Annotated in this window: 51 protein-coding genes (2 of these 51 cut by a window edge); 31 read left to right on the top strand and 20 right to left on the bottom strand. The window is 62.6% G+C overall.

All coding sequences use genetic code 11. From position 1 onward, the window contains the following. The 3 genes in view from P9292_RS38095 to P9292_RS38085 are tightly spaced (at most 37 nt apart) and all read right to left on the bottom strand, a layout consistent with a single transcriptional unit that may run on beyond the window. Nucleotides 1–1,442: the 5' portion of a PAS domain S-box protein gene (locus tag P9292_RS38095; RefSeq protein ID WP_309964718.1), read on the bottom strand. Its footprint begins 1,501 nt before the window's first position; the window shows 1,442 of its 2,943 coding nt (coding positions 1–1,442); its start codon is at nucleotides 1,440–1,442; the stop codon falls past the left edge of the window. Nucleotides 1,443–1,454: 12 nt separating this feature from the next. Further along, the gene (locus tag P9292_RS38090) at nucleotides 1,455–6,437 is read right to left on the bottom strand and encodes an AAA family ATPase (RefSeq protein WP_309964716.1); all 4,983 of its coding nucleotides are present in this window, start codon (nucleotides 6,435–6,437) and stop codon (nucleotides 1,455–1,457) included. A 37-nt stretch (nucleotides 6,438–6,474) separates the two neighbouring features. Beyond that, on the bottom strand, nucleotides 6,475–7,134 hold the full coding sequence (locus tag P9292_RS38085) for a response regulator transcription factor (RefSeq protein WP_309964714.1): 660 nt from the start codon (nucleotides 7,132–7,134) through the stop codon (nucleotides 6,475–6,477). A 265-nt stretch (nucleotides 7,135–7,399) separates the two neighbouring features. On the opposite strand from P9292_RS38085, the gene P9292_RS38080 reads away from it, so the two are divergent. Beyond that, nucleotides 7,400–8,872: a winged helix-turn-helix domain-containing protein gene (locus P9292_RS38080; RefSeq protein ID WP_309964712.1), complete on the top strand. Its 1,473-nt coding sequence runs from the start codon at nucleotides 7,400–7,402 to the stop codon at nucleotides 8,870–8,872. A 72-nt stretch (nucleotides 8,873–8,944) separates the two neighbouring features. Further along, nucleotides 8,945–9,859 carry a LysR family transcriptional regulator gene (locus P9292_RS38075; protein WP_250511686.1) on the top strand — a complete coding sequence of 305 codons (915 nt, stop codon included), beginning with the start codon at nucleotides 8,945–8,947 and terminating at the stop codon, nucleotides 9,857–9,859. 6 nt (nucleotides 9,860–9,865) lie between these two features. On the opposite strand, the gene P9292_RS38070 is transcribed toward P9292_RS38075, so the two are convergent. Then, the gene (locus P9292_RS38070; protein WP_309964710.1) at nucleotides 9,866–10,651 is read right to left on the bottom strand and encodes an alpha/beta hydrolase; all 786 of its coding nucleotides are present in this window, start codon (nucleotides 10,649–10,651) and stop codon (nucleotides 9,866–9,868) included. Nucleotides 10,652–10,887: 236 nt separating this feature from the next. Here P9292_RS38070 and P9292_RS38065 point away from each other — a divergent pair, with 236 nt between their 5' ends. From P9292_RS38065 to P9292_RS38045, 5 genes are all read left to right on the top strand, one after another. Continuing rightward, the gene (locus P9292_RS38065; RefSeq protein ID WP_309964708.1) at nucleotides 10,888–11,364 is read left to right on the top strand and encodes a nuclear transport factor 2 family protein; all 477 of its coding nucleotides are present in this window, start codon (nucleotides 10,888–10,890) and stop codon (nucleotides 11,362–11,364) included. A 101-nt stretch (nucleotides 11,365–11,465) separates the two neighbouring features. Next, nucleotides 11,466–11,597, top strand: a complete 132-nt coding sequence (locus tag P9292_RS38060; RefSeq protein WP_284507915.1) for a hypothetical protein — start codon at nucleotides 11,466–11,468, stop codon at nucleotides 11,595–11,597. Further along, entirely contained in the window at nucleotides 11,594–13,165 is a 1,572-nt protein-coding gene (locus P9292_RS38055; protein WP_409015488.1) for an FAD-binding protein, read from the top strand. Before P9292_RS38060 ends, P9292_RS38055 begins: the two co-directional genes overlap by 4 nt. After that, a complete protein-coding gene (locus tag P9292_RS38050) occupies nucleotides 13,162–13,560 on the top strand; it encodes a hypothetical protein (RefSeq protein ID WP_309964705.1) in 399 nt (132 codons plus the stop codon). Before P9292_RS38055 ends, P9292_RS38050 begins: the two co-directional genes overlap by 4 nt. A gap of 225 nt (nucleotides 13,561–13,785) precedes the next feature. Beyond that, nucleotides 13,786–15,993 carry a TonB-dependent siderophore receptor gene (locus tag P9292_RS38045; protein WP_309964703.1) on the top strand — a complete coding sequence of 736 codons (2,208 nt, stop codon included), beginning with the start codon at nucleotides 13,786–13,788 and terminating at the stop codon, nucleotides 15,991–15,993. Between the two features lie 44 nt (nucleotides 15,994–16,037). Here P9292_RS38045 and P9292_RS38040 read toward each other — a convergent pair whose 3' ends face one another. Further along, a complete protein-coding gene (locus tag P9292_RS38040; protein ID WP_309964701.1) occupies nucleotides 16,038–16,652 on the bottom strand; it encodes a septal ring lytic transglycosylase RlpA family protein in 615 nt (204 codons plus the stop codon). A 43-nt stretch (nucleotides 16,653–16,695) separates the two neighbouring features. Between P9292_RS38040 and P9292_RS38035 the strand changes: the two genes are divergently transcribed. Further along, the gene (locus tag P9292_RS38035) at nucleotides 16,696–16,827 is read left to right on the top strand and encodes a hypothetical protein (RefSeq protein WP_255784979.1); all 132 of its coding nucleotides are present in this window, start codon (nucleotides 16,696–16,698) and stop codon (nucleotides 16,825–16,827) included. A gap of 58 nt (nucleotides 16,828–16,885) precedes the next feature. Then, the gene (locus P9292_RS38030) at nucleotides 16,886–17,674 is read left to right on the top strand and encodes an SDR family NAD(P)-dependent oxidoreductase (protein WP_250467879.1); all 789 of its coding nucleotides are present in this window, start codon (nucleotides 16,886–16,888) and stop codon (nucleotides 17,672–17,674) included. Between the two features lie 193 nt (nucleotides 17,675–17,867). On the opposite strand, the gene P9292_RS38025 is transcribed toward P9292_RS38030, so the two are convergent. Together P9292_RS38025 and P9292_RS38020 are read right to left on the bottom strand one after the other, a co-directional pair. Further along, nucleotides 17,868–21,071 (bottom strand): EAL domain-containing protein, encoded by a 3,204-nt coding sequence (locus P9292_RS38025; protein ID WP_309964699.1) that lies wholly within the window; start codon nucleotides 21,069–21,071, stop codon nucleotides 17,868–17,870. Between the two features lie 387 nt (nucleotides 21,072–21,458). Beyond that, nucleotides 21,459–22,127, bottom strand: a complete 669-nt coding sequence (locus P9292_RS38020; protein ID WP_244831191.1) for a TetR/AcrR family transcriptional regulator — start codon at nucleotides 22,125–22,127, stop codon at nucleotides 21,459–21,461. 140 nt (nucleotides 22,128–22,267) lie between these two features. On the opposite strand from P9292_RS38020, the gene P9292_RS38015 reads away from it, so the two are divergent. Genes P9292_RS38015 through P9292_RS38005 form a run of 3 tightly spaced genes read left to right on the top strand, consistent with a single transcriptional unit; the run spans nucleotide 22,268 to nucleotide 26,478 of the window. Continuing rightward, nucleotides 22,268–23,395 (top strand): HlyD family secretion protein, encoded by a 1,128-nt coding sequence (locus P9292_RS38015; protein ID WP_309964697.1) that lies wholly within the window; start codon nucleotides 22,268–22,270, stop codon nucleotides 23,393–23,395. Beyond that, complete coding sequence (locus tag P9292_RS38010) at nucleotides 23,388–24,956, top strand: MDR family MFS transporter (RefSeq protein WP_250493920.1); 1,569 nt, start codon at nucleotides 23,388–23,390, stop codon at nucleotides 24,954–24,956. Before P9292_RS38015 ends, P9292_RS38010 begins: the two co-directional genes overlap by 8 nt. Before the next feature lie 19 nt (nucleotides 24,957–24,975). Further along, complete coding sequence (locus tag P9292_RS38005) at nucleotides 24,976–26,478, top strand: efflux transporter outer membrane subunit (RefSeq protein WP_309964695.1); 1,503 nt, start codon at nucleotides 24,976–24,978, stop codon at nucleotides 26,476–26,478. A 5-nt stretch (nucleotides 26,479–26,483) separates the two neighbouring features. Here the strand turns inward: P9292_RS38005 and P9292_RS38000 are convergent, their stop codons facing one another. Continuing rightward, entirely contained in the window at nucleotides 26,484–27,707 is a 1,224-nt protein-coding gene (locus P9292_RS38000; protein ID WP_309964692.1) for a GAF domain-containing sensor histidine kinase, read from the bottom strand. 570 nt (nucleotides 27,708–28,277) lie between these two features. Here P9292_RS38000 and P9292_RS37995 point away from each other — a divergent pair. Continuing rightward, entirely contained in the window at nucleotides 28,278–29,405 is a 1,128-nt protein-coding gene (locus tag P9292_RS37995; RefSeq protein ID WP_309964690.1) for a HAMP domain-containing sensor histidine kinase, read from the top strand. Between the two features lie 14 nt (nucleotides 29,406–29,419). On the opposite strand, the gene P9292_RS37990 is transcribed toward P9292_RS37995, so the two are convergent. From P9292_RS37990 to P9292_RS37980, 3 genes are all read right to left on the bottom strand, one after another. After that, nucleotides 29,420–29,812, bottom strand: a complete 393-nt coding sequence (locus P9292_RS37990; RefSeq protein WP_250467872.1) for a response regulator — start codon at nucleotides 29,810–29,812, stop codon at nucleotides 29,420–29,422. A gap of 85 nt (nucleotides 29,813–29,897) precedes the next feature. Continuing rightward, nucleotides 29,898–30,710, bottom strand: coding sequence for a transglutaminase family protein (locus P9292_RS37985; RefSeq protein WP_309964688.1), 813 nt, complete (start codon nucleotides 30,708–30,710; stop codon nucleotides 29,898–29,900). A 180-nt stretch (nucleotides 30,711–30,890) separates the two neighbouring features. Then, nucleotides 30,891–31,622: a GntR family transcriptional regulator gene (locus P9292_RS37980; protein ID WP_250493916.1), complete on the bottom strand. Its 732-nt coding sequence runs from the start codon at nucleotides 31,620–31,622 to the stop codon at nucleotides 30,891–30,893. Between the two features lie 383 nt (nucleotides 31,623–32,005). On the opposite strand from P9292_RS37980, the gene P9292_RS37975 reads away from it, so the two are divergent. From P9292_RS37975 to P9292_RS37895, 17 genes are all read left to right on the top strand, one after another. Next, entirely contained in the window at nucleotides 32,006–32,893 is an 888-nt protein-coding gene (locus P9292_RS37975) for an ABC transporter substrate-binding protein (protein WP_309964686.1), read from the top strand. Nucleotides 32,894–32,926: 33 nt separating this feature from the next. After that, the gene (locus P9292_RS37970; RefSeq protein ID WP_309964684.1) at nucleotides 32,927–33,988 is read left to right on the top strand and encodes an ABC transporter substrate-binding protein; all 1,062 of its coding nucleotides are present in this window, start codon (nucleotides 32,927–32,929) and stop codon (nucleotides 33,986–33,988) included. Further along, nucleotides 33,985–34,896: an ABC transporter permease gene (locus P9292_RS37965; RefSeq protein ID WP_250467868.1), complete on the top strand. Its 912-nt coding sequence runs from the start codon at nucleotides 33,985–33,987 to the stop codon at nucleotides 34,894–34,896. The genes P9292_RS37970 and P9292_RS37965 overlap by 4 nt, the downstream gene beginning before the upstream one ends. Nucleotide 34,897: 1 nt before the next feature. Next, on the top strand, nucleotides 34,898–35,728 hold the full coding sequence (locus tag P9292_RS37960; RefSeq protein ID WP_244831179.1) for an ABC transporter ATP-binding protein: 831 nt from the start codon (nucleotides 34,898–34,900) through the stop codon (nucleotides 35,726–35,728). Continuing rightward, nucleotides 35,725–36,600 carry a carbon-nitrogen hydrolase family protein gene (locus tag P9292_RS37955; RefSeq protein WP_250467867.1) on the top strand — a complete coding sequence of 292 codons (876 nt, stop codon included), beginning with the start codon at nucleotides 35,725–35,727 and terminating at the stop codon, nucleotides 36,598–36,600. The genes P9292_RS37960 and P9292_RS37955 overlap by 4 nt, the downstream gene beginning before the upstream one ends. A 35-nt stretch (nucleotides 36,601–36,635) precedes the next feature. After that, complete coding sequence (locus P9292_RS37950) at nucleotides 36,636–38,183, top strand: amidohydrolase family protein (RefSeq protein ID WP_309964681.1); 1,548 nt, start codon at nucleotides 36,636–36,638, stop codon at nucleotides 38,181–38,183. Then, complete coding sequence (locus P9292_RS37945) at nucleotides 38,183–39,418, top strand: ArgE/DapE family deacylase (RefSeq protein ID WP_409015484.1); 1,236 nt, start codon at nucleotides 38,183–38,185, stop codon at nucleotides 39,416–39,418. The genes P9292_RS37950 and P9292_RS37945 overlap by 1 nt, the downstream gene beginning before the upstream one ends. Nucleotides 39,419–39,449: 31 nt before the next feature. After that, nucleotides 39,450–40,184, top strand: a complete 735-nt coding sequence (locus P9292_RS37940; protein ID WP_309847468.1) for an aspartate/glutamate racemase family protein — start codon at nucleotides 39,450–39,452, stop codon at nucleotides 40,182–40,184. 210 nt (nucleotides 40,185–40,394) lie between these two features. Then, a complete protein-coding gene (gene hydA / locus P9292_RS37935) occupies nucleotides 40,395–41,840 on the top strand; it encodes a dihydropyrimidinase (RefSeq protein ID WP_244831174.1) in 1,446 nt (481 codons plus the stop codon). Between the two features lie 80 nt (nucleotides 41,841–41,920). Then, entirely contained in the window at nucleotides 41,921–43,561 is a 1,641-nt protein-coding gene (locus P9292_RS37930) for an ABC transporter substrate-binding protein (protein WP_309964677.1), read from the top strand. 73 nt (nucleotides 43,562–43,634) lie between these two features. Next, nucleotides 43,635–44,675, top strand: a complete 1,041-nt coding sequence (locus P9292_RS37925) for an ABC transporter permease (RefSeq protein WP_250493908.1) — start codon at nucleotides 43,635–43,637, stop codon at nucleotides 44,673–44,675. Further along, nucleotides 44,672–45,523, top strand: a complete 852-nt coding sequence (locus tag P9292_RS37920) for an ABC transporter permease (RefSeq protein WP_250467863.1) — start codon at nucleotides 44,672–44,674, stop codon at nucleotides 45,521–45,523. The genes P9292_RS37925 and P9292_RS37920 overlap by 4 nt, the downstream gene beginning before the upstream one ends. Next, the gene (locus P9292_RS37915; protein ID WP_244831170.1) at nucleotides 45,520–47,187 is read left to right on the top strand and encodes an ABC transporter ATP-binding protein; all 1,668 of its coding nucleotides are present in this window, start codon (nucleotides 45,520–45,522) and stop codon (nucleotides 47,185–47,187) included. The genes P9292_RS37920 and P9292_RS37915 overlap by 4 nt, the downstream gene beginning before the upstream one ends. Further along, nucleotides 47,184–48,110, top strand: a complete 927-nt coding sequence (locus P9292_RS37910; protein ID WP_250467861.1) for an NAD(P)-dependent oxidoreductase — start codon at nucleotides 47,184–47,186, stop codon at nucleotides 48,108–48,110. The genes P9292_RS37915 and P9292_RS37910 overlap by 4 nt, the downstream gene beginning before the upstream one ends. A gap of 23 nt (nucleotides 48,111–48,133) precedes the next feature. Continuing rightward, nucleotides 48,134–48,892 carry a 3-oxoacyl-ACP reductase family protein gene (locus P9292_RS37905; protein WP_309964674.1) on the top strand — a complete coding sequence of 253 codons (759 nt, stop codon included), beginning with the start codon at nucleotides 48,134–48,136 and terminating at the stop codon, nucleotides 48,890–48,892. A gap of 47 nt (nucleotides 48,893–48,939) precedes the next feature. Further along, nucleotides 48,940–49,842 carry a polysaccharide deacetylase family protein gene (locus tag P9292_RS37900; RefSeq protein WP_309964672.1) on the top strand — a complete coding sequence of 301 codons (903 nt, stop codon included), beginning with the start codon at nucleotides 48,940–48,942 and terminating at the stop codon, nucleotides 49,840–49,842. Nucleotides 49,843–49,913: 71 nt separating this feature from the next. Next, nucleotides 49,914–50,633, top strand: coding sequence for a GntR family transcriptional regulator (locus tag P9292_RS37895; protein ID WP_244831166.1), 720 nt, complete (start codon nucleotides 49,914–49,916; stop codon nucleotides 50,631–50,633). Here P9292_RS37895 and P9292_RS37890 read toward each other — a convergent pair. From P9292_RS37890 to P9292_RS37850, 9 genes are all read right to left on the bottom strand, one after another. Continuing rightward, a complete protein-coding gene (locus P9292_RS37890; RefSeq protein ID WP_309964670.1) occupies nucleotides 50,630–51,439 on the bottom strand; it encodes a TIM barrel protein in 810 nt (269 codons plus the stop codon). The genes P9292_RS37895 and P9292_RS37890 overlap by 4 nt on opposite strands. After that, a complete protein-coding gene (locus P9292_RS37885; RefSeq protein WP_309964668.1) occupies nucleotides 51,439–51,858 on the bottom strand; it encodes a RidA family protein in 420 nt (139 codons plus the stop codon). The genes P9292_RS37890 and P9292_RS37885 overlap by 1 nt, the downstream gene beginning before the upstream one ends. A 12-nt stretch (nucleotides 51,859–51,870) precedes the next feature. Continuing rightward, the gene (locus P9292_RS37880) at nucleotides 51,871–52,638 is read right to left on the bottom strand and encodes a transporter substrate-binding domain-containing protein (protein ID WP_250527169.1); all 768 of its coding nucleotides are present in this window, start codon (nucleotides 52,636–52,638) and stop codon (nucleotides 51,871–51,873) included. A 75-nt stretch (nucleotides 52,639–52,713) separates the two neighbouring features. After that, nucleotides 52,714–53,442 carry an amino acid ABC transporter ATP-binding protein gene (locus tag P9292_RS37875; RefSeq protein ID WP_309964666.1) on the bottom strand — a complete coding sequence of 243 codons (729 nt, stop codon included), beginning with the start codon at nucleotides 53,440–53,442 and terminating at the stop codon, nucleotides 52,714–52,716. Continuing rightward, nucleotides 53,439–54,113: an amino acid ABC transporter permease gene (locus P9292_RS37870; RefSeq protein WP_244831161.1), complete on the bottom strand. Its 675-nt coding sequence runs from the start codon at nucleotides 54,111–54,113 to the stop codon at nucleotides 53,439–53,441. Before P9292_RS37870 ends, P9292_RS37875 begins: the two co-directional genes overlap by 4 nt. Further along, a complete protein-coding gene (locus tag P9292_RS37865) occupies nucleotides 54,110–54,802 on the bottom strand; it encodes an amino acid ABC transporter permease (RefSeq protein WP_244831160.1) in 693 nt (230 codons plus the stop codon). Before P9292_RS37865 ends, P9292_RS37870 begins: the two co-directional genes overlap by 4 nt. Before the next feature lie 27 nt (nucleotides 54,803–54,829). Beyond that, nucleotides 54,830–55,534 (bottom strand): substrate-binding domain-containing protein, encoded by a 705-nt coding sequence (locus tag P9292_RS37860; RefSeq protein ID WP_309964664.1) that lies wholly within the window; start codon nucleotides 55,532–55,534, stop codon nucleotides 54,830–54,832. 16 nt (nucleotides 55,535–55,550) lie between these two features. Then, the gene (locus P9292_RS37855) at nucleotides 55,551–56,213 is read right to left on the bottom strand and encodes an aspartate/glutamate racemase family protein (protein ID WP_309964662.1); all 663 of its coding nucleotides are present in this window, start codon (nucleotides 56,211–56,213) and stop codon (nucleotides 55,551–55,553) included. 11 nt (nucleotides 56,214–56,224) lie between these two features. Then, a complete protein-coding gene (locus P9292_RS37850; RefSeq protein ID WP_250511713.1) occupies nucleotides 56,225–57,169 on the bottom strand; it encodes a glutamate cyclase domain-containing protein in 945 nt (314 codons plus the stop codon). Nucleotides 57,170–57,481: 312 nt separating this feature from the next. Between P9292_RS37850 and P9292_RS37845 the strand changes: the two genes are divergently transcribed. Then, nucleotides 57,482–57,671, top strand: the 5' portion of a protein-coding gene (locus P9292_RS37845; RefSeq protein WP_309847433.1) for a GntR family transcriptional regulator. It continues 653 nt past the right edge of the window; the window shows 190 of its 843 coding nt (coding positions 1–190); it begins with the start codon at nucleotides 57,482–57,484; its stop codon lies off the right edge, out of view.

Raw genomic sequence — 57,671 nt, 5'->3', positions numbered from 1 at the left:
CGCTGACCGTCGCGTCTCACGAGCGGTTTCTCTTCCGAGTAATGCGAAACGCCGCCCTCGGTCAACATGAAATAGCGTTGCAGGCTTCCGGTCACGAAGTCGTCGTCGGTGACATCGCGCAGGCGCTTGCCGAGCAACGCATCGCGTTCGTATCCGACGATCTCGCAAGCACGCTGATTCACGCGCAAAAAGCGGCCTTCGAGGTCGCAATGCGCAATACCCACGGCCGCGTTCTCGAAGGTGCCGCGAAAGCGTTCCTCGCTCGCGCGTAGTTCGTTCTCGGCGTGCTTGAGCTCGGTGATGTCCACCAGACTCCCGACGAAGCGCACGGGCTTACCGCTCGCATCGCGCCTTGCCATGCCGCGTACCAGCACCTTGCGATCGCTGCCATCGCTATGCAAGAGGCGGTTCTCCATCTCGAACACGCCATCCGCATGTTCGAGGTAACGCTCGACGGCCGCTTCGGTCGCGGCCCGTTCCTGCGGATGCACCACGCTCATGTACGACTCGTAGTCGAGCAACGGCTCCTTACCGCCATAGCCGAGCCATTCCCAGATGTTCGAGAAGCGTGCCTTGCCGTGGCGGAAATCGCCATCGGGCATGTCGATTTCCCATACGCCGACATTCGATCCGCACATCGCCGCTTCGAATCGTGCATTGGTCTCACGCAAAATCTCCGCTTCTTCCGCGCGCCGCCGTTGCGTGACATCGCGGAACACGAACACGATGCCGAGCCCTTCGCCGCGTTCATCGACGATAGGCGAACCGCTCGCTTCCACCGGCACTTCCTGGCCGTGACGCGCGATCAACAGATTGCGGCTCGGCAAGCCGATGTCTTCATCCGCGCGCAAGAACGACGACACCGGCTCGCGCGTGATTTCATCGACGACACAAAAGACCTCGCCTAGCAAGCGGCCGCGTGCTTCATTGCGTGGCCAGCCCGTCAACCGTTCGGCCACCGCGTTCATGAAGTCGATGCGCCCTTCCGGGTCCGTGGCGATCACACCATCGCCGATACTCGACAGCGTCACCGCATAGCGCTCGTCGCTTTCGCGCATGCGCCGCTCGGCCGCGTATTTGTAGAGCGCCATCTCGACCACGGTGCGCAATTGCGTGTCGTCGAATGGCTTGAGCACATAACCGAACGGCTCGGCCGTGGTGGCGCGCTGCACGGTTTCCTCGTCGGCATAAGCGGTCAGGAACACGACTGGCAGCCTGAATTGCTCGCGCAGAAGCCGCGCCGCGTCGATACCGTCGAGCTTGCCTTCGAGCCGCACATCCATGAGCACGAGATCGGGACGCACTTCCTTCGCCAGCACGAGCGCATCTTCGCCGCGCGCGGTCGAGCCGACCACCGTATGACCGTTGCGGATCATTTGCTGGGCGATATCGCGGGCGACCACTCGGTCGTCTTCCACAATCAGGATGCGTGCAGGTGCCATCGTTCGTTGAGGTCAGCTTGCTTCGGCTTCGAAGGCTATGGTGAAGACCGTGCCGCCTGCGCGGTTCACATCGACATTGCCGTGCAATTGATGCGCGAGATCATGCACGAGTTGCAGCCCGAGCGTGTCGGCCTGATCGAGCGAAAACGCGGGCGACAGTCCCACACCATCGTCAGCGATCACGAGGCGGCAACGGTCCTTGTCCGTGATACGAAGCTCGATACGCAACAGTCCGCCGCGTCCCTCCGGAAACGCATGTTTGAGCGCATTGGACACGAGCTCGTTGATGATGAGCCCGCACGACACCGCGCGATTCATGTCGAGCTGGATATCGTCGACGACCACGTCCATGTCCACGCCGAGACGCCGCATGTCGTAAGCCTGCGCGAGATGCTTGCACAGGTTCCTCACGTGCGGCGCCATCATGATGCGAGCGAAATTGCCAGCACGATAAAGGTTTTCGTGCACCATCGCCATCGATCGCACACGGTTGCGGCTTTCGGCGAAGAGTTCGGCTACCGCCTTGTCTTCTACACGCGAAGCCTGCAGATTGAGCAGGCTGCTGATGAGTTGCAGATTGTTCTTCACGCGATGATGCACTTCGTGAAGCAACGCTTCCTTCTCTTCGAGCATGGCCTCCTTCTGTTCGAGCGATGCGTTCTCGAGCGAAATAGCCGCCTGCGACGCAAGCAGTGTCAGCACCGTGATACGCGCTGCCGTGAACACGCCGGGCGCGAGATCGTTCTCGAGATACAGCACGCCCTTGAGCTTGGCCTGCTTGATGATGGGCACGACGAGCACCGAGCGCGCGCCGCTCGAACGCAGATACTCGTCGGCGGAGAATTCATTGGGCAACGTGGCGTCGTCAATATGCACGCGCTCCCGCATGCGCATGGCGAAGTGCACGATGGATACCGGCAATTCACGCGGCGTCATCGGAGCGCTTTCCATGCGGACCTGCACACCGTCCCTGCCAGATACGGCCTGCGCCTCGATCCACAGTTTCTCTTCGCGCGGCAAGACGAGCACCGCGCGACGCGCGCCCGCATGTTCGAGCACGATGGTCATGAGCGTGCGCAAGAGCCGTTCGAGCACGATCTCGCCTGAGATTGCCTGCGACGCCTGCACGACGGTTTCCACATCGAAGCGTTCCGCCACGACATTTCTTGCCGTCAGGCTTTCCGCAGGGCTTTCGACGAGTTCCGGATAAAGCCGCTCCAGCGCGTGAACCTTCGCCATCGCGCCCCAGCGCAGATACGCGCGCCGTGCATGGCCCAGATAGACATGAGCGATAGTCGTGAATTCGCGTTCGATGTAAAAGCGCGCGGCCGTTTCATGGGCCAGCGCTTCGATCTGCACAAAGCGATGTTCGCGTGCGAGCGCGATAGCGTCTTCGTAATGACGCATCGCGTCGAACGGCCGGTTCTCGATGCGCGCGACTTCGCCTTCCACGAGCGCCGCCCGGCAGCCGAAATTCGCCGGACCGTGATAGGCCCAGACCTGCAACTTGCCGTGATACTCCGCCAGTGTCGCCGACACATCGTGTCTGCGCGGATCGTGCATGCGTGCAAGCACCAGCGCCGCATGAAAATAGTACTCGGCCATCTCGAAGTGGCCGGCGGAGGTCCACAAGAGCGGCCTGGCTTTATCGCCCGCGGCGGCGGCGCCCGCTATGTCATCGGCGAAATGGAGCCATTGCTGCTTGCGAATCCAGTACCAGCATGCGGCAATCGCGAGACTGGCATCGGCTTCGAGGCGGCGCTCGAACTCGGCTTCGTCGAACCCCGCGAGAAGCACGCTGTCGCCACGCAAGTGACCGATCAGCCGCAACTGCGAAGTAATGATATCGACGATAAGCCCGAACTTCGCGCTCTTCACGATCGACAGCCGCTCTTGTGCCTCGCGCTCCACGTCTGCAAGCGGTTCGCCCGCAGCCAGCAGACTCGTGATCAACGTGCAACTGCTGAAGCCCGTATAAGTCAGATCGCCGCTCTCCGTCGCGGCATCGAACGCGCGGCGCAACAAGGGCAGATTCGTGCGAATGTGCCGCGTCCACGGCGTGACGTGATACGCGAAGCACATGTAGACGCGCGCCTTGAAGCGGTCGAGCGCGCGTTCGTCGACGAGCGCAAGTCCCAGGCGTCCAAAGCCGAACCCCGCCTGATAGTCGCCGAAGATAGGGCCGGTCACCATGCCGAGATAGGCATAGCCGAGCGACGATGCATCGCTGTTGCCGTGCGCCACGCTCAGATTCGCCATGCGGCACAGCACCAGGCAGACGAGGTCTTCGTCGCTGAAGAACGCGGGCGGCAGCACGGCCGTGAGCACATCGAGCGTGGCGGCGAGATCGGACGCTTCGAGCAAGGGCAGGTCGATCAGGCGTTCGATCGGCTTCGAGCCGATCTGCCGAAGCAGCGCGTCGTATTCGAGGCGCGCGGCGGCTCGTCCCGGATGCGGCTCCCACTCGATACCGACGTGCCGCAAATACTCCAGACACGTTTGCACGGCAAGCTGCATCTGATCGAGCGCGGTGTAGAGCGTGACGCGCAGGAACGTGACAATGGCGCGATCCGGCAGCGTGCTTGCCCGCTCGGCGAGTTCGGTCAATCGCTTGCACGCGGCTTGGGTATCGCCTGTCAGGAACTCGCACTCGGCGCGGTTGCTTTCCAGCGCGAACTTGCGCGCGTAGTCGTCGTGCCATCGAGCGGTATCGAGAAGATCGCTTCCCGTCGAGAAGTACGTCAAGGCGGAACCGAACGCCGACGAAGCCTTCGCGCGCTTGCCCGCCTGCAAATTGAGCTCGACGATTCGCTCGCGTTCCGCCGCGTTATCGACCAATGCGATCGCGCGATCGTACTGATTGACGATCTCGAAGATGTCGGCCTCGGCGTCATGCGCTTCGGTCGCATCGAACATTCGCGCGATTCGCAAGTGCGCGAGCGCGCGCTCGCCCGGCGGAATCATCGCGTAGGCTGCTTCCTGCACGCGGTCGTGAACGAATGCATAACCGTTCTCGCGCCTATACACGAGACCTGCTTCGACCGCATTGCCGAGCGCGGCGTCGATGTCGCCTACGGCATCGGCGCACACTTGCGCGAGCGTCGCATCCGTTGCCGCGTTGCCGAGACACGCGAACCACTTCAGCATGTCTTGCGTCGCTTGCGACGCGCGCGCAATGCGCTCCACCATCAGATCGACGACGCTTTCCGCAAAACGCGCCGCACGAATGCGGTCGATGTCCCAGCGCCAGACGCGTGTATCGCGGTCGAAATGCAACAGCCGTTCTTCTTCGAGAATGCGCAGGAACTGCACCACGAAAAAGGGATTGCCACCGGTCTTGTCGAATAGCAGGCTGGCGAGCGGTTCTGCTTCAGCGGCGTCGGCATGCAGCGTGTCGGTCAGCAGATTCGATACATCGCCGGGCGCAAGAGGCGCCAGCAGAATGAGATGCAGCGGCGTGCTGGTTTCGCGCACCGTCGCGAGCACGCGTGAGAGCGTGTGCGTGGGACCCACTTCGTTGTCCCGATACGCGCCGATGAAGAGCACGTGACGCGTATCCGCGGACGCCGCCATATATTCGATCCAACTGCTCGTGCCGGAATCGAGCCATTGGAGATCGTCGAGAAAGAGCACGAGCGTCTCGCCTGGACCACAGAACGTGCCGATGAAACGCGTGAGCACCGCTTGCAGACGCACATGTGCCTCGCGTGGCCCGAGCGCCGGCACAGCGGGTTGCGGACCGATCACACGTTCCAGTTCCGGCACGAGATCGACGATGAGTTGCGCATGCGCGCCAAGCGCATCGGCAAGACGCGCCTGCCATGACGGCAGGTCGAAGGCTTTATCGTCGAGCAGTTGGCGGATCAATTGCTGAAAAGATTGCGCGAGGGTGGCGTAGGGAATGTCGCGCTTGTATTGATCGAACTTGCCTGATGCGAAGCGCCCGTTACCGGCCACGAGCCTCTTTTGCAGGTCGCCAACGAGCGCCGATTTGCCGATACCCGAGTAGCCCGACACCAGCACGAATTCCGAGCGACCTTGCTGCGCCACGCGCTGAAATGCGTTCGCGAGCGCCGCGCTTTCGACTTCGCGTCCGTAAAGGCGTTCGGGAATGAGCAAATGTTCGGGCGCGTCGTGCTCGCCCGGCGTGAACGCTTCGATACGCTCGCTGCGTTGCCATGAATCGAGACAGCGGCGCAAATCGTGTTCGAGCCCGAGCGCGGTCTGATAGCGTTCCTCGGCGGCTTTCGCGAGGAGCCGCGCGACGATGGCGGCCAACTGTCGCGGCACGTGAGGCGCTTGTTCGGCAAGCGGAATCGGCTGACGCGCTATATGACAATGCAGCCATTCGGCGGGCGACGCGGCGCGATACGGCAGCTTGCCCGCGAGCATCTCGTAGAAAACGACGCCGAGCGAATACAAGTCACAGCGCGAATCCACACCGCGATTCGTGAGCCCCGTTTGCTCGGGCGAAAGGTAAGCGAGCGCGTCCATGGTCACGGGCGCGAGTTCCGTTGCGGGACGTTCGCGCGTTGCTCTCGATGCGCGTCCGAAACCCGTGAGCGCCACTTCGCCGCTCGCTACATCGACGAGTATGTTGGCCGGTCGCAAGTCCTTGTGCATGATGCCGCGCGCATGCAGCACCTTGAGCGCCGCTGCAAGATTCACCGCGATGCGCAAGCTCTCATGCACGCCGAGCGTTCCCGCAGATATCGATGCAAGCGAAACACCGCCGCGATCTTCGAGCAGAAGCGTGGCCGCGCCACGCAACTCCACCAGCGCATGCGGCCGCGTGAGAACCGGGCTGTCGAGTAGCGCGCGCAGTTCGAACGCACGCGTGAGCCGCGCCTGACTCTCCACGACTTGCGCCACGTGCGCCACAGGCAGCGCCACGGCAAGCCAGGTCTGCGCGTCTTCGCGACGCCACAGCCGCGACAGGACGAACTCGCCGTCATCGCACAGGGTTCGCCGCTCGAAGTTCCGCAGTTCCAGCATGCTCGCGCCCTCCCGCTACGCTTCTGCGGTCAGCATATCAGCCGGCATTGCGGACGGTCAGGAGCAGCGACTTGTCGAAGCCGGTATCGATCTTCTGACGCAGCTTGCTCATGTGCACGTCGATCACGTTGGTCTGCGGATCGAAGTGATATTCCCAGATGTTCTCCAGCAGCATGGTGCGCGTCACGACTTGTTCCGCGTGGCGCATGAGATATTCGAGCAGCTTGAATTCGCGCGGCTTGAGCACGATAGCCTTGCCCGCGCGCACGACCTTGCGCGAAAGCAGGTCGATGCTCAGATCGCCTACCTTCAACGCCGTGTCCACGAGGTTTTCTTGCGAGCGTCGCGTCAATGCGTCGAGCCTCGCCGCGACTTCGCCCAGCGCAAAGGGCTTGACGACGTAATCGTCACCGCCGGCCTTGAGGCCGCGAATGCGTTCATCCACTTCGCCAAGCGCGCTCAGAATGAGGATAGGCACCTTGTTGCCGGTCGCGCGCAACGCCGAGATGATGCCGAGGCCGTCGATACCGCCCGGCAGCATGCGGTCCAAGATGATCGAATCGTAGGTCTCGCCGGCCGCGAGAAACATGCCGTCGCGGCCATTGTCCGCGCAATCGATGACATGGCCCATTTCGGCCAAACCCTTGCGCAAGAATCCGGCGACTTGCTCGTTGTCTTCGATGACCAGGATTTTCATTTTATGGCTCGTAACAGGCTCGAAGCGCACTCTGATTTTCGAGTACAGGGCTTCCCGCCGTGCATTATGCGCCCGCATGGTCCGCGCATAAATCCGGTCATTATTAAATTAAGTTAACGTGCGCGCGGAAAATGGCAAGGTATTCCCGAATTACTAATGAAGGCGCGGAGTTAACTAAGCTTAATGATTTTCTCATCGGGCGCAAAGGCTGGGAAGCATAGGATCGGTTATGTGATCGGACATCCATCGCAAACGGAACGACACCATGAACGCCATTGCCGAGTTGCCCTTACCCGGATCGCACAGCGGCATTATCGATCTGGGCGGCATATGGATCGACCTCGAAGCACGTACCTTGCACCGTCAAGGCGAGATCATGTCCGTGGGCTCGCGCGCATTCGATATTCTCGTCGTGCTGGCTAAAGCGGAAGGGCGCCTCGTCACCAAGGACGAATTGATGAGCGCAGTCTGGCCGCGCACCGTCGTCGAAGAAAACAATATCCAGGTTCACTTATCCAGCCTGCGTAAAAACCTGGGCAGCGATCGCGACATTATCGTGACCGTGCCGGGCCGTGGGTACAGACTGACAAGGCGAACTGTCAGACCTTCGTGTCCGCATGCCGAGGCGCGTTTCGCTCGACCGGAACTCATCGGACGAGAAGACGCGCTTGCCCGTATTTCCACGATGCTCGCCGCGACGCAAGTGCTCACGCTCGTGGGCGCAGGCGGCATCGGCAAATCGGCGCTCGCGCTCGAAGCGGCGCGTCAATGGACAGCGGCGCGCGCAGAGCCGATCTTCTTCGCCGATCTCGCGCGACTCGACCACCCGCGCTCGCTGCAAGAAGCCATCGCGCGCGCATGCGGTTTGGCGGAACACGAGCCGCTCGACTTCTCGTCGCTGCCCGAGCGTGGGCTCGTGTTCATCGACAATGCCGAGCATGTGATCGCGCATGCCGCGCAAATAGTCGATGCGCTCGCCGCCGCCAATGACGGCATCCGCGTTCTGGTAACGAGCCGCGAGCCATTGCGCATCATGTCCGAGACGCTCTATCGCGTCGATCCGCTCGACGTGCCGCGCGCCGGATCGACGGATGCGCAAACGCTCGAACATGCTTCCGTGCGGCTCTTTCTCCGCCGTGGCCGCGCCGTGCAGCGCAATCTCGGCGACGACAGCGCGCAGATCGGCCGCATAGGGACGATATGCCGGCGGCTCGACGGCAATCCGCTTGCCATCGAACTGGCGACGGCGCGTCTTGCCGCGCTCGGCCTCGAAGATATTCATCGGCGGCTGGACGACCGTATGTCCATGCTCGCTGGCGGATACCGCACCGCGCTGCCGCGTCATCAGACGTTGCGTGCGAATTTCGACTGGAGCTACGGGCCGCTCGCCGCGCAGGAGAAGACCTTGCTGCGCAGGATGGCCGTTTTCGAAGACTCGTTTTCGTTCGAAGCCCTGTGCGCTGTCGCATGCGATGACGGACTCGCGCTCGCAACCGTGATCGACGCCGCTAGCGAACTCGCCGCGAAATCGCTGTTGATCGTCGAATATGACGGCCCCGTCGTGCGCTACCGGTTATCGAAATCGATGCGTGCGTATGCGCTGGAAAGACTCGCGGCGGAGGACGACAGCACGGCAATCGCCGGGCGTCTCGCGCATTATCTGGAACATTGCGCCGACTTTTCCGGTGCCGACGAAGCGAATGAGCCCGACACCCCGCGAGGTCTCGTTGTCGAGTAAGGTTAGACGTAAGCGAAGCGTGAGAAGATCACGCGGCACCAGGTCAATCCCGCCACGAAAGCCGAGGAACGCATGGACCGCCTGACCGGCATCGAAGTATTCGTCGCGACCGTCGATGGCGGCAGTTTCGCCGCTGCCGCGCGACGTTTCGGGTTATCGCCCGCGATGGCCGGCAAGTACGTGAGCGCAATCGAAGCCGAACTGAACGCGCGGCTTCTGCATCGCACGACGCGCAAGCTGAGTCTGACCGAGGTCGGCCAACACTATTACGAGCGATGCAAACGCATCCTCGAAGCCTACGAAGAGGCCAATCGCGAGGCGAGCGACGCACAGGACACGCCGCGTGGCGTGTTGCGAATCGCGGCGCCCGTCACGTTCGGAGCGATGCATCTCGGCGATGTCCTCGCTGCATATCTTGAGCAGCATCCGCATGTCACGATAGAAGTGTCGTTGAACGACCGCTATGTCGATCTGCTCGAAGCCGGCGTGGACGTGGCGATACGTATCGGTCGCCTCAACGACTCCGGCCTCGTCGCGCGCAGGCTCGCGCCGTGTCGAATGGTCATCTGCGCGTCGCCCGGCTATGTCGAACGACACGGCACGCCGCGTAACCCCGACGACTTGCGGCAAGCGCCGCGACTCGCGTTCAGCGAAGCGGTGTCGGTGGGAGACTGGACGCTCGCCGATACGAAAGGCCGCGCACATGTCATCGACGGGCCATGCCGCATGGCCGCGAACAACACGCAGATGCTGCTGGCTGCGGCGCTTGCGGGCGCGGGTATCGCGTATGGGCCGACCTTCGTGTTCGGCGAACACATCGCGCGGGGGAATCTCGTCGCGCTGCTGCCGGACTATCGGACGCCGGAGTTGGCGATTCAGGCGGTTTATCCGAGCGCACGACATATGCCGCTGAAAGTGCGGCTTCTGCTCGATAGTTTAGTCGCCGCGTTCGGCGACGAGCCGCCTTGGGACCGCACGTCACGCTGATTCCGTTCAACGCGCTTGCAGTTCGTCGATGAACTTTTCGATAAGCGCAGCCACGGCTGCTGGCGCTTCGAGTGGCGATAAGTGCCCGATGCCGGGCAAGACATGAAGGCGCGCGTCCGCTATGCGAGGCAACAGTTCCTTACGCAAGGTCTCGACGCGGTCCACCTGGTCGAGTTCGCCTGAGATCACCGTGACGGGAACACTGATCGACCCGACTTCATTCGTGATGTCTTCGAGCATGGCGGCGTTCGGCCACGCCGCCTTGGCTTGCGGCGCGCCACGCAAGCTGTCGGCAATCACTTGCTCGCGCAACTCGGGTGCAAGCGGACTTGCGGTGAGCACGTTATCCATGACCCATTCGACCGATTCGCGCGAGTCGTAGGCTGCGGCCATCGCGGCTCGCTGGGCATCGGGAAGCTGCATCGGCGAGGGCGGCGAGGGCGCGATAAGCACGACGCCCTGCAATCCGCGAGGCCTGCGCGATGCGAGCAATTGCGCGACCTTGCCGCCCATCGAATGGCCGATCAGGATGTAGCGATGCAAGTGCAGTGCTTCGACGACGTCTGCTGCGTCGTTTGCAAGATCGGCTATTGCGTAGGCTTGCTCGGTCGCGCTGGATTCGCCCCATCCACGATGATCGAGCGCGATGGTGTGTCGAGCGTTCGACAATGCGCCGACAACGCCGTCCCATGTCCGTGACGATCCGCCCCAGTAGTGGAGAAACACGAGTGCCGGCTCGCTGCTTCCTTGTTCCTTGACGTGAATCCTCGCTCCGCGTGTTTCGATGTTCATGGCGATGCTCCTTGGGTTAGTGACGAAAAAGCATCTTAGGTGCGATCGTCTGGATTGATAATTCGCTCAACATGATCGGCACTCGATCACGCCGGGATCGAATTCGCTGCCGTGGCAAAGCGCCGGACAGCGCGAACCGTGGAAGTAAGGGAAGAAGCAGAGCACCCCGGATGCCGCTCGACACCATACATCTCACTTAGAATCGCCATCGGGTCTTGTCGACTTGGAGCGTTTTCATGATCAAGAGAGTGCTGACGACCGGTGCAATGCTTGCGAGTATTGTCGTGACGACGCCTGCTCACGCCGATGCAAACGCCGACAAGGCCGCGATCGCGCAAAGGCTGCAAGCATGGTCAAAGGCTTTCAACGCGCGCGATGCCAAAGGCGTCTGCGATATCTTCGCGCCCGACCTGGTCTCGACCGTCCCGGAAGCGCTCGATGGCAATCGCGACACGATCTGCAGGAAGCTCGCGGTGCTGTTTGCAAAGCCCGGACTAAGCTTGCAATACGACAGCCCCGACATTCGCGAGATCATCGTTTCCGGCGATATCGCCATCGTGCGATTGTTCTGGACGCTCACCGCCCGCATGGGTGACAAAGAGAGCGTGACCGAAGAAGCAGGCATGGACATTTTCCAGCGGCAACCGGACGGTCAATGGTCCATCGCCCGCTTCATGTCGTTCAGCGCGACGCCTAACACCGTACTCGAATAAACGAGAGCAGAACCAAGGGAATATTCCGCGCGCCCGGTTCGTTTAGATGGAGGATGCCGTGTCTTGCGGCCGCCTCGTAGCTATTCGACCTGGAGTGACCCATGAAACTCATTCGTGCGTTTTCGCTATTGCTTGCCGTGCTTGCCCTATCCCTCGCTGGCTGCCAGACCGACGGCGCCGGTGCAAGCTCGTCGGGCACGTCATCGAGCAGCGGCAGCAGCGGCGGCTATTGACCCACGCGGTGGCGACGCCGCCTCCGCGCGAATTTAAAAGCGCGCTGACTGCGTTCATCGACATAGTTGGCCGCGCCGCCGTGCTTCCGTTCAATGAGGCGCAGCCTGCTTATCTCGATCCTTTCGCCCCCGGCGATGCCCGCATGTGGCAAGCGTCAGCGGTCGTCATGCCATCAAGCGTGGAGCAGATCCGCGCGGTCCTGCAAGTGGCGAACCGATTCAAGGTGCCGCTGTGGAGCGTATCGACGGGACGCAACTTCGCTTACGGCGGCGCGGCGCCAAGGCTTGCGGGCAGCGTCGTGCTCGATCTGCAACGCATGAACCGCATACTCGAGATCGACGAAAAGCTGGCTTATGCGCTCGTCGAACCCGGCGTGAGTTACTACGACCTGTATCGTGAATTGAAGGCGCGTGGTACGCGTTTATGGCTCGATCCGCCAGCGGCGGGCTGGGGCAGCGTCATCGGCAACACGCTCGAGCGCGGTTACGGCACGACGCCGTATGGCGACCACGCCGCGATGCAATGCGGCATGGAAGTAGTGCTTGCAAACGGCGATGTCGTGCGCACCGGCATGGGCGCCATGAACGCGAGCCGCGACTGGCAAGTGTTCAAGCCCGGTTTCGGTCCTTCTTATGACGCCATGTTCGCGCAGTCGAATCTGGGCATTGTGACCAAGCTCGGCGTGTGGCTCATGCCCGAGCCCGAGGGCTACATGATCGCGCGCTATGCCTTCAAACGCGATACCGACCTCGAACGGATCGTCGAAACGCTGCGGCCATTGAAGCTGGACGACACGATACAGAGCAGCGCTGTCATCGAAAGCGCGGTGCGCTGGGCGGCGGGCGTATCGACACGCAAGCGGTGGTACGACGGCCCCGGTGCGATGCCCGAAGCGGCCATTGACGCAATGGCGCGCGACATCGACATCGGCCGCTGGAACCTGCGCTTCTGTCTTTATGGACCGCGCGAACTGGTCAACGTGCGGCGCGACATCATCCATCGGCGCTTTGCATCGATTGCCGATGCACGCCTCTTCGACATGCCCTATCGCGACGCATCCGATGAACCGACAGGCGGCGGCGATCGCAGTCAGGTCGGCATTCCCGGACTCGATGCGTTCAACATGCTGAACTGGCGCGGCGGTTCGGGCGCGCATGTCGACTTCTCGCCGATATGCCCGCCAACCGGCGCCGATGCAACCAAGCAATACATGATGGTGCGTGACCGCGCCGCGCAGTTCGGCTTCGATTACTACGGCGGCTTCACGGCGGAACGGCGTCACATGCATCACATCTTCGCGGCCATTTTCGACCGCGACGACAGCGCTCGAACAAATGCTGCGGGCACGCTGGTGCGCACGCTGATCGAGGATGCGGGCCAGGCCGGCTATGGCCAATATCGCACGCATCTCGCGTATATGGACCTTGCGGCTTCGCAATATGACTTCAACGACCACGCGTTGATGCGGCTCACGAACACGCTGAAAACCGCGCTCGATCCGAATGGCATTCTGTCGCCCGGCAAGCAGGGTATCTGGCCTGCCGCTCGGTCGAAGGATGCTCGATGAGACCCGCCCGCCGCGAATTCTTGACTGGCGTATCCCTGGCGGCGGCGTATGCGTGGGCCGTCGAAAGCATCGGCGATACGAAGGCGGCACGCATGCGTCTCCTTGTCGTATGCGATGAACGTTGCTCGGATAGCCGCGCGTTTGCGCATCGCGCGAGCTTGAACGGTGCGCGCGTCGTTGCATGGCGAAACGATGCCGGCTTGCTATGGCACGAACGCTTGCTTCCGGATGCATCGCTCGGCGTACCCCTTGCCGGTCTGACGACATACGCGGATGCCTTCGTTCTCTCGCGTCTCGCATGGACGTGCGGCCTGCGCATGACGAAGCTTGCATGCAATGCCGAGGCGCTCGTCGCATCGCGCATGGAGCGACTGAAGCAATCCTCTGTTGATTGAAAAATCGTCTATCTGCCGATCGATCGACACAAACGCTTTCGGTTGTCGACCTGCAACACCGTTCGACGCGCTTGAAAAAACGTATATGCGAATCGTTCGCATTTCACTAGAATCGCAGCACGCATGCATCCGTCCTCTCGCGACGACCGCATCGCATCTTCTCAGCACCACACGTGGCAACGCATAGCACCTCTAACAGCGGTTCTCCTTCGGATTTTCTTCGCTATGTCAGCAACTGCTCTGTCGCGCCCGCGCGTTCGCAAAGTTCATGCGGCGGTTCTTCGACTTTTTGTCTGCGCCGTGTTGCCCGCCTCGTTAAGTGTCACCGCACGAGCGCAAACGGAGCCGCAGGCATCGCCGGCCAATGCAGACACCGCGCTGCCCGCCGTGAACGTGCGCGGCGTCGCCGAAACGCTTCCCGGCGATTTCGAACCCGCATACGCGGGCGGACAGGTTGCGCGCGGCGCCCAGTTCGGCGTGCTGGGCAGTCAGAAGCTCATCGATGTTCCGTTCAGCATGACGAGTTATACGGCGAAAGCGATCGAGGATTCGCAAGCGCGCACCATCGGCGATCTGCTGGCGCACGATCCCGCCGTTCGTCCCGCATATGGCTTCGGCAACTTCTCTGAAGTATTCGTGATTCGCGGCTTCCAGCTCAACGGCGACGACATCTCGCTCAACGGCCTATACGGCATCACGCCGCGTCAGCTCGTCTCGCCTGATGTATTGGAACGCGTCGACGTATTCAAAGGCGCCAACGCGTTCCTGAACGGCGCGTCGCCGACCGGCTCGGCAATCGGCGGCGGCATCAATCTCGAACTCAAGCGCGCCGACGATAAACCTCTCACGCGCGTCACCGTCGATGGCAGCGCGTCCGGTCAGATCGGCACGCACGTCGACGTGGGCCGGCGCTTCGGCAGCGAAGGACAATTCGGCGTTCGCGTGAATGGCTCGATAGACGGCGGCGAAACCAGCATCGACGACGAGTTCCGCCATAACCAGACCACCGCCGTTTCGCTCGACTGGCGCGGCGACAAGCTGAGGCTGTATGGCGATTTCCTTTACCAGCGCAAGAACATCGACCAGGGCCGCTCGACGGTTTCCGTCACGGGCGACGTGGTGCCCGAGCCGCTGTCCGCCACGCACAACTTCGCGCAGCCATGGACGCATAGCACGCTGGAAGACACGGTAGGCATAGCGCGCGCGGAATACGACTTCTTGCCTGGATGGACCGCATACGCGAGTGGCGGCATCCGGCGCACACACGAGGACGGCACGTATTCGTCACCGACCTTCAACGCGCTCACGGGCACCACGAGCACGCGCGGCGACGTATTGCGCACCACCGACGCGCTGTCCGGCGAAGCCGGCGTGCGCGGCCGCTTCGTGACGGGTCCGGTCTCGCATCTCGTCTCGGCGGGTTTTGCCATCACGAGCGTCGAAGACCGCGAGGCATTCGCCTTCAGCGGGCCCTTCCCGACGACGCTCTATGGCGGCGGCGTCGTGCCGGAACCGGCGGCGACGAGCTTCGTCGCGGGCAGTTTCTCCGATCCGGGTCTCGCGGACCGCATCCTCACGCGCAGTTTCGCAGTATCGGATACGCTCGGCTTCCTCAACGACCGCGTGCTCTTCACCATCGGCGCGCGTCATCAGCAACTGCATCAGAACAACTATACGGTCGGCACGGACGCGATCTCGAACACCTATGATCAGTCGATCAACACGCCGATCTTCGGTCTCGTCGTGAAGCCGACCAACACGATCTCCCTCTTCGCGAATCGCGCCGAGTCGCTCGCGGCAGGACAGACGGCGCCGTTCGGTGCCGCCAATGTCGGGCAGACGCTCTCGCCGAATCGCACGAAGCAATACGAAGTGGGCACGAAGTACGATACGAATCGGTTTGGCGCGGAGCTCGCGCTGTTCCAGATCGAGCAGCCCACGGCGTACACGGACAGCACGAACAACATCTTCGCCACGAACGGAACGCAACGGCATCGCGGAATCGAAATGTCGGTGTATGGCGAACCGCTCAAGGGCGTGCGCGTGCTCGCGGGCGCGACGTTGCTGAACGCGAAGCAACTCGACACGAACGGCGGCGCAACCGATGGTTATCGGCCCATTGGTGTGCCGAGTTATCTCTTCAATTTGGGCGGCGAATACGATCTGCCTTGGGTGCCCGGCCTGACCTTCAACGCGGCGTGGATCCACACGAGCAATCAGTATCTGGACGCGGCCAACCATTTATCGATACCCGCGTGGGACCGCTTCGATCTCGGCGCGCGCTATACGACGACCGTGTTCAAGCACGTAACGACGCTGCGCGCCACGGTTGAAAACGTGACGAACAAATCGTACTGGTCGTCGACGACGGGCGCCTATCTGACAATGGGAAAACCGCGTACGTTGCTGATGTCGGTGACTGCGGACTTTTGATGCCGCGCGCGCGATCTTCGTTACGCCGATAATCGCGCGCCGGTTCAGTTAGAGGAAGTCGCGCCTGCGCCCGGCTTCACCGTACCATCGGCCTGTGGAACTTCCACGGGTTTGACTTCGACGGGCGCGGTGCCGTTTTCCTTCAAGCCGAGCTTATCGGCGGTTTTCGGCGATACATCCACGATCCGGTCTTTCACGTAAGGACCGCGATCCCTGATCTCGACTACGTCGCTATTGCCGTTCTCCAGATTCGTCACGCGCGCTTTCGTACCGAGCGGAAGCGTCTTGCTTGCCGCCGAATTGGACTGCGGATTCATCGGTGTACCGTCGGCCATTTTCTTCGTGTAGAAGTTTCGGCCGTAATACGAAGCCTTGCCCTTGCGTTCCTTGCCGGAGCGGTCGAGATTCACGGGTTCCGCGGCTGCCGCTTTTGCTGTCGCATTCACGTTTGCCTGGCTATGACGCGCATGCTTCTGCGCGCGCTTATGCGCGTGTGTGTGCGTTTGCGTTTGCGTTTTTTCCTGCGCCGCCGGGAATGCGGCATTGAGCCAGCACGTCAGCGTGACGAAGACAAGCGCTCGAATCTTCGATCCGCTTTGCGCTCGTTCCTTCAGATGTATCGTGCTAAGGGTGTCATTCCCCATCGTACGAAGTCGCATTCGTCTCTTCTCCTTGGGCTTTGTGCAGCCATTGACGCCTCGTATGTTTGATTTTGATTATTCGTACGACGAGCATGCGATGCTCTACGTGCTTTCCATCCATTCGCTACGCGTGCCGTGGATGCACGAATCGCTCCCGAACGACAAGTTGACGCTCGATGGGACCACGCTCTAACGTAAGATCTTTGGTGCGCGATACGCGCGACCTAGATAACGATGACGGAGTCCACGCAATGAGCCATGATCTCGACAACAAAATCGCCCTCGTCACGGGAACATCGGGAATAGGTGCGTCTGTCGTCTTGCGAATGGCTGCGGGAGGCGCGCACGTCGCGGCGTTAGGCATCGATGAAACGTTGAACGCCGCCTTGCGTCGACGCGCCGAGGATGCGGGGCTGAAAGTGACCGTGCTCAAGGCGGATGTGTCGGACCCGGCGCAAGTCGAAGCGGCGATGCGCGAGACGGTCGAACTATTTGGCGGGCTCGATATCATCGTCAATTCGGCGGCCATTCATCCTTATGGCGATCTCGTCGAGACATCGCACGAGACGTTTGCGCGCTGCATGAACGTGAACGTAGGCTCGATTCATCTGACCGCACACTTCGGCGTGCCCGAAATGCGCAAGCGCGGCGGTGGCGCGATCGTCAATATATCGAGCGTTCAGGGCTTTAGTTGTCAGGCAGGCGTCGCGGCCTACGTGGCATCTAAAGGCGCGATCCATGCAATGACGCGAGCGATGGCAATCGACTTCGCACCCGACAAGATTCGCGTCACGTCGGTGAGCCCCGCATCGGTACGCACGCCGATTCTCGAACTCGCCGCGCGAACCTTCGACGGACCGGACGCGAACGTCGAGGAAGCCTTCGCGCGATTCGGCGCAGCGCATCCGCTCGGGCGGATCGGCGAACCCGAAGAAGTGGCCGAACTGGTCGCGTTCCTCGTGTCGGATCGCGCGCTTTTCATCAGCGGCTCGGATCACAAGATCGATGGCGCGTTGCTCGCAGGGCTTGGAGTTCGGTAAATGAATGGCACGTTCGCGGCTTTTTGGAATCGCTGTATCAAGCGGTGGAGGTGTATAGCAGATCACGTTGCGATGAAGTTTTCGCGAAGCTTCCTCACCGCCTGACAGTGAGGCCGGCAATACGCCGGCTTCCGATGGTCGATCATCATGTCAACCGTCTACCAACTCGACGACAAGTCGCCCGGACGCGCCTTCAGGGCTCCATCGAAAGTACAGGCGTTGCGTCCAGCGCGCTGGCCCATGCAAGCAACTCGTTCGCTGGCAATGCTTGCGAGAAGAGAAAGCCTTGCAGTTCATCGCAACCGATGCCGCGCAGCGTATCCGCCTGATGTTCGCTCTCCACGCCTTCCGCAACCACACGTAAGCCCAATTCGTGCCCGAGATCGATGATCGCCTTCACGATAGCGAGATCGGCTGGCGCATCGAGCATGTCGTGCACGAACGCTCGATCTATCTTGAGACGGTCAAGCGGAAAGCGATTGAGGTAACTGAGGCTCGAATAACCGGTGCCGAAGTCATCGAGCGAGAGCTTCACGCCGAGCGCACGAATCGCGCGGATGGCCGCGACGTAGCTCTCGGCGTTATCCATGAGCACCGTTTCGGTGATCTCGAGTTCGAGAAACTGCGGCAACACGCGATACTTCGTGAGACTGCGCGCGAGCACGCCCACGAGTTCGGGATCGCGCAATTGAATCGCCGATACGTTCACGGAAGCGCTTATTTCCAGACCATCGCGCTCACGCCACGTTGCAACCTGACGACATGCTTCGTCGATGACCCACGCGCCCATCGGAATGATGAGCCGCGTCTCTTCGGCCACGGGAATGAACTGCGAAGGCATGACGGAGCCAAGCGTCGGACTATCCCAGCGTAACAGGCCTTCGACGCTCGTCAGCATGCCGGTGCGCGCATCGAGACAAGGCTGCCACGCAATGCGCAATTCGTTGCGTTCTATCGCGGTACGCAGACATGCTTCGAGCGAGAGCCGATAACGCACGTGCTCTGCCATGTCGGCCGAGAAGAACTTCACGAGATTGCGCCCCGCCGCTTTGGCCTGATACATCGCGGAGTCGGCGTTTTGCATGAGCGTGTCGATGTCCGCGCCATCTTCCGGATACAGCGCGACGCCCACGCTGCACGATACCTGCAACGTCACGCCGCTCACTTCATGCGGCTCACGCAAGAGCGCGAAAAAACGCTCTTCGACGGTACGCAGCACATCGGCTGCGTTGGTCACGCCGTTGAGAATGACGGTGAACTCGTCGCCGCCAAGACGGCTGACCGTATCGTTGCTGCGCACGGCCTTTAGGAGACGCCGCGACACCGAACGCAGCAGACCATCGCCGATATGATGACCCAGCGAATCGTTGATATTCTTGAAGCGGTCGAGATCGATGAACAGCACCGCTACGCGTTGCCGCGTGCGTTGCGCTTGCGCGATCGCCACTTCGAGACGCGTGCCGAACAACGCGCGATTCGGCAGTTCCGTGAGCACATCATGCTCCGCCAGAAACTGGATACGCGCCTCGCTCTTCTTGCGGTCCGTGATGTCGATCAACGTGCAGATATAGTGCGACACGCTGCTATGCTTGTCGCGCACGGTGCTGACCATGAGCCACGCTGGATAATCGCCGCCTTGCCTGCGTCGCACCTGCGCTTCGCCGTTCCACGTACCGCTGCGTTCGATTCGATTCGCAAGCCGCGCGATGATGCCGCGCTCATCGCTTGCGTCGTGTGCCGCGATAAACGCGGGCGGCTTGCCGACCACGTCATCGCTGCGATATCCGGTTGCACGATAGAACGAGGGATTCGCGGTGACGAGCCGCGCGTCGGCATCGAGAATGACGATTGCCTCCGACGATGCCTCGAACACCCTGCCCCAAAGCTCAAGACGTTGCTCCATCAGCTTGATCTGGTTGATCGGCGTAAAGGCCGTGAGAATGGCGTCGCGGCCCTGGAAATTGAGGCGGCGCGCGGAGAGCATCGCCCACGTGGGTTGCGCCGTGGCTTTCCAGTGAACCTCGAATTCGTCGATAGCCTCGCGGTCGGACAGTTGCTGGAAAAAGCGTGCACGCGTCGATGAATCGAGACCGAAGGCCCACGGGTCTGTTGCGCAACCGTTGAGCCAGAAGAGGCCGGGCGTATTCGCGTGCAGCACTTCGTGGCCGGGAACGGCGGTGACGACCATCGGCACGGGCGTGGCTTCGACGAGTGCGTATTGCGCGGCGGATGCGCGCGTCGTGGCCGCGAGTTCCTTCTGCACGTCGCGTTCGTGGTCGAGTTGCGCAAGCATCTCGTTGAAGCCACGCACCAGTTGACCGATTTCGTCCTGACTATGCCAGCTTGCACGTTGCGAATGGTCGCCCGTTCGCCGCACGATATCCATCACGCGCGCGAGCTTGCGCAAGGGCGACGAAATCTGCTGCGCGACGCAATACACCATCGCCAGAATGCCGCATAAGAGAAAGAGCGCGGTGCCCAGATGCAGCCACATGCGTGAGAACAGCATATGTACACGCACATGCAGCAGCTCGTCGAGTTGCGTGCCTGTCACGCGCCAGCTCGTGCTTGCGCTTGCGACGAGCGCTTGCTGCGCGGTATCGACGATGGATACGACAGCGGGATCGGGCGCGGCGTTGCCATCCACGACGATGCGCGCCGCGTGACGAAACGCTTCGACCGAGGTACGCATGCGTGCAAACGAAGGCGTGAGCGTTGCATCGAGTTCGTGATTCGCGGCGCCTGCTTCAGCGAAGTCGGAGCGCAGACCTTGCATGACGCCATCGAGTTGTCCTTCGAGCACGAGATAGCGCGTGCGTACTTCCTCGCGCGAGCGTGCCGGATCGAGCCCTTCGTGCAGATGTTTGCCGATGCCATCGACTGCATCGATCAGCGCCGGATAGCGCAGAATCGATTGCGACATCGCGTAGTAGCTGTCGAGGTCGGGATCGAGAATCAGGTTCGATTGATTGCCGATGCGTGTGATGAGTTCGCGGCAGGCGTCGAGCGCGGCGCTGGTCGTCGCGGGCTTGGGCGGCGTTTCGTGAGAGAGCGCGTCGAGCGCTTCGCGCAAGGTCCCGTTGAGCTCGGCGCTCTTCATGTGCTCGCCGTATTGCGCTTCCGCGTTCGCGAGATCGTCGATGGACTTGCGCCATGCACCCGATGGCAGACGTTGCCCCGCGCCCGCGAATGCGACTTCGACGAGCGCGTCTTTCACCACATGCACATAGGCGTTGCCGACGATCTCCTTGTTCGAGAAATCGATGGCGAGATACTTTTCGTGGATCAGGATGCCGCTGATGTAGATCACCGCGCTCAGGTCGAGCAGATAGATGAGCAGCAGCTTGTGCCCGACCCGCAGGCGCGCGAGCAGCCGGAAGAAAGGATTGCGCTTCATGGAGCGCTTCGCTTCGCGCGACTCAGCGGGATCAAGTGAACCTCGTGCAATGGTTGGCGCGCCGGCACTCGATGTGAGCCGGACCGATATCACGCGCTAACGGCCGGAGGTTATTGAACTTTAGTTATTGATCGAAGTTCACTGTTCGGGTGCTGGAGTGGGCGATTGAGGTGCGTAAAATGCGCTAAAGATGCGCGGAAATTTGCGTTTCACGGTGCTTAGTGTCGGTTCACAATCCTCAATCCAACTCGTGTATGCCATCCCATCGGCCGCCTCGGCCACACTCGACGACGCCCTCCTCAATCGCAAGGCTTCCGGCGTTTCGTTCAGCTCTTCGTCGCGCCCATCTACTCCCGCGAAGACAACATCGACGAATAACGAACGACCTCACCCCGCAATCGACGCCTCCACCGCCGCGAGATACGCCGACAAAGCGCGCCTCACTTCACGCAGATAACGGCCGGCAAGCTGCACATCGCCCATGGCGGGACGCAGCTTGATGGCAAGCGCGCCCGTCGCGAGCGCATGCAGCATGTCCACATACAACGCGCGCTCGGACGCTTTCACGCCAGGAATGCGCGCGTCGAGGACCTTGCGTAACGTGCCCGCCTTGCGCTTGTTCTTGTGATCGTCGTCGTGCGGCATGATCGACATGAGAATCAGGCAGTCGGGATGCTGCTCAAGGTACGTGATATACGGCGTCATGAAGCGGTCGATCACCGCTTCCGCAGAAATACCGCGCCAGTAATCCGTGTCGAGTCCGACCAGCTCCGCTTCGATCTCGTCGGTCGCCGCCATATGGCGGTCCCACAGCGCGTTCAAGAGACTGTCGCGGTCCGGAAAGAAGTGATACATCGAGCCGATCGGCGTGCGTGCCTGCCGCGCAACGCCGTGCATGGTCACGCCAGTCAGCCCCTTTTCGACGATCAGTTCAGCCGCCGCATCGAGCACCGTCTCAATGCGCGCGCGGCCACGCGCCTGCAATGGCGCACGCGCGCTGCTGCCGCGATCGCTCGCTGTCGTGGCTTCTTCCCGTGGCGACGATGGCTTCTTCATTGTCAATCCCCTCCATGATGAAACTGGACGCGTCCGTCTAGTTTGCGTCATACTAGACGATATCGTCTAGTATCAGCGGCCCGATTGCGTGCCTTACACGCGTAATTATCTCGCGGTCGCGTTAAACGTTGGAGAGAAACATGGCAGCAGAAGCGCCCGCCGATAGCGGCAAGATCAACGACACCACCACGCGCAAGCCTTCGCGCAAGGGCGTGCTTATCGTCGTCGGTATCGTCGCGGTGGTGGTCGGCATCGCATGGGGCGTGCGCTGGTGGACGGTCGGCCGCTTTATCGAAACCACCGACGACGCCTATCTCAAGGCCGACAGCGTGACCGTCGCGCCGAAGGTGAGCGGCTACGTCACCGAAGTGCTCGTCGCGGACAATCAGACGGTCGCCGCCGGCGCGCCGGTCGCGCGGTTGGACACGCGGCAGTATCAGGCGCAACTCGATCAGGCCAAGGCCACGCTCGACGCCCGCGCCGCCGACATCCTCCGTGCCGAGGCCGAAGTCAAACAGCAGCAGGCCAACGCAGAACAGGCGAAGGCGCAAGCGGAGGTATCGCGCGTGAGTTTGCGGCAAGCCGAAGCCGACGTGCGCCGCTACGAGCCACTTGCCGCGAGCGGCGCGGAAACCGCCGAACGTCTTGCCAATCTCGTCAGCACGCGCGATCAGGCGCGCGCCACGCTCGCCGCGAATCTCGCGGCGGCGCGTTCGGCCAGCACGCAGATCGGCGCGACCGAGGCGCAAATCGTGCAGGCGAAGGCACAGATGGAAGCCGCACAGGCGCAACTGGATCAGTCCAGCCTCGACGTGCACGACACCACGCTTTATAGCCCGCTCGCGGGGCGCGTAGGCGACCGCAGCGTGCGCGTCGGTCAGTATGTGCAGCCGGGCACGCGGCTCATGACCATCGTCCCGGTCGAAGCGCTCTATCTCGAAGCGAACTTCAAGGAAACTCAAGTGGGCCGCATGCGCGTAGGCCAGCCGGCCACGCTGCATGTCGACGCCATCAAGCGCGCCGATCTGCATGGCGTGGTCGAGAGTTTCTCGCCGGGCACTGGCGCGCAGTTCGCGCTCTTGCCGCCGGAAAATGCCACCGGCAACTTCACGAAGATCGTGCAGCGCGTGCCGGTGCGTATTCGCGTGGATACGGGTCCGCAAACGCGCAAGGTGCTGTTGCCGGGTCTGTCCGTCACCGTCGATGTCGACACGCGCTCCGCCACCGACGACAGCCGCCATATCGCCGAAGAGAACAGTCATGACTGAGGCCCGTGCCGCGCGCGCGAGCGCCGGCGACTGGATCGCCGTCACGGCAGGCGCGCTCGGCGCGCTGATGGCCACGCTCGACATCTCCATCACCAACTCGGCGTTGCCGCAAATTCAGGGGGAAATCGGCGCGACGGGCACCGAAGGCACGTGGATCTCGACGGGCTATCTGATGTCCGAAATCGTGATGATTCCGCTCGCGGCGTGGCTCACGCGCGTCTTCGGCCTGCGCAACTTCCTCCTGAGCAACGCAACGCTCTTCACCTTGTTCTCGGTGATGTGCGGCTTCTCGCACTCGTTGCCCATGATGATCGCCGGCCGCATCGGCCAAGGCTTCACCGGCGGCGCGATGATCCCCACGGCGCAGACCATCATCCGCACGCGGCTGCCGCGCGAGCAGATGCCCGTGGGCATGACCATCTTCGGGCTGATCGTGCTGCTCGGGCCGTTGCTCGGTCCCGTGCTCGGCGGCTGGCTCGCGGAGAACATTTCATGGTCGTGGTGCTTCTTTCTCAACATCCCCGTGGGCGTCGCGCTGATCGCGTTGCTGATCACCGGTCTGCCGCAGGAAAAGCCGCAGTGGGACGCCTTCTTCAAGGCGGACTGGCTCGGCATCGCGGGACTCGCCATCGGGCTGAGTTCGCTTACCGTCGTGCTCGAAGAAGGTCAGCGCAATCAGTGGTTCGAGTCGAGCGAGATCGTCTTGCTCACGTGCGTCACGGCATTCGGCTTTTTGCTGATCGCGCTGTCGCAAGTCTTCGCGAAGCGGCCTATCGTGCGGCTGTCTCTGTTGCGCAATCCGCGCTATGCAAGCGTGATTCTCATTGTCTTCGCGGTCGGCGCGGGGCTTTACTGCGTGTCGTTTCTGCTGCCGCAGTTCCTGAGCATCGTCGCGGGATACAACGCGTTGCAATCCGGCTCGATCATGCTGGTGTCAGGCGTGCCGGCGTTTCTCATCATGCCCGTGTTGCCGCGTCTGCTCGGCAAGTTCGACTTCCGCGTGCTCGTCATCACCGGCTTGTTATTCTTCGCGGCGAGCTGTCTGCTCGACATATCGCTGACGGCGCAAAGCGTCGGACACGACTTCTACGCCTCGCAAATTTTGCGCGGCTTCGGCCAGATGCTCGCAATGATGCCGCTCAATCAAGCCTCCATGGCCGCGGTCTCGCGCGAGGAATCCGGCGATGCCGCGGGCCTCTACAACATGGCGCGCAACCTCGGCGGATCGGTCGGGCTCGCAATCATCGGGACGGTCATCGACCGGCGCAACGACTTTCACGGCGAGGCCATCCGCGAGACGCTCACGGCCAATTCGGTGCTCGGCCAGGACCGGCTCGCGGCCAACGCGGCGGGATTTTTCGCGCAAGGCGGCGACATGGCGCACGCCAAGATGCAGGCGCTCGGGCAATTGTCCGTGCAGATCGGCCAGCAAGCCATCGTCATGACCTACTCCGAAACCTTCTTCATCCTCGCGATCGCGTTGCTGGCCTGCGTGCCGCTCGCCCTTCTGCTCAAAACGCCGCGTCATCAGGCTGGCGAAACGCCATCCGCCGGCCACTAATGTCATGACTGATTCAACGATGTCTCTCAACTCCTTCCGCAGCCGGCGCGCCGTGCCGTTCTTGCTTGCGCTCATTTGCTCCGCATGCACGGTGGGCCCGGATTACCGTGGCGCGCCGGATATCGCGGCGGAATCGCTCAAAAGCGGGACGTTCCTGCGTACGCCGCAGCAGGGCGTCGACGTCTCGCATGCACCCGCCAAGTGGTGGCTCGCGCTGAACGATCCGAAACTGAACGATCTTGTCGATGCGGCGCTTTCCAGCAATCCCGATGTGAAAATCGCTCAGGCGAAACTGCGGCAAGCGCGCTCGCAATTGCGCGGGCAAGAGGCCAACGGCATGCCGAAGGCGTCGGCATCGGCGGCGGCGTTGCGTATGCGCTCGCCCGATCTCGGCAGCTTCGCGGCATCCAATGCGGGAGGTTCGGATCAGGGCACGGCGACATCCAGCGGGCGTGGTCCGCTCGACTTCTACACCGCCGGCTTCGACGCCTCGTGGGAACTCGATCTCTTCGGCGGCACGCGTCGCGCGGTCGAAGCGGCATCCGACGAAGCCGACGCTGTCAAAGCGGATCTCGCCGACACGCAGGTGTCGCTCGCGGCGGAAGTCGCGTCCACCTACGTCGGCTTGCGCGACCAGCAACGACGTCTCGCGCTCGGCCGCAGCACCGCCGAATATCAGCAGCAAATGCTCACGCTCACCGAGCAGCGCCGCGCGCGCGGCACGGCGGCCGACGTGGATGTCGAGCGCCTCACGACGCAAGTGGATACCACGCGCGCGACGCTCGTGCCGTTGCAGGTGCAGATCACCGATTCGCTGGATCAACTCGCCGTGCTCACGGGCCGCGCGCCCGGCGCGCTGGACGCGCAACTCGGTGAGGCCGCGCCCTTGCCCGACCTGCCCGCTTCGGTGGCTATCGGCGAGCCATCGGCGATGCTGCAACAGCGTCCGGACATCCGCGCGGCGGAACGGCGCCTCGCATCGAGCAATGCGCAGATCGGCGAGCATGTCGCGGACTATTTTCCGAAGGTGACGTTGCTCGGCGATATCGGCTTCACGGCGTCGGACCCGGGACATTTGCTGCGCAAGCAGAATTTCTCGTGGCTCGGCGTGCCGTATCTGCAATGGAACGTGCTGGACTTCGGCCGCACGGCGGCGAGCGTGGATACCGCGAAGGCCTCGCGCGAAGAAGCCGAGGCGCGTTATGAAAAGACCGTGCTGGCCGCGCTCAAGGACGCCAATTCGGCGCTCGCGCGCTACGGCTATCAGCGCGAGCATCTGGTGCGGCTCGAAGAGGTCAATGCGTCGTCGGAGCGCGCCGCCATCCTCGTGCGTCAGCGCTACAAGGCGGGCGTGTCGACCTTGATCGATCTGCTCGATGCCCAGCGCACGCAGTTCGCCGCGCAGCAGGACGTGGTTGCGGCGCAGGGCGAATTGCTCAAAGACTTCGTGTCGCTACAAAAGAGTCTTGGCCTCGGCTGGCAACAGGGCGATGACGCGAACCAGCTTGCGGCGGCGCATTGAGCCGTTTAGAAGCCAGCGTCTCGTGCGCGAACCGGAATGCGCGCGGTGAATCTCGTGCCGATCTCGGCGCTCGATTCCACTCCGAGCGTTCCGCCGTGCGCCGAGACGATCTGCTTGCAGATATAGAGCCCGAGTCCGAGCCCGCCGCCCGGTGCGCTCGTCGCGGGACGCCAATAAGGCTCGAACACTTTTGAGAGCGTCTCCGGCGCGATAGGCTCGCCGCCATTGGTCACCGACAGCGTGAGGTGATCGCGCTCTACCGCAATCTCCACCGTGACGGGCGTATCGGCGCCGCCGTGAGTCATCGCGTTGCCGAGCAGGTTGGAAAGCAACTGCTGAATGCGGACGATATCGCAACTGACCGCGGAATCGACCTGTATGGCGCGATTCACCGCGCGCGACGGATTCGCCACGCAAAGCTCGTCGACGACCGCGCGCAGGTAAGGCGCGATGTCATTCACCGCGACGATGCTAACCGACATGCCCGAGCCGAGACGGCCGCGCGCGAGATCGAGCACGTCGTCGATCAGCCGCGCCATGCGCGCCGCCGTGGCCTTGAGCCGATTGCCGATACCGACGAGATCCGGCTCGCTCTTGCGCCGGCTCAACAATTCACCATTCGCGCTCACGGCGCTCAACGGATTGCGCAAATCGTGACCCAATACCGCGATGAACTGCTCCCGAAGATGCGCCGTCTCGCGCTCGTCGAACAGTTGCGCTTCAGTGGACCATTGCCGCTTTTCGCTGGCGAGCTGCATGCCGATGAGATTCGCGAACACCTCGAACATGCGCACGACGCGCGGCTCGGATACCTTCGCCGGACGCGGATCGACTGCGCAGAGGTTGCCGAAATACTCGCCGTCCGGCAAAACGATAGGCACGGAAATATAGCTTTCGAGACCGTAAATGGCGGGTGTGTGATGATCGCGATACGTGGTGTCGCTGCTGAACCGATCGACGATGATCGGCGCACGCGAGGCCCGCGATTCCGAGCAGAGCGTGGTGCGCAGTTCGAGTTGTCCGCCCGGCACCAGTCCGAAATTGATGTTGTCCTGAACGGCGCACGCCGTCCAGGTCGAGTCGGTGACGCGCGCGACGGCCGCGAAACCCATTCCGGTTTCGTCGCAGATCATCTTGAGTATCGACGGCACCGCGCCGATTCCAGCCACGGCGCCCATGTCGCGCGCCAATGCCTCTCGCGAATCCGCCGGTAAAAGTGGTCTATTCACGGCTTCCCTCCTCATCCGCGACATTGTGACAGAGCACGCTCATGCGGTACCAAAGTTTTACGGATAACCGTGCGGCAAATAGCCGATCGATCTGCGCTGCCATGCACCGCAAAGGTTTGCGCATCGCGGGTTAAACGTTATTCAGCGGGTTTGAACGTGCAAGCCGTTAATAAATACGCTGTGAGCCCGATAACAGGTGATTCCCGCTTATTTAAAGGATGCGAGGGACGTGGTGCGCGGCTCGCGTGCGAGTTGCATGATAATGAATCTTCATGCATAGAACTAAAACGATCTGGGGCCGACGAAATGCCGGCTGCGGTTATCAATCTCGCAAAGTGCACGGTGAATCCACTCACGGATTTGCAACATTGGACGCGCGGAATCAAATAACTTTTTCTCGGGAACCGGCTGCGTAGCATTGCAGCGCGAGCGCGCAAGGCGCTCTTTGGTTCGGCTCGGATCGCTCGGTCTTGTTCGAGCAATCGCGCCTTTTGACTCTCACTCTCACTGGCATAGCTGCTTCCTCCACATGGCCGGCCGGTCACGCGCGTGGCGCCAAGGACATAGGCCATGATGCACAACTTCCTCTCCAATAATCGCTCAGAGCTGGTGGAGCGGTGTCGAGCCAAGGTCGCGAGCCGCCCGACGCGCGCAGCCTCCGATGCGCAGCTCGAAAACGGCGTACCGATGTTTCTCGACCAATTGATCAAGACGCTGCACATCGAGCAAGGCAGCGATCCGCTCGCGAGTCGCGCGGTATCGGGTGCGGCCGGCGGCATCATGACGGAATCGGAGATGGGCGCAACGGCCGGACAGCATGGTCACGCGCTGCATTTGCTCGGTTATACGATCGCTCAGGTCGTGCACGATTACGGCGATCTTTGTCAGGCCATTACCGATTTGGCGCACGAGCGCGATGTGCCATTCCAGATCAATGAATATCGGACGTTAAACCGCTGTCTCGATAACGCCATTGCGAAGGCTGTCACCGAATTCAGTTATCAACGCGCGCAAAGCACAAATCAGGAACAACAGCGCGCCTCTCAGGAACGGGCGGGTGAACTTGCACACGAACTGAGAAACGCACTGTCCATCGCGACAACGGCCTTCGAAGCCGCAAGAACCGGAAGTCTGAGCCTGACGGGCGCCACGGGAACGGTACTTCAGCGTGGCCTGGCTTCGCTGCGCACGCTAATCGACGGCTCCATTGCGGACGTCAAGGAATTGGCGGACGGCGGGACGTCGGCGGCGACGTTTTCGTTGGCCGACTTCATTACCGAGGTAGCGCACGCGGCTGAACTGGCAGCGCAAGTGCGAGGCGTGAAATTCACGGTGTCTCCCGTCGACAGCACGCTTGCCGTCAGCGCCGACCGCGATGCGCTTTATTCGGCACTTGGCAATCTGCTGCAAAACGCGTTCAAGTTCACGCGCCCGCAAAGCGAAGTGTCGCTCAACGCTTATGCCGTGGCCGGCCGCATTCTAATGGACGTGAAAGACCATTGCGGGGGACTTCCGCCCGACTCCACGCTCACCATGTTCGAACCATTCACGCAGCAGTCCGCCGACAAGAGCGGCTTGGGCCTGGGCTTGTCGATTTCCAAAAAGATCGTCGAGACGTATGGCGGCGTGTTGAGCGTGGCGAACCTACCGGGCGTCGGGTGTATCTTCACCATCAACCTGGCGCGCCATTCGGTTTGACGACGGCGCTCGAATCAGCGGGCGCTTTTTAGCGAACTGGCGTGAAGCGCCAGCGTTTCGAGTAGCGCGCTCAACCTGAGCGGCTTCGTGAAGTGGTAATTGAAACCGGCGCGTATCGATGCCGCGCGTTCCGCCATCGAAGACAACGCGGTCACGGCGATCAGGAGCGTCAGTTTGTGCTCGTCGGCCTGGCGCAACTGACGCGCAACCTCGCGCCCGTCCATGAGCGGCATTTCGACATCGATCAGGGCAATCTCGGGCCGCCACCGGCGAATCTCGGCCAGCGCGGCGCAACCGTTTTGGGCCGTATGGACATCGTAGCCTTCGAGCGATAGTGCTGAAGCGCAGGCCGCACGAATGGCGGCATCGTCGTCCGCAACAAGGAGACGGGGCAGGTGCTTGCGCATGATGGTGCTCGCTTTTTTAATGGCTAATACATCTATTCGAGCATTGAGCATTCCCGACCATGCAGACTATTCGTGCGGCGCGCCTCTAATAGCCCTGCTCGGGCTCGCAAACCACATGAAAATTGACGAGCGTGGTCTGCCCGAACGTGTTGCTGAGCGCGACATCGGCGGCATCGCGGCCGTACGCCATCAGCACGCGGCCAACGCGCGGCGCGTTATTGCGCGGGTCGAAGACCTGCCACGTGCCGCCGACATAGGCCTCGAACCACGCCGCGAAATCCATCGGCGCATAAGGCGGCGGCAGGCCGACATCGCTGATATAGCCGGTGCAGTAGCGTGCCGGAATATTCAGCGCGCGGCACAGCGTCACCGCGAGATGCGCGAAGTCGCGGCACACGCCCACGCGCTCCTGGTAAGCCTCCCAGGCCGTCTTGGTCGGGCGCGCATGGTGATAGCCGAACGTGATGTGATGATGCGCAAAGTCGCAGATTGCCTGCACGCGGGCCGCGCCCGGCGCGGAGTTGCCGAAAAGTTGCCAGGCGGCTTCCGATAGCAGATCGGTTTCGCAGTACCGGCTGCCGAGGAGAAAGACGAGGCACTCGTCGGGCAGTTCTTCCACCGCGTGTTGCCGGCCATCCATGGGACGCGTTTCGAACTCGCCCGATACATTGAGCAATGCGGAAGTCGACAGTTCGAAACGCCCCGGCGGCGCCACGATCCGGCTGCACAAATTACCGAAACCATCGCGATACTGAGTAATCGGCACCGGCGGATTGGTGGCAAGCACGTCCGCCACGATCACATCGTTGGCATGCGAGTAATGCGTGTTGAGCATCAGCATCATGGGTGTCGGCTGCGGACACTCATAGGCAAGATCGTAGCCAACGCGGAGTCTCATCGGACGTCCTTTGCTGTGATGATTCGTGTGGGGCGTCTCGAAGGACGCCGCAAGCGAGGCGCTTGCAGCCACACTATACTGCGCCGCCCTGAAGTCATTAAAGCCGGAAAATTAATGTGGAGCGTGCGGTATCGCGCGGTTCAAAAGCGCGCGCCCGGCACGCATCGCACACATCGCACGCTACGCGCCACGCAGCAGGATAGCTTCGAGATCGTCCTCCTCTTCTTCCGCCGTATGCAGGCGCAGGGTAGCTTCGATGTGCGCGAGATGCTCGACCATGAGCTTTTGCGCCAGCTTGACGTTGCCGGCTTCGAGCGCATCGATCAGGCGCGCGTGCTCGTCGTGCGGACACGCCTCCGAGGTCGGCGCGTTGTAGAGCAGGATGGTCAGACACGTGAGCATCTGCAGGCCGCGCATGGTGCGCTCGATGAAGCGATTGCCGCCAAGCTGCGCCAGCAACACATGAAACTCCCCCGAGAGCCGTACAGCGGTGCGCCGGTCATTGCGCTTGCGTGCATCTTCCTCGCGCGCGACATGCGCCCTCAATGACGCAATGTCCTTCTTCGTCGCGGACCGGCAAACCTTCTCGACCACGGGCAGTTCTATCTGCCGCCGCGCCTCGAAAAGTTCGCGCGCTTCTTCCACCGTCGGGCTCGCGATAAACGCGCCCCGGTTCGGCACGATAGTCACCACCAGTTCATGCGAAAGCTGTTGCAGCACCGCGCGCACCACCGTGCGGCTCACGCCGAAGATGGCGGCGAGCCGGTCTTCCGCGAGCTTCGTCCCCGGATGCAGGCGATGTTCGGCGATGGCATTCATCAACCGTTCGTAAATGGGGTTGCGTTGAACGCCGTCGAATGACCCTTTGACGTCGAGTTCATTCGATGCGCTTCGTTTCTTGTCTGTGGGCATGAGGTCTTCCTGAGTCCTGCGGTATTCCTGGGCGCGATTATCCGCTTAGATTGCATACGATTCAAATCGGGATTGTATGTATCAGCGCTGTGAAGCGCCGAACAAACCAAGCAAAAAGCAGCATTGTTGGTGCCAAAAAGCATCGCGAAGGTGCAGCGTTACACGCCGATGGTGCGAAATGGTTTAATTGAACCGCAGCAAGTCTCGTATACAAACGTAGATGATTTTGTAGTCAATAATCTGCATCGCTAGTAAACAAAGGCAGTCGCGGTTAACGTCAACTTACGTATGCAAAAGTGGCACGGTCTTCGCTAAAGCTCTCGGGCGATGCCTCTAAGCGCTGCACGACGTCTCACGGAACGAACCCGACCACTGGGAACACGATGCGAAAGTTGTTGCTGGCGCACGGCGGTGCGCTTTCCAATCTGCCGCTCTTCGTCGCCATCGACGCGGGCTTGCTCGAAGCGCGCGGACTTCATGCCGAAGCACCAGAGCTGGCCGAATTCAAATCGACGGCCGCGCTGTTGCGTACCGGTGCGGCGCAACTGGGCACCACGGGCTTCACGCAAGCGTTAGTCGATCACGCGTTGCCCGATCCGCTGCGCATCGTCGGCGGCAGCGGCAAGCTCGGCATGGCGCTGGTCGGGCAAGGCGGTTTGACCGTCGAGGCACTGCGCGGCCAGCGCGTGGGCACCTTCGCCGACGACCCCATGGAAGCCCTGCTCTACGACGCCTTGCGCATTTACGGCGTCGGCATGAGCGAGGTCGAATGTGTGCATTTCGGCTCGCTGACCGCCGCCGCCGGCGATCTGCTCGCCGGCCGCATTGCCGCGTTGACGCTGGTGGAACCGTATATCTCGCGCTTCGTGGCGCAAGGCTTCGGTGTGCTCTGCGACGGCATAGAAGCATGGGGCGGCGACTATCCCGACACACTGCTCGTCGCGCGTGAAAGTTTTCTCGTGGCACAGCCGGACATCGTGCGCGAAGTGCTCGCCGGCATGCTCGAAGCGCAAGCGCTCATCGAGCGCGATCCGCACGCCGCGTTGCGCGCGAGTGCGCATCGATGGCCCGAGTTTTCGCATGACGAGTTGCTCGCGGGCATGGCGCGTCAGCCATCCGATGTCGACATTCGGCCGTTACGCGCCAGCGTGCTCGCGCGGGCATCGGCACTCGAAGCGCTTGGACGCATGCGTATCACGCCGCGCTTGAGCGACATCTTCGCCCTCGATCTGCTCGACGGCTTGCTCAAGTCCGGACCGATTTTCCAATGAAACGCCTTTGTTCAATTTGACGGGGATATCACGATGTTCAGGAAATTCATCGATAAAAACGCGGCATCGCTGCGTCTTAGCGCGGTCAGCCACGAGCGGCGCGACTTTCTTGCGCGCAGTGCCTGCATGGCGGGCGGCGCGATGCTCGGCGGCGCATGGCTCACCAACGCCAGCGCGGCCGGCGGTCTCACGCTCAAGGCGACGCACGGCACGGGCCTCTGTAATTGCCCGTTCTTTCTCGTGAAGGAGCGCAATCTGGCGCAAGGCGTGACGCTCGATTTCGTGACCACGCCGACCAATGCCGACATCGCGGCGCTCTTCGGCGCGGGCGTGGTGGATGTGAGCGTCGTGCCGTACACCAACTTCATGACGCTCTACGATGCGGGCGCGCCCATCAAGGTCGTCGCGGGATCGGGCGTGCAGGGCTGCGTGATCGTCGCGCAGCCGGGCATCACGTCGGCGGAGCAGTTGCGCGGCAAGACCATCGGCACGTTCCAGGCCGATACGCTCGAAATGCTGCCCTACGACTATCTGAAGAAAGCGGGCATGAGCTTCAAGGACGTCAAGGTGCGCTACTTCGGCACGTCGCCGGAACTGGCGCAGGCGTTCATCGCGGGCAATATCGATGCGATGTGCCATATCGAGCCGTACGCCACGCAGGCGCTGAAGTCGCGCGCGGGTTCGGTCATGCTTTCCAATGGCGTCGATGTGTACGGCGCGAACTATTCCGACTGCGTGCTCGCGGTGCGCGAGAAGTTGCTGCACGAGAATCGCGATGCCGTGAAGTCGCTCATCAAGGCCATGATGGTCGCGCAGCATCAGGAAGAACAGGATCGCGCGGCCGCCGTGAAGGACACCGTCGGCAAATACTTCAAGACGAGCTACGACGCCACGCTCGACGCCGCCACCAAGCAGCCGCCGATGATCGATCAGCGTGGCAACGAAGCGTTCATCCTCGGCCGCGCGGAAAATCTGAAGGAGCTTCGCTACATCAAGAAGCTGCCAGGCAAGGACATGTTCGACTGGGGGCCGCTCACCGAAGTCATCAAGGAAAACGGCGACCTGTACGCGCAATTGCAGCGAAAGACCGCATGAGCAGCCTCATGGGATACGCCACTTCCCGCCTGAAGCGCGCGAGCGACAAGACCGCCGATGGACGCGCGCGGGCGCGGCGCGCGCCGCTCCTTGCGCGCATCGTGCCGCTTCTGTGGGGCATCGCTTCGCTTGCGTGCTTCATCGCCGTGTGGGAAGCGGCCTGGGCGCTGCACTGGGCCGATCCACTCTTGCTGCCGCCGCCGCATATCTTTTTGCGCAACTTCGGCTCGCAGGCGCAGTACTTTTTGTCGAGCGATGTGATCGGCGAGCAGTCGAGCGGCACGGCCTTCGGCGCGCTGGCGATGACCATCGTCGCGACTACCTTGCGCGTGCTCGCCGGTCTCACGCTCGGCTTCGTTTGCGCGGTGGCGATGGGCGTGGCCATCCGTTACTTTCGTCTCTTCGGCAATCTCACGCTGCCCACCATCACGCTGCTTGCGCCGATCTCGCCCATTGCGTGGCTGCCTGTCGCGATCTTTCTGTTCGGCATCGGCAATGGGCCAGCGGTGTTCATGGTCTTCATCTCGCTCTTTTTCGTGATGACGGTATCGACCATCGGACAAATAGACAGCGTGAGCCGCACGCAACTGAACGTGGCCGCCGTAATGGGCGCCACGCGCGCGCAGACGTTTCGCCATGTGATCCTGCCCGCGATTCTGCCGTCGCTTTTCATGGTGCTGCGCATGAACCTGTTCGGCGCGTGGATGGTCGTGCTGATTGCGGAGGCGACCGGCGTGGGCAGCGGGCTCGGACAAGTGGTGATGCTCTCGCGCAATACCTTCAACGCGAGCCTTTCGTTCTTCACGATGACGCTGATCGGCGTGCTCGGTTTCGCGTTCGATTACCTGTTGCGCATCGTGCAGCGCAAAGTGCTGTTTTGGGTGCCGGAAAGCGGCCTGAGGAAATGACATGACCGAACAAGCCTTTGCCGACGTTGCACCGAAGCGCCGCGGCCAGCCGCCGCTCGTGACCTGCACGGGCGTCGGCAAGACGTGGGAGACGGACGGCGAACCGTTCGTGGCTTTACGCGACATCGACCTCGAAGTAGCGCGCGGCGAGTTCGTCGTCTTTCTGGGTCCGAGCGGATGCGGCAAGAGCACGCTGCTCTTTCTCATGGCGGGACTCGAACAGGCGACCGAAGGCCGCATTGTGTGCGGCGGCGCGGAAGTGCATGCGCCGGGCACGGATCGCGGGCTCGTGTTTCAGGAGGCGTCGCTTTATCCATGGCTCACGGTTGGCGAGAACGTCACGTTCGGCTTGAAGATGCAGCATGTGCCGAAGGATCGCCGCCGCCAGGTCGCGCAGGAGATTCTCGAACGCGTGGGACTTTCCGAAGCCATCGACAAGCGGCCGGATCAGTTGTCGGGCGGCATGCGGCAGCGCGCGGCCGTGGCGCGCGCGCTTGCGCTCAAGCCGGAAATCCTGCTGCTCGATGAACCCTTCGCCGCACTCGATGTGCAAACGCGCGCCCGCATGCAGGACTTTCTGATTCAGGTGTGGCGGCAAGCGGGCGTATCGATGGTCTTCGTCACGCATCATATCGACGAAGCCATTGCGCTCGCGGATCGTATCGTCGTGTTCACGGCGCGGCCCGGGCGGATCAAGACGATCATTCCCGTCGACATGCCGCGTCCACGCGATTCGCGCAGCCCGGCCTTTCACGCGCTCGCCGATCGATTGACCGACCTGTTGCGCGACGAAGTTGACCGCGCGTTCGCGGAGCAGGAGCGCATCAAGTGACCGACGACGTGCTTCGCGTAGCCGCGATTCAATCGCCGCCCTGCACCACCGATCTCGCGCACAACGCGGCCATCGCTTTCGATGCGGTGCGCCGCGCCGCGAACGAAGGCGCGCGTCTCATCGCGCTGCCGGAACTCGCGACGGTGCCGTATTTCGCGGGCTCGCCTGCGGGACGTTATCGCGAATGGGCGAATCCCGCGCAAGGCGCTTTCGCCGATAAGTGGGCCGCGCTCGCAAAGGAATGCGATGCCGCGCTCATCGTGCCGTTCTACGAGCACGATCCCGCGAGCGGTTGCTATCACAACGCTGTGCTTGGCTTCGATGCCAAAGGCTTACCGTTGCGTGCGAATGCAAGCCCGGTTGCCCGCAAGCTGCACTTGCCCGTCGGCGACGATCCCCCGCCCGGCTTTGACGAGCCCGCGCATTTCACGCCCGGCTCGGGTCTGCATGTGGTGAACGTCGGTGTCTGGCGCGTGGGCGTGCTGGTTTGCTACGACCGGCGTTTTCCCGAGTGCTGGCGCGCGCTGCGGGCGCAAGGCGCGGACCTCGTGATCGTGCCGGTGGCGGGCAGCGGCGGCGACGACATGGACTTCTTCGTCGGCGAAATGCGCACGCATGCCCGCGAAAACGGCCTCGCCGTGCTGTGCGCGAACAAGGCCGGCGACGAGTTTCTCGATGACGCGCGTATCGACAACTTCGGCGAATCGTGTGTGATCGCGGCCGATGGAGCGGTGCTCGCGCGACGGTCCGGCGCGCTCGGCGCAGGCATCGTGAGCGCGACGCTCGTGCACGCGGATATCGCGCGCACGCGGCGTCGGCTCAATTATTACGCGCATCGGCGGACCGATCTATACGGCACGCCGTCGTTCTAATTTTCCCCATTCACTTCGAGAGAGCAGAGAACGCGATGTCCGAATCATTGATCGTGGCAGGATGGATTGTGAAAGGCGCGGCCGACCGGCATGCGGCCGAGGTGGTGCGCGACGCGGCGCTGTATCAACGCGATGGCGTGATCGTCGAGATCGGCCCGCGCGATGCGATGGTGCAGAAGTATCCGCACGCGCTGCGCCTCGGTTCGCCCGACACGGTGCTGATGCCGGGCTTCGTCAACAGCCACCATCATGTCGGGCTCACGCCGGTGCAACTCGGCTCGCCGGACCATGCGCTCGAACTTTGGTTCGCGAGCCGCATGGGGGCACGCGATATCGACTTGTATCTGGACACGCTCTACTCCGCCTTCGAGATGATCGCCTCGGGCATCACGACCGTGCAGCATATTCACGGCTGGCGTCCCGGTCCGCTCGATGCCATCCATCAGGCCGCGTCGCGCGTGCTCGATGCTTATCGCGATCTCGGCATGCGCGCGTCGTACAGCTTCGCGGTGCGCGATCAGAACCTGCTCGTCTACGAAGCCGACGACGACTTTTGCAGCCGCCTGCCGTCCGAAACCGGCGATAAGCTGCGGGCGCATCTGCGGCGTTTTCGCATTCCGCTCGCGGATTACCTGCAACTCTTCGATACCCTCACGCGCGAGAACGAAGGCCATGCGCTAACGGCCATTCAGCTCGCGCCGGCCAACCTTCACTGGTGCAGCGACGACACGCTGCTCGCGCTCAAGGAGAAGTCGGCACGGCACGGCGTGCCCATGCACATGCATCTGGTCGAAACCGCGTATCAAAAGGAATATGCGCGGCGTCGCTCGGGCAAGACGGCAGTCGGTCACCTGAACGATCTGGGCCTGCTCGGTCCTTCGCTCACGCTCGGCCACGGTGTCTGGCTCACCGAGGCGGACATCGAGACCATCGCGCATACGGGCACCTGCATCTGCCATAACTGCAGTTCGAACTTCCGGCTGCGCAGCGGCGTCGCGCCGCTCAACGCGTTTGCGCGGCATGGCGTGACGGTCGGCATGGGGCTCGACGAAGCGGGCATCAACGAAGATCGCGACATGCTTCAGGAGATGCGTCTTGCGCTCAACGTTCACCGCACGCCGGGCATGGACGACGACGTGCCGACATGCCCGCAGATTCTCAAGATGGCAAGCGAGGACGGCGCGCGTACGACGCCGTTCGGCGCGCGTATCGGCAGGCTCGAAGAGGGGCGTCTCGCCGATCTCGTGCTGATGAACTACAAGACCGCGACGTGGCCGTATCAGGACGACGACATTCCCATGCTCGACGCGTTGATGATGCGCGCCAAGACCAATGCCGTCGATGCCGTGATGATCGGTGGCGAAGTGGTGTATCGCGAAGGCCGCTTCACGCGTATGGATCGCGATGCGGTGCTCGAAGACATCGCGCGTACGCTCTCGCAGCCGCGCAGCCCGGAAGAGACCGCGCGCCGCGAATTGGGGCGCGCCGTGTTCCCGCACGTCAAGGCGTTCTATGATGGCTATCTGACCGGCGAAAGCGAGACGCCGCGCGAGCCGTTTTACGCGCCGTCGTCGCGCATCTGATGCGGAGACCAAACGTGCAGGCGCTTTTACAATCGATCGATACGCGCTTCGAAGCGCAAGTGGAATTTCTCGCGGCGCTCGTGCGCAAGCCTTCCGACAATCCGCCCGGCGACTGCGCGCAGCACGCGCACATGACTGCCGGGCTGCTCGAAGCGCTCGGCTTCGAAGTCGAACGTCACGCGGTGCCGCAAACGCTCGTCGAGGCGGCGGGCATGCAGAGCGTCACGAATCTCGTCGTGCGGCAACGCTTTGGCGTTGGACCTGTCATCGCGCTCAACGCGCATGGCGATGTGGTGCCGCCCGGCGAGGGGTGGTCGAGCGACCCGTACGGCGCGCAGATTCGCGAGGGCGCGTTATACGGGCGCGGCGCGGCGGTATCGAAGTCGGATTTCGCCACGTATGCGTTCGCGTTGAAGGCGCTGGTCGAAAGCGGCGTTGACCTCAAAGGCACGATCGAGCTGCATCTCACCTACGACGAGGAAACCGGCGGTCTGCTCGGGCCGGGATGGTTGCTTGCCGAAGGCATCGTCAAGCCGGATTACGCCATCTGCGCGGGCTTCAGCTACGCCATCACGGTTGCGCACAACGGCTGCCTGCATCTGGAAGTCACGGTGAGCGGCAAGTCGGCGCATGCGGCGCGGCCCGATACCGGACACGACGCGCTCGAAGCCGCGACAGTCGTGCTGAACGCGCTGTATGCGCATCGGCGCGAGTTGCAGGAGATTCGCTCGGCCACGCCCGGTATCGAGCATCCGACGCTCGTCGTCGGGCTGATCGAAGGCGGCATCAACACCAATGTCGTGCCCGACCGCGTGAAGCTGCGGCTCGACCGGCGCATCGTGCCCGAGGAAGATCCGGCGCGCGCGCGTGAACGCCTGGAAAACGTCGTGCGCGATGCGGCGCGCGAACTGCCGGGCATCACCATCGCCACGCGCGAAGTGCTGGCCGCGACGCCCATGCGCACGCTGCCGGGCGCGGAACGTCTCACGCACGCGTTGCAGGACGCGGCGCTCACGATCATGGGCATCGACATACCGGCCGAAGGCGTGCCGCTCTATACCGACGCGCGCCTTTATTGCGAAGCGGGCGTGCCGACCGTGATCTACGGCGCGGGGCCGCGCACGCTGCTGGAAGCGAACGGACATCGCGCGGACGAGCACGTCAAGCTCGAAGACATGCGTATTGCGACGAAGACCGTCGCGCTCGCGCTGACCCGGCTTTTGGGCGGCGCTTGAGTTCAGGCCACGAATCGAACGAAAGGAAGTCATGCGCATCAAGCTCATCAATCCCAACACGACGCAAGGCATGACCGACGCGATGGCCCGCTGCGCGCGCGCGGTCGCTTCGCCCGGCACGGAAGTCGTGGCGGTCAGTCCGACAATGGGCCCGCCTTCGATCGAAGGCCATTACGACGATGCGCTCGCCACGCCCGGCCTCCTCCTGGAAGTGGCGCGGGGCGAGCAAGAAGGCTGCGACGCGTACGTGATCGCCTGCTTCGGCGACCCCGGCCTCTACGCCGCACGCGAACTCGCGCGCGGACCGGTGATAGGCATCGCGGAAGCGGCGATGCATGCCGCGAGCGTGCTTGCGCCGGGCTTTTCCGTGGTGACGACGCTCGGACGCACGCGTGGACTTGCCTGGCATCTCGCGCAGCGCTACGGCATGGAGCGCTTTTGCCGCAACGTGCGCGCAACCGAACTCGCCGTGCTCGAACTCGAAACGCCCGGTTCGGCCGCGCGCGCCACGATCCTCGAAGAATGCCGGCGCGCACTCGACGAAGACGGCAGCGAGGCGATCGTGCTGGGCTGCGCGGGCATGGCCGATCTGTGCGCGGAGTTGCAGGACACGCTGGGCGTGCCCGTCATCGACGGTGTGACGGCCGCGCTCAAGTGGTGCGAGGCGCTCGTCACGTTGAAGCTCAATACCGCCAAGCGCGGGGAATTTGCACGGCCGCTGGCCAAGCGTTACGTCGGGGAACTCGCGGCATTCAGTCCGCTTTGACCTGGTACGACTCAACGCCCTCCGCTTCAAACCCTTCCTTCCTCACAAAACCACGCGCGCCCGGACCGTTGAACGTCCCGGCGCGCGCTGCCGCTGATCGGCTGGAAATCTAGTCAACAACGTTGTTAACAACAAAAGTATTTTTGACACTATATTTTTCGGTGTAGTTTACTTGAACATGTCAACAACGCCCGCTACACCGGAGCATGCATGGACGCAGAATTCGACCTCGTGATTCGCAACGCCCAAGTTGCCACCGCAAGCGATACGTTCCTCTCCGACATAGGTGTGAAGGACGGCCGCATCGTGCAGATGGGTTTGTCGCTCGGCGCGGGCAAGCGTGAAGTGGACGCGCAAGGCCGCATCACCACGCCCGGCGGCATCGACGCGCATTGCCATCTGGATCAGCCCATCGCGCCGCCCGCCCGCATGACCGACGACTTCGAGTCCGGCACGCGCTCGGCGGCCTGCGGGGGCACCACGACGATCATCCCGTTCGCGGCGCAGCAAAAAGGGCAAACGCTGCGCGCGGCCGTGGACGACTATCACCGGCGCGCGGAGGGACGGGCGAGCATCGACTACGGCTTTCACCTGATCGTCTCGGACCCGACGCCGGACGTCATGGCGAATGAGTTGCCGCAGCTCATCGCGGAGGGCTACACGTCGTTCAAGATCTACATGACCTACGACGACATGAAGCTCGACGACGGCCAGATTCTGCGGCTGCTCGCGCTGGCCCGCGCGCACGGCGCCATGGCGATGATCCACGCGGAAAACAGCGAGTGCATTGCGTGGCTCACCGAAAGCCTGCTCGACGCGGGTCTCACCGCGCCGCGCTATCACGCCGCCTCGCGTCCCATGCTCGTGGAGCGCGAAGCCACGCATCGCGCCATCAGCCTGGCCGAACTCGTCAACGTGCCAATGCTGCTCGTGCATGTCTCCGCGCGCGACGCGGTCGAGCAGATTCAATGGGCGCGAAGCCGCGGCCTCAAGGTGCTGTCCGAGACCTGCCCGCAATATCTGTTTCTCACGGCCGAGGACCTCGGCATGGACGACGGCTACGAAGGCGCGCGCTGTGTGTGCAGTCCGCCGCCGCGCGACAGCGATAGTCAGGAAGCGATCTGGAGTGCGCTCGCGGACGGCACGTTCACCGTGTTCTCGTCCGACCACGCACCCTTCTCCTTCGAAAGTCCCACGGGCAAGAAGCCGGGCGGCGAAGAAGTCGCGTTTCCGTATATTCCGAATGGCATTCCGGGCATTGAAACGAGACTGCCGCTGCTCTATTCCGAAGGCGTGATGACCGGGCGCATCTCGATCAACCGCTTCGTCGAACTCACCGCGACCAACCCCGCGAAGACCTACGGGCTGCATCCGCGCAAAGGCACCATCGCGATCGGTTCGGATGCCGATCTCGTGATCTGGGACGAGCATCCCGACGACCCCGTGCGCCTGACCAACGCCATGCTGCATCACGCCGTCGATTACACGCCATACGAAGGCCGCTCGCTCGATTGCTGGCCGGCCTACACCATCGCGGGCGGCGAAGTCGTGTGGGACGGAAGGCGCTACTTCGGCACGCCGGGACGCGGACGCTTCTTGCCGCGCGGCCTGCCCACCATCGTTCCGGCCAAACCTGCCGGCCGCGCGGCGCGATGAAGCGCGACGCGTCTGTTTCGAGTTCGCATCAACGGTTCCATCCGATCCCACCGGTCTCATCTTCACGCAAGGAGCGTGTCATGTCGCAAACCTACGACGCCAAGCCCGCGTCCGCATTGACGCGAGCGGGTTCCATCCAGCTTGCGCGGCTTATCGCGGCGGCCGCCGCGCTCGGCATCGGCGCGCTTGCCATGCCCGTCTTCGCGCAGAACAACAATTCGGTTCTGGTCGTGGCCGGGCCGCGCACGCCGGAGTCGCTGGATCAGGAATATCCGCCGACCGAAGCCAGTCACGAGGCGCGCCGCAACGTGTTCGAACGCTTGCTCACCTATGAGATGAAGCCGGGTGAAAACGGCGTGACCGTCGAGGACTTCAGCAAGCTCAAGGGTGCGCTCGCCGAAAGCTGGGAGACTTCGCCCGACAAGACTTCGATCACCTTCCATCTGCGCCCCGGCGTCAAAAGCTATGCGGGCAACACGCTCACCGCCGACGACGTCATGTGGACCTTCCAGCGCGGCTGGAATCTGAAGGCGACGTTCCGCTGGTACATGACGCAGGTGCTGAAGATCACCGACTTCGACACGGCCTTCAAGAAAATAGACGACCACACGGTGAAGGTCACGCTGCCGGGTTCGTCGCCGCTGATCGAACGGCTGTGGGTGAACAACGATCTCGGCATCATCGATTCGGTCGAGATCAAGAAGCACATCACGCCGGACGACCCGTGGGGATCGCGCTGGCTCGCGAGCCATTCGGCATCGTTCGCGCCGTATCGGGTCACGAAGTATTCGCCCGGACAGGAAGTGGTCTACGAGAGCAACAAGAACTACTATCGCGGCGCGCCGAAGCTCACGCGTATCGTGTTCCGCGAGATGCCGACGTCGGCCAACCGTCTCGCGGCGTTGCAGGCGGGCGCCGTCGATGTGGCCGAATGGCTCGCGCCGCGCGAACAGGCCACGCTCGAAAAAATGCCCGGCGTGAAAGTATGGAAGGTCTACGGCAATTACATTCAGCGCGTGGAAATGAACAACGCCGTTGCGCCCTTCAACAACGACAAGGTGCGTCAGGCGCTGAACTACGCGGTGCCGCGCGAGCAGATCCTCAAGTCCGTGTTCTACGGCACGGCGCGGCCCACCAAAAGCCCGGTATCGGAGATCTATCCCGCGTACACGGATCAGTACTACCACTACACCGAGGACCTCGACAAAGCGCGTGCTTTGCTGAAGGAAGCGGGCTACGAGAAGGGCTTCAAAACGCAGTTGGGCTATCCCACCGGCGACCAGACCGAGGAAGAACTGGCGATCATCCTGAAGACGGCTTTCTCGAAGATCGGCGTGGACGTGGAATTGCAGAAGCTGCCTGCATCGACGCTCGTCGAGCGCTATTCGAAGGGCACCATTCCCATGTACTTCTTCCGCGACATGGCTATCGTGCCGGATGCCGCGTACGTGACGAATCTCTGGCTCAACAGCGCGTCGCTCATCAACTATTCGCATTACAAGAATGCGGAAGTCGACAAGCTCATCAACGACAGTCTTTCGATGACCGACGAAGCCAAGCGCAAGACTTCGATGGAGCGCGTGCAGCAACTCGTGATGGGCGAAGCACCGTGGGTGTTCCTCATCAATCCGGGTTATCAGCTTGCCACGCGCGCCAACATCAAGGGCTATAGCTGGAACACGACCAACGGCAATACCTGGTACGACTTTTCCAAGAACTGAGGTCCTTACGCCGTGACGCCGCCGCGCAAGCCGGCGGCGTCTTCGCGGCGCGATCATCCTGAAGGAGTTCGCGATGTCCCTCTTCACCGCGTGGCGTTCGGCGCCGCGACCGCTTCGCATCGTCGTCGCGCGGATCGGCATTCTCATCCCGCAGATGTTCGGCGTGATGTTCGCGACCTTCCTGCTGATCCGCCTCCTGCCGGGCGACCCCGCGTTGCTCATGCTCGGCAACATGGCGACGCCCGACGCCATTGCATCGTTGCGCGAGAAACTGCATCTCAACGGCACGGTATGGTCGCAATTCGGCGGCTATCTCGTCGCGCTGATGCACGGCGACCTCGGCACCTCGATGTTCACCTCGAACCCCGTCACCGTGGATCTGCTGCAACGCGTGCCCGCCACGCTCGAACTCATCACCTATTCGATGATCCTCACCGTCGTGCTCGGCGTTGGGATCGCCGTGACCTCGGCGGTGCGAGCGGGCGGACTGGTGGATCGCGCGAGCCGCGTCTACGGACTTGCCGCCGGCGCGATACCGGACTTCTGGGTCGGGCTCCTCCTCATCTACGCGCTCTTTCATATGGCGGGCATTGCGCCCGCGCCATTCGGGCGCGTCGATTCATTCGTCACGCCGCCGCCCACCGTCACCGGCTTCTACACCATCGACAGCGTGATTGCCGGCGACTGGGAAGCGTGGCGCTCGGCGGTCGCGCATCTGTGGCTGCCGGTGCTCACGCTCACCATCGTCAACATGGGCGGCCTGATGAAGCTCACGCGTTCGACTTTCGAGGGCATCTATCGCAGCGAGTTCATCCGCCATGCGCGCGCGTCCGGGCTTTCCGAGCCCATGCTCGTGCGAAGCGCGCTGCGCAACAGCCTGCCGCCCATCATTACCATGATCGGTTTTCTGTTCGGCTTCCTGCTTGGCGCGGCCGTGCTCGTGGAGACCATCTTCGCGTGGGGCGGCCTCGGGCAATACGCGGTGCAGGCCGTCATGAACAGCGACTATCCCGCGTTGCAGGGTTTCGTGCTCGTCGCGGCGGCCTTCATTCTGCTCGTCTACACGGCGGTGGACGTGCTCTACGGACTCGCCGATCCGAGGATCGAAATATGAAACCGATGAACGCGCTCTCCGCTTTTCGCCAGCGTCTCGACAAAGCGCTGATCTTCGGGCTTGCGCTGCTCGTGTTGCAGATCGTGCTGATCGTATTCGCGCCGCTCATCGCGCCGCATTCGCCAATAGAAGCGGACCCGTCCAACATTCTGAAGGCGCCTTCGTGGCACTACTGGTTCGGCACCGATGTATCAGGCATGGACATTCTCTCGCGCGTGATCTATGCAACGCGCATCAACCTGCTGATCAGCGTGACGGCGGTGGCGATTGCCTTCGTGATCGGCGTGCCGATTGGTCTTTTCATCGGCTACTACCGGAATACGTTGAGCACACTCGTGATGCGCGTGTTCGACTTCATTCAGTCGTTTCCGGTGTTCGTTATCGGCATGGCGCTGGTGTCTGTCATGGGCCAGGAAATCTGGAACGTGGCGATCGTGCTCGCCGTGCTTTTCATTCCGATGTTCGCGCGCCTGATCCGCGCCGAAGTGCTCTCGTTGCGCGACCGCCCGTTCATCAGCGCGGCGCGTTGCAGCGGCGCGACGGACGCGGGCATCATGTTCCGCCACATTCTGCCGAACGCGATCACGCCGGCCATCGTGCAGGTTTCGATCAGCATCGGCATGGCGATTCTTCTAACCGCGGGTCTTTCGTTCGTCGGCGCGGGCGTGCGCATGCCGACGCCCGAATGGGGCTTGATGGTTGCCAACGGCGCGCAGCAAATGATTCTCGGCGTGTGGTGGGCGGCGCTCTTTCCGGGCCTTGCCATCATCGTGTCCGTGCTGACCTTCGCCATTCTCGGCGACGCCGTCAAACGTATTGCGGAACCCGTCTCGCGAGGTGAGCAATGAACGCGTCTTCGCGACCCGTGCTGCTGGAAGTCGAACGGCTCACCGTCTCGTTCGGCGATACTCCCGCCCGCCGCGTTCTCGATGAAGTGAGCTTCACGCTGCGCCAGGGCGAGATTCTCGGCATCGTCGGCGAAACCGGCGCGGGCAAGTCGGTGCTGGCGCGCTCGATCATCGACCTGTTGCCGGAGGGCGGACACATCGACGGCGGGCGGGTGATGCTCGCGGGGCAATCCGTGCTCGACATGCCCGCGCGCGAGAAGCGGCGCTTTCGCGGCGGCGAGGTCGCGCTGATCGGCACCAATGCAAAGATGCTGCTCGATCCGGTGGAGACGGTCGGCGCGCAGATCGTGCGCGTGTTGCGCGTGCATAAACGCATTGGACGGCAGGCGGCATGGCGCGAGGCGATCGAACTCTTTAAGCAAGTGGGGATCGTGAATCCGGAAGCGCGCGCGCATGCTTATCCGCACGAACTATCGGGCGGCATGGCGCAGCGCGTGGTCATTGCGATGGCGTTGATCGCCCAGCCCAAGGTCTTGCTCGCCGACGACGCCACGCTCGGTCTCGACGCGACAATCCAGTTGCAGGTGCTCGATCTGCTCGCGCAGAAGGGCCGTGATCTGGGCCTCGGCGTCGTGATGGTCACGCACGATCTCGGCGTCGTCGCCAACTATTGCGACCGCGTGGCGATCATGAAAGACGGCCGGCTGATCGAGCTCGCTTCGGTCGGACCTTTTCTGCGCAGCCCGCAAGAACCGTACAGCCGCGAGTTGCTCGATGCCGCGAAAGCGCGCCCCGCGCCGCGCGAACCCGATCTGCGCACGGACGCCGACAAGGCCGCCGCGCGCCGTCCTTTGCTCGAAGTCGAACACCTGGTGAAGACCTTCGTCTCGGACCGCAATCATGCCGTCGTGCGCGCGATCGACGATGTGTCCTTCGCCATCGCGAAGGGCGAAACCCTCGCGCTCGTCGGCGAAAGCGGCTCGGGCAAGACGACGACCGGCCAATGCTTGTTGCGTCTGCTCGATGCGGACTCCGGCGTGATTCGCTTCGATGGTGTGAACACGCTCGATCTGTCGGAGCGCGCGTTCCGGGCCGTGCGGCGGCGCATGCAGATGGTCTTCCAGGAGCCTTATGTATCGCTCAATCCGCGCTGGCAGGTCCGCGATCTGATTGCGGAGCCGTTCGCGCTCGGCGAGAAGCTCACGCGCGCCGACCGCGAGGCGCGCGTGCTGCATCTGCTCGATCTCGTGAATCTGTCGCGACGGCGCGCGACTGCGTATCCGCATGAGTTGACGGCGGGCGAACAGAAACGCGTGGGCATTGCGCGGGCGCTCGCGGCCAATCCAGACTTCGTCGTCTTCGATGAATGCACGACCGCGCTCGATATTCGCGTGCGTGCGCAGATCATCGACCTCGTGCGTAACCTGCAGGCAGAGATGGGCTTGTCCGCCTTGTTCATCACGCACGATCTGAACTCCGTGCGCTCGCTCGCGCACTATGTCGCGGTCATGCGCAACGGCAGGATCATCGAAACTGGCGAGGCTGAAACCGTATTCGAGCGGCCGGTCGAAGAGTACACGCGCAAGCTCCTGAAGGCCGAGTTGCCGATAGAGGAAGTCGCAAAGACGGTTCACCATCTCGATGTCGCGGGAGAAAGACAATGAGCGTGCCGCAGAGAATCATCGTAACGGGCGCGGCGGGGCTCGTGGGCCGCGCGGTGGTCCGGCTTTTAAACGCGCGTGGCGATGAAGTCGTCGCGATGGATCGCAGCGGCGGGTTGCGCATAGACGATGTCACCGTCGCCGAATGCGATCTGCGCCACGTGCACGGACTGCATGCGCTGGCGCGCGGCGGCGTGTCGGGCGTCATTCATTGCGGTGCGTTTTCCGGGCCGATGGTCGCGCGCGATAACCCCGCCGCCATGTTCGACGTGAACATCGGCGGCACGGCCAATATGCTGGAAATAGCGCGCATACATGGCGCGCGCCGCTTCGTGTATTGCTCGTCGACGAGCGCTTATGGCGATACGCCGCCTGGTCCCGTCCCCGAAGACGTCGTGCTCGCGCCCGCCAGTCTCTACGGCGCGAGCAAGGTCTGCGGCGAGCAACTCGTCAGCGCCTACGCGCGGCAATACGGCGTGGATGGCGTGAGTCTGCGGCTGTCGTGGGTGTACGGCCCGCATCGCACGACCGACTGCATGATCCGCCGCATGCTTACCGACGCCATGACGAAGCAGCCGACGCACGTGCCGTTCGGCCTCGACTTTCATCGCCAGTACATTCATGTCGACGATGCCGCCGCCGCGCTCGTCGCCGCGCTCGATGCGCCGTCGCTGCCGCGCCGCACCTACAACATCACCGGTGGCGTGCGCGCGACGCTCGGCGAAGTGGCGGATATCGTACGCCGCGTGATGCCCGGCGCGGATATCGAACTCGCGCCCGGTCCCGATCCGCTCGACGAGAATCAGGAACGCTTCGACATTTCGGCGGCGGCCACGGACTTGGGTTACAGGCCGCGCCTCGACCTCGAAGCGGGCATTCGCGCTTACGCGCAATGGCTCGCCGAAACATCGGCCGAAACCGCATGATCGAATCAAGGAGGAGCATCAGCATGGAATCGTTCTCGCTGAAGGGCCGCACGGCGTTCGTGACCGGCGGCAACACGGGTATCGGCCGCGCCATCGTGCAACTGTTCGCGGCTCAGGGCGCGAAGGTCGGCATTTCGCATATCGGCGATGCAGCCGGCGCGCAAGCACTCGCCGACGAACTCGCCGCCAGCGGTGCAGAAGCCGCCGTGACCGAATGCGACGTCACCGATGCCAATGCCGTCGCGCGTCTGAACGCATGGAGCCGCGAGCATCTCGGCCCCGTCGATATTCTCGTGAACGCGGCGGGAATCAGCGGCGAGACGCCGTTCGTCGATCTGTCCATCGACGAATGGGACCGCATGATGGCCGTGAATCTGCGCGGCACGTTCCTCGTCACCAAGCAGTTTTTCGCGGACATGATCGCGCGGAAGTACGGCCGCGTCATCAACATCGCCTCGCAACTCGCGTACAAGGGCACGCACGACATGAGCCACTATTGCGCGTCGAAGGCGGGCGTGGTCGGCCTCACGCGCGCGCTGTCCTACGAAGGCGCGCCGCACGGCGTGACCGTCAACGCCATTGCGCCGGGCCCCGTCGAAACCGCGATGCTCGCGAGCTTCACAAACGAATGGCGCGCGATGAAGTTCGCGCAGCTTCCCGCCGGCCGCTTCGGTGAAACCGGCGAGATCGCGCCTACCGCGCTCTTGCTCGCATCGGAAACGGGCGGCGCGTATTTCATCGGTCAGACGCTCTCGCCCAATGGCGGCGACGTGATGCTTTGAGCCCGCTCATCCTTTCGAAACACCACGACACGACACAGGAGTGCAGCATGGATCTCGATCGCGATTTCATCGGTTATGGCGCGCATCCACCCAACGCGCGATGGCCGGGCAACGCGCGTATCGCCATCAACTTCGTGATGAATTACGAGGAAGGCTCGGAGCCTTCCATCGGCGATGGCGAAGCCGCCACCGAGACCTGGTTCACCGAATCGCACGGCTTGAACTCCGGCGTGCGCGGCCGCGATCTTGCAGCCGAAGGTCTCTTCGAATACGGCAGCCGCGTGGGGTTCTGGCGCCTCATGCGGCTTTTTCGGGAGCGCGGCCTGCCGCTCACCGTGTATGGCTGCGCGCTGGCGCTCGAACGCAATCCGCAGGCAGCGGAAGCCATACGCCATTCAGGCTTCGACGTGTGCAGTCACGGCTGGCGCTGGATCAAGCATTACGACCTGAGCGAGGAAGAGGAACGCGAGCATATTCGCCGCGCGATCGAGTCGCTTGAGCGCACGACGGGCGAGCGTCCGTACGGCTGGTATTGCCGCTATTCGCCTTCGGTAAACACGCGAAGGCTGCTCGTCGAGGAAGGCGGTTTTCTCTACGATTCCGACTACTACGGCGATGAATTGCCCTTCTGGAAGGTGGTTCAGGGCCAGCCGCATTTGGTGATACCCTACTCGCTGACCACGAACGACGGTCAGTTCGCCGGGTCGGTAGGCACGGCCAAACAGTGGTTCGAATTCATGCGCGACAGCTTCGACATGTTGTATAGCGAAGGCGCGACACAACCGAAGATGATGTCGGTCGGGCTGCATATGCGGCTCATCGGTCATCCGGCGCGCGCGGCGGGTCTCCAGCGTTTCCTCGATCATGTGATGAAGCACGAGGACGTGTGGGTCACGCGGCGTATCGACATTGCGAACCACTGGATCAAGGAACATCCGTTCGTGCGGTAAGCGGTCGGGCGAAGCGAGCCTGACCATCGGCATGTCTCTTTCGACATGCGCCAATCCATCAGACGCGGCACATGCTAAAAACCGTCGGCGAAACGCAGAAACTCAAGCCCCGCAAGACAGGCGACGGCGACAACACCAGCGAAGAGATTTACGAACAGATCTACGTCGCACTACTGGAGCATCGGCTCGTGCCCGGCACGAAGCTCGCCGAAGAACGTCTGGCCAGTATCTTCGGCGTGAACCGGGCACGTGTGCGCGACGCGTTGAGCCGGCTTGCATATGAACAGATCGTCGAGGTGTATCCGAAGAAAGGCTGGTTCGTCGCGAAGCCTTCGGTGGACCAGGCGCGCGATGTTTTCGAAGCGCGCAGGGTGATCGAACCCGCAGTCATTGCGCGGCTCACGCGCAGCATCACGCCTGACAAGCTCGCGCAAATGCGCGAGCACTTGCGGCTCGAAATGGACGCGCGCGAGCGTTCGGACAAGCGCGCGGTCATCCGGCTCTCGGGCGAATTTCACAATCTCGTGGCGACGCTCGCGGGTAACTCGTCGTTCACGCGCAGCGTGCGCGAACTATCGACACTGACGTGCCTCGTCATCCTGCTTTATAACGCGCCGATAACGTCGAGTTGCCGCGCCGATGAACACACCGCTATCGTCGATGCCATCGCCAAGGGCGACGGCGACAAGGCGGCGGAGTTGATGCTGCATCACCTCGATCACATTCAAAGCGCGCTCAATCTGGATGTGGTCGAGGAGGAAGTGGACCTGGAAGCGATATTCAAGCGCTAGGGTGCTTCTTTGAAGGCATTGAGCCACCCGAGCCCCGCGACCGTCGATTCACGAGGCCGATACTCGCAGCCAATCCAGCCTTCGTAACCCTGCGCCCGGATACTCGCGATCAACTCGTTCCACGGCATGTCGCCGGTGCCGGGTTCGTGGCGGCCGGGTGCGTCGGCGAATTGAATGTGCGCGACGTCGGGCGCATACAAGGCGAATTGCTCGACCACATCGAGGCCGCTCATGCGGCAATGATAGGCATCGAAAAGCAGGCGCAACTTAGGTTGCGCGATCTCCTTCATCAACGCATGCGCCTCTTCGAGGCTGCGCAGAGCATAGCCCGGTACGTCGATCTGATTGAGGCATTCGAGCAGCAGCGTGACGCCGCTATCGCGCGCCGCATCCGCAGCCCACGCGAGATTTTCACGCAACGTATCGCGCACCTGTTCAACGGGCACGCCGCCTGGCGCAAGTCCAGCCATCACGTGAATGAGCCCGCACTTCAGCGCCGACGCGTAATGCAGCGCACGCAACACGCCATCGCGATACCGCGCCCGTTCGCCGGGAATGCATCCGAACCCGTTACCGCCGATACTTCCAGGCGGCGCGGCGGGCGTGTTGATCAGCACTTGCCGAAGCCCCGTGGCATCGAGCGTCGCCTTGAGAATCGCAGGCTCGAACTCATAAGGCGACGCGTACTCGACCGCGCTAAAGCCCTGCTTTGCGGCCGCCTCGAAGCGTTCGAGAAAGGGCAGCTCCGTAAAGAGCCACTTGAGGTTCGCGCAGAACCTGAGCGAAGTACCGTTCGATGTCTGCATCACTTCAGTCCGACGATCAGCTCGACTTCCACCGGCGCGCCATGCGGAAGCTGCTGCACGCCGATCGCGCTGCGTGCGTGGCCGCCGACTTCGCTGCCCAACGCGTCGATGAGTACGCGCGAGGCCGCGTCGATCACCTTGCCCTGCGCCGTGAAGTCCGGCGAGCAGGCAACGAAGCCGGTCAACTTGAGCACGGCCGCGATTTTCTCGCGCGAGCCGAGCGCGCGCTCCAGCGCCGCGAGACACGCATGCGCGCAAAGCGCCGCCGCGGCTTCGGCGTCGGGCATCGCAATCTCTTCGCCGACCTTGCCGCGATACTTCAGGTCGCCCGCCTCGCGCGGAAGCTGTCCGCTTACGAACGCAAGATTGCCGAATAGCCGTACCGGCGTGACCAGGGTGGAAGCATTCGATGAATTCATGTCACCGCCCGTTCAATAAACGCTGCGCGAAATGTCGATTCCGAAATACTTCTTCCAGACCGCGTTGAGCTTGCCGTTCTGAAGATTGCTCGCAACCCACGTATCGAGCCAGCCTTGCATGGCGGCATCGTTTCGCTTGAGGCCGATGGCGAGCGGGTCTTCGGCCACTTGGAACTGATACTCGAAGTTGGATGCGGGGCTCGTCTCTTTGACGGCAAGCGCATCGGCAAGCGCAGCCACGAAGATGCTCTGCTGACCCGACGACACCGCCGTACGCTCGGTGGCCTCGTCCAGATAGCGGACGATGTTCACGTCCTTCACGCCCTTGTCCTTGATCGCCGCAACGAGATCCAGATCGGCCGTGGTGCCGCGCGCCGTAGCCACCGTCTTGCCGGCAAGACTCTCGACATCCTTCAGCGTGTTCTTGCCCGGCGCGACGACGAAGATCGGCTCGGTGGCATACGGGCGGCTGAAGCCGATCACCTTCTTGCGTTCATCGGTGACGGAGAACGACGCAACGACGATATCCGCCTTGCCCGTCAGCAAGAACGGAATGCGGTTGGGTCCGTTCACGGGGACGATATTCAGCTTCACGCCGAGGTCGTTCGCAATCAGGCGCGCGATATCGAGGTCGGTGCCGGTCTGCACGGCGTTCGCGTCGATCATGCCGTAAGGAGGATGTGTGAAGTCGATACCCACGTTGATGCTGCCGCGCGACTTGATGTCGGCGAGCGTGTCGGCGCTGGCCGCGCTACTAAGCGCGCATAAGGTCAAGGTCATTGCAAGGAATCGGGTCCAGCCGCGCTTCAGGTTCATTTCGCGTGCCTCTGGTTCAAAGATTGATGAGTAAAAGAATTACAGCCCGTTGCCTACGAAAATTTTAAGCTCGGCGGTTCTGGGCGCTTCGAGCATCGCGCCGCTACCCGCTTCCCAAACCACGCCGTCGTTCATGAACACCACTTTCTGCGCGACCGAACGCGCAAACGCCATCTCGTGCGTGACGATCAGCATGGTCATGCCATCGCGCGCAAGCCGTTCCATCACGCGCAGCACTTCGCCGGTGAGTTCGGGATCGAGCGCGGATGTCACTTCGTCGAACAGCATCACGGCAGGTTGCATGGCGAGCGAACGCGCAATCGCCACGCGTTGCTGCTGACCGCCCGAGAGTTCATGCGGATACGCCGATGCACGCGCGCCGAGTCCCACCTGATCGAGCACGTGTGCCGCGAGTTCGTCAGCGGCGGCGCGCGCGAGACGGCGCACCTTGAGCGGCGCGAGCGTGATGTTCTGCTTGACGGTCAGATGCGGAAACAGGTTGTAGCTCTGGAACACGATGCCCACGTCGAGCCGCAATGCGCGCAGGTCCACTTCCGTATCGCCGAGCTTGTGCCCGCATACTTCCAGCGTTCCGCCAGTGATGCGTTCGAGGCCGTTCACGCAGCGTAGCGCCGTGCTCTTGCCGGACCCCGAGCGGCCGATGAGCGCGACGACTTCGCCCTTGCGCACATCGAGATCGATACCCTTCAGCACTTCGGTCGAACCGTAAGCCTTGCGCACGCCCTTGAAAGTGACGATGTTGTTCATTGCGTCGAATCCTTGCCGAGTCTCGCACCGAAGCGTCCCATGCGTTCCAGCCGGACACTCATGCGCGCCACGGGATAACAGAGAATGAAATACACGCCAGCCGCGAGCGTGAAGATGACGAACGGCTCGAACGTGGTGTTGTTGACCATGCGCGACGTGTAGGTCAGCTCGCTCATGCCGATGACGACCGCATACGACGTGTTCTTGATGAGCGCGACGACGAAGCCAACTGTCGGTGGCACCGAAATGCGCAGCGCTTGCGGGAGGATCACGTGCACCATGCGCTGCAGATACGAGAGCGCGAGCGACTCTCCCGCTTCCCATTGCGTGGCGGGCACGGCGAGAATCGCGCCTTTCCATATCTCGGCGAGATAGGCGCCGGCGTTGACGGCGAGCGCGACGGATGCGGCAATGACCGGCAACACGTCGAAGCCGAAGAGCCCGATGCCGAAGTACACGACGAACATCGCGACAGGCAGCGGAATGCCCTGCATCACGGTGACGTAGGCGCGGCCGAGCCTCAACGCAATGCCGCGTCCCGACACGAGCAAGAGCGCCACGGGCAAGCCGATGATCGCACCACCCACCGCTCCCGCGACCGACAATTCGACGGTGGCGAGCGTACCCTTGAGCATGTAGGCGAGCTGGGCGTCCGTGAGGTTGAAGATCATGAACGTCCTCCGCGCGCACCCGCAAGACCCAGACGCGGAAACATGAACGCGCCTGCCGCAAGCAACGCCCAGCGCAACGCGCTGGCGAGCGCCAGATAAGCGAGCGCGATCACCATGTACGCCTCGAAACCACGAAACGTGATCGACTGAATCAGATCGGCAATGCCCGTGAGTTCCTCCGCCGATATCTGCGACATGATGGAAGTGGCGAGCATCATCAGGATGAACTGACTCACGAGTGCGGGATACATCTTCTCCACCGCCTGCGGAATCTCGACATGCCACAACACTTGCCGCCGCGACATCGCGAGACACGACGCCGCTTCGATCTGGCCTTGCGGCACCGCTTCCAGCCCCGCGCGCATGATCTCCGCCGTGTAGGCGCTGACGTTGACCACGAGCGCTGCAATGGCTGCCTCGAACGCGGGTACGTGCAACTTGATCGCCGCGAGCCCGAAGAAAATCCAGAACACTTGCAGCACGAGCGGCGTGTTGCGGATCACCTCGACATACGCGCGAATGGCACGCGAAAGACCGGCGCCGCCATGCAGACGGCCCACGGCGAGCGCCACGCCCAAGGCGAACCCTGGCACGGTCGCGACGATGGTCATGCGTATCGTCAGCCAGATGCCGTAGAGCAGATCGCCCCAGTACTGCTGCAGGAAGCTGAAATCGAATTGATAGTTCATGGCCGGCGGAAGGCTGTGGCTGCTGAATTAATCGAGACACTCGAGGCCGAACTTCTCGTAGGCATCGCGTGCGGCGGGCGAATCGAGTGTGAGGAGCAAGGCTTCGGTTTCAGGCGTTTCGTCGGCACCCGCGAAGGCGGCGATGGAGAAGCACGTGTACGACTGCACTTCCTCGGGCAGCGGACCGGCGATCTTTACGCCCGACACCATCGCAAGTTCGCTGAGTTGTTGAATGGCCACATCCGCATCGCCGCGTGTCACGCATTCGCCCGTGAATCCCTTGGGGATGACGGTCGCGTTCGTGTCGATCTGCTGCGCGATTCCGAGCCGCCCGAGCAAGGTCGCGAAGTAGACGCCGCTCGCGCCGCTGCGTGAATACGCAACGGACTTGGCCGCTAGCAGACAGCGCTTCAACTCGTCGACGGTGCGAAGCGGCGGCACAGACGCATTGCTCGCGACCGCCACGCCTATCCCGGTGCGCACGATTGCACGCGCCCCGCGCGGGCTCAGAACACGTTGCGCGATGAGATCGTCGATGGCGGAGGTCACCGCGACCATCACGCTCGCACGCTCGCCACGCACGATGCGTTCGAGCAGCACGTTGGTGGGATCGAACGTCGCGTTCACGGAAAAGCCGTGGTGCCTCTCGAAGGCGGGCAACACGCTTTCCGTAAGCGCGCCTTTCACGGCCAGCGTGCTCATGAGCGTAAGCGGCCTTGTCTCGTGGATCATCGGTTAGCTCCTTCTCTCAAAGACCAAGGCGGCTTCTGAGCCGCCGCACCGCGCTTTGCGGAGCGGCGAACACGGGAACACGCACCGCTTCTGTCACGAGCGCCTGCGCACGCGAAGTGGAGAAATGCGCGAGCAGGATCGCGTCGTAGCCATGCAGCTCCGCGGCTTCCTGGGCCACGAGCGCGTTGTGTGCCGATGCATCGCCCGCACGCAGCTTCGTCATGGCTTCGGCGGCCACGAACGTATCGAGCGTCGCTTGCGGATTGATGCGCGCGGCTTCCTCGGCGAACTCGGCTTCCATCGTCGGCACAGCCGGGGCGAAGGTCGCGATCATCGCGAGACGGCTGCCGCAGGCAAGCGCGTCCTGAAACATCGCGTCGTTCGGCTTGCAGACCGGCACCGGCAACTCGCGATCCGCTTTCTCTATGGCCGGACCAAACGCCGAACAGGTCGCGAGAATCGCGTCCGCGCCCGCTTTGTAGCCATAGCGCACGAGATTCACGAAGCGCTGCATCAGCGCCGGCGTGAGTTGCTCGTCCGCTGCGCGCGCGGCCGTGAGACCGTCGTCAAGCAGATTGCTCAAGCGCGCTTCGGGCCAGTCCGCTGCGAACGCGCGATGGATAGGCTCCATCGCGACCGGCGTGGCATGCAGCAATACGATCGAAAGATCCTGTCTCATGGCCCGTGCCCCTAGCGCGCCACGCCCGGCGAAGACGAACGCGCGACGAGCGCCTGAATGCCGTCGATGATCGCAACGTGGTCTTCCAGCGGCAACCGGTCGATGGTCATCTGCAGCTTGCCGGGACGATCCACGCGGCTGTCGTCGATGGCCTGACCGATCTCCACGGCCGCCGCCAGCACCTCCTTCTCGAACGCGCCGTTGAAATGCGCGAGAAGCGGCTGTGCCAGCTCCGGCTTCAACTCCGCGACCGCGCCGAGCAAGCCATACGCGCCCCAGTTGGCGACGCCAGACACGATCAGATAGTCGGCCGGCGTGCGCGCGGCGATGAGCGGTCCGTTCGGGATGTCCGTTTCGACGATCTCTTTCGGCAACACGCCCATGCCGATCTCGTTGCCGCCGTCGCCGATCCCGATGGTCTTCCACGGCGCCTGCCATCCTTCGTCGGCGAAGAGGTAGTCGAGCGCGGCGGTGTCGTCGGAGATATCCCAGCCATGCTCGCGATGCGCGCGCCCGTCGGAGCCCAGCGAACAACGTTCGATGGCGATCAGATGCGTAATCGGATGCTCCGCCGTTTCGAGGCGCTTGCGCAGATCGCGCACGGCGGTGTCGTCGACATCGACCACTTCGAGCGCGACCTTGCCCGGCAACACGCGCGTCACGGCCCATGCGGCCTTGGCGCAAGGCGCATCGGTGATGACAGTCACGCGCATGCCCGCTTCGACAAAACCCGCTGCCAGTTGCGCCATGCCGTTGAGCCCGTCCGTTTCGGGCGAAGGCGGCTCGGCATGACGCACGAAAAATCCGCAGACGATGCCGATATGCGGCTCACGTTGTCCCGCAATGCTCGCGGCGGCGCGCGCCAGATTGCCCTTCGCGAAGGCGACCAGACGGCTGATGTCGCGCCGTACTTTCTGGCCGACGAGCGTTTCGATTCCTTCTATTGCGTCGCTCAACTCGTTCTCCCTTATTGGTGTGTCGTGCACGAACGGCCTGTTCGCAGGCGTGCCAGGGTCCTTCCGGGTCAGCGCCAGAATGTGTTTGGAACCTGGGTCGTCAGTGAAGAAGCCGGGTGCTTCGAATTGCTCGTCGATGAGCAACGACCCAACCTTAGCATGCGAATATACGTCGCGTATACTTTTCAAAAAAATAGTTGTTCATGCGCGCAAGAGCGTTATTGAGCAAGGCGAAGGCGTAAAAGCCGACATCCTATATACTTCGCATATACGAAATTGAACGCCTGCGCCAGGGCGGGAAAGCGAGAGACTATGCCGAAGCTGAAAACCGCCGCCGCGAAGACCGCCGGCAGAACCGTGTCGCGCAAGACGTCGGCGAAAGCCGCGCTCGTGTCATCCGACGATCCATCGCAATCGATACTCGATGCAGCCGAACCCGTCGCCGCCGAAAGCTCGATGAGCCAAACCGATTCGGCCGTGAACGCCATTCGCTCGCGCATCA

This window comes from Caballeronia sp. LZ001 (genome assembly GCF_031450875.1).
GTDB lineage: Bacteria > Pseudomonadota > Gammaproteobacteria > Burkholderiales > Burkholderiaceae > Caballeronia.
Note: the sequence above shows the minus strand (reverse complement) of the source record. Positions and strands in the feature narration are given on the sequence as shown.

Excerpts from the sequence above, each read along its gene's own strand:
- P9292_RS37855 (WP_309964662.1), bottom strand. The coding sequence starts at position 56,213 with ATGAGACAGGATCTTTCGATCGTATTGCTGCATGCCACGCCGGTCGCG.
- P9292_RS38090 (WP_309964716.1), bottom strand. The coding sequence starts at position 6,437 with ATGCTGGAACTGCGGAACTTCGAGCGGCGAACCCTGTGCGATGACGGC.
- P9292_RS37970 (WP_309964684.1), top strand. The coding sequence starts at position 32,927 with ATGTTCAGGAAATTCATCGATAAAAACGCGGCATCGCTGCGTCTTAGC.
- P9292_RS37930 (WP_309964677.1), top strand. The coding sequence starts at position 41,921 with ATGTCGCAAACCTACGACGCCAAGCCCGCGTCCGCATTGACGCGAGCG.
- P9292_RS37925 (WP_250493908.1), top strand. The coding sequence starts at position 43,635 with ATGTCCCTCTTCACCGCGTGGCGTTCGGCGCCGCGACCGCTTCGCATC.
- P9292_RS37905 (WP_309964674.1), top strand. The coding sequence starts at position 48,134 with ATGGAATCGTTCTCGCTGAAGGGCCGCACGGCGTTCGTGACCGGCGGC.
- P9292_RS37900 (WP_309964672.1), top strand. The coding sequence starts at position 48,940 with ATGGATCTCGATCGCGATTTCATCGGTTATGGCGCGCATCCACCCAAC.
- P9292_RS37880 (WP_250527169.1), bottom strand. The coding sequence starts at position 52,638 with ATGACCTTGACCTTATGCGCGCTTAGTAGCGCGGCCAGCGCCGACACG.
- P9292_RS37945 (WP_409015484.1), top strand. The coding sequence starts at position 38,183 with ATGCGGAGACCAAACGTGCAGGCGCTTTTACAATCGATCGATACGCGC.
- P9292_RS37870 (WP_244831161.1), bottom strand. The coding sequence starts at position 54,113 with ATGATCTTCAACCTCACGGACGCCCAGCTCGCCTACATGCTCAAGGGT.
- P9292_RS38015 (WP_309964697.1), top strand. The coding sequence starts at position 22,268 with ATGGCAGCAGAAGCGCCCGCCGATAGCGGCAAGATCAACGACACCACC.
- P9292_RS37885 (WP_309964668.1), bottom strand. The coding sequence starts at position 51,858 with ATGAATTCATCGAATGCTTCCACCCTGGTCACGCCGGTACGGCTATTC.
- P9292_RS38040 (WP_309964701.1), bottom strand. The coding sequence starts at position 16,652 with ATGCGACTTCGTACGATGGGGAATGACACCCTTAGCACGATACATCTG.
- P9292_RS37915 (WP_244831170.1), top strand. The coding sequence starts at position 45,520 with ATGAACGCGTCTTCGCGACCCGTGCTGCTGGAAGTCGAACGGCTCACC.
- P9292_RS38025 (WP_309964699.1), bottom strand. The coding sequence starts at position 21,071 with ATGAAGCGCAATCCTTTCTTCCGGCTGCTCGCGCGCCTGCGGGTCGGG.
- P9292_RS38065 (WP_309964708.1), top strand. The coding sequence starts at position 10,888 with ATGATCAAGAGAGTGCTGACGACCGGTGCAATGCTTGCGAGTATTGTC.
- P9292_RS38070 (WP_309964710.1), bottom strand. The coding sequence starts at position 10,651 with ATGAACATCGAAACACGCGGAGCGAGGATTCACGTCAAGGAACAAGGA.
- P9292_RS38030 (WP_250467879.1), top strand. The coding sequence starts at position 16,886 with ATGAGCCATGATCTCGACAACAAAATCGCCCTCGTCACGGGAACATCG.
- P9292_RS37960 (WP_244831179.1), top strand. The coding sequence starts at position 34,898 with ATGACCGAACAAGCCTTTGCCGACGTTGCACCGAAGCGCCGCGGCCAG.
- P9292_RS37895 (WP_244831166.1), top strand. The coding sequence starts at position 49,914 with ATGCTAAAAACCGTCGGCGAAACGCAGAAACTCAAGCCCCGCAAGACA.
- hydA (WP_244831174.1), top strand. The coding sequence starts at position 40,395 with ATGGACGCAGAATTCGACCTCGTGATTCGCAACGCCCAAGTTGCCACC.
- P9292_RS38035 (WP_255784979.1), top strand. The coding sequence starts at position 16,696 with ATGTTTGATTTTGATTATTCGTACGACGAGCATGCGATGCTCTACGTG.
- P9292_RS37985 (WP_309964688.1), bottom strand. The coding sequence starts at position 30,710 with ATGAGACTCCGCGTTGGCTACGATCTTGCCTATGAGTGTCCGCAGCCG.
- P9292_RS37910 (WP_250467861.1), top strand. The coding sequence starts at position 47,184 with ATGAGCGTGCCGCAGAGAATCATCGTAACGGGCGCGGCGGGGCTCGTG.
- P9292_RS38045 (WP_309964703.1), top strand. The coding sequence starts at position 13,786 with ATGTCAGCAACTGCTCTGTCGCGCCCGCGCGTTCGCAAAGTTCATGCG.
- P9292_RS37975 (WP_309964686.1), top strand. The coding sequence starts at position 32,006 with ATGCGAAAGTTGTTGCTGGCGCACGGCGGTGCGCTTTCCAATCTGCCG.
- P9292_RS37965 (WP_250467868.1), top strand. The coding sequence starts at position 33,985 with ATGAGCAGCCTCATGGGATACGCCACTTCCCGCCTGAAGCGCGCGAGC.
- P9292_RS37980 (WP_250493916.1), bottom strand. The coding sequence starts at position 31,622 with ATGCCCACAGACAAGAAACGAAGCGCATCGAATGAACTCGACGTCAAA.
- P9292_RS38060 (WP_284507915.1), top strand. The coding sequence starts at position 11,466 with ATGAAACTCATTCGTGCGTTTTCGCTATTGCTTGCCGTGCTTGCCCTA.
- P9292_RS37950 (WP_309964681.1), top strand. The coding sequence starts at position 36,636 with ATGTCCGAATCATTGATCGTGGCAGGATGGATTGTGAAAGGCGCGGCC.
- P9292_RS38005 (WP_309964695.1), top strand. The coding sequence starts at position 24,976 with ATGTCTCTCAACTCCTTCCGCAGCCGGCGCGCCGTGCCGTTCTTGCTT.
- P9292_RS38050 (WP_309964705.1), top strand. The coding sequence starts at position 13,162 with ATGAGACCCGCCCGCCGCGAATTCTTGACTGGCGTATCCCTGGCGGCG.
- P9292_RS37890 (WP_309964670.1), bottom strand. The coding sequence starts at position 51,439 with ATGCAGACATCGAACGGTACTTCGCTCAGGTTCTGCGCGAACCTCAAG.
- P9292_RS37860 (WP_309964664.1), bottom strand. The coding sequence starts at position 55,534 with ATGATCCACGAGACAAGGCCGCTTACGCTCATGAGCACGCTGGCCGTG.
- P9292_RS37995 (WP_309964690.1), top strand. The coding sequence starts at position 28,278 with ATGATGCACAACTTCCTCTCCAATAATCGCTCAGAGCTGGTGGAGCGG.
- P9292_RS38080 (WP_309964712.1), top strand. The coding sequence starts at position 7,400 with ATGAACGCCATTGCCGAGTTGCCCTTACCCGGATCGCACAGCGGCATT.
- P9292_RS38085 (WP_309964714.1), bottom strand. The coding sequence starts at position 7,134 with ATGAAAATCCTGGTCATCGAAGACAACGAGCAAGTCGCCGGATTCTTG.
- P9292_RS38075 (WP_250511686.1), top strand. The coding sequence starts at position 8,945 with ATGGACCGCCTGACCGGCATCGAAGTATTCGTCGCGACCGTCGATGGC.
- P9292_RS37865 (WP_244831160.1), bottom strand. The coding sequence starts at position 54,802 with ATGAACTATCAATTCGATTTCAGCTTCCTGCAGCAGTACTGGGGCGAT.
- P9292_RS38010 (WP_250493920.1), top strand. The coding sequence starts at position 23,388 with ATGACTGAGGCCCGTGCCGCGCGCGCGAGCGCCGGCGACTGGATCGCC.
- P9292_RS37920 (WP_250467863.1), top strand. The coding sequence starts at position 44,672 with ATGAAACCGATGAACGCGCTCTCCGCTTTTCGCCAGCGTCTCGACAAA.
- P9292_RS37990 (WP_250467872.1), bottom strand. The coding sequence starts at position 29,812 with ATGCGCAAGCACCTGCCCCGTCTCCTTGTTGCGGACGACGATGCCGCC.
- P9292_RS37940 (WP_309847468.1), top strand. The coding sequence starts at position 39,450 with ATGCGCATCAAGCTCATCAATCCCAACACGACGCAAGGCATGACCGAC.
- P9292_RS37875 (WP_309964666.1), bottom strand. The coding sequence starts at position 53,442 with ATGAACAACATCGTCACTTTCAAGGGCGTGCGCAAGGCTTACGGTTCG.
- P9292_RS38020 (WP_244831191.1), bottom strand. The coding sequence starts at position 22,127 with ATGAAGAAGCCATCGTCGCCACGGGAAGAAGCCACGACAGCGAGCGAT.